Annotated in this window: 50 protein-coding genes and 1 pseudogene (1 of these 51 cut by a window edge); 30 read left to right on the plus strand and 21 right to left on the minus strand. The window is 63.2% G+C overall.

The features are described from left to right. Positions 1-130: 130 nt before the first annotated feature. Together CAG22_RS29045 and CAG22_RS29050 are read right to left on the minus strand one after the other, a co-directional pair. Complete coding sequence (locus CAG22_RS29045) at positions 131-895, minus strand: methyl-accepting chemotaxis protein (RefSeq protein WP_370464237.1); 765 nt, start codon at positions 893-895, stop codon at positions 131-133. A gap of 93 nt (positions 896-988) precedes the next feature. Next, a pseudogene (locus tag CAG22_RS29050) lies at positions 989-2,005 on the minus strand (cache domain-containing protein); the annotation flags it as partial. Positions 2,006-2,174: 169 nt separating this feature from the next. Here CAG22_RS29050 and CAG22_RS22670 point away from each other — a divergent pair. Then, entirely contained in the window at positions 2,175-3,650 is a 1,476-nt protein-coding gene (locus CAG22_RS22670; protein ID WP_085706234.1) for a helicase HerA-like domain-containing protein, read from the plus strand. 170 nt (positions 3,651-3,820) lie between these two features. On the opposite strand, the gene CAG22_RS22675 is transcribed toward CAG22_RS22670, so the two are convergent. Both CAG22_RS22675 and CAG22_RS28575 read right to left on the minus strand, forming a co-directional pair. Then, a complete protein-coding gene (locus CAG22_RS22675; RefSeq protein WP_085590382.1) occupies positions 3,821-5,293 on the minus strand; it encodes an inorganic phosphate transporter in 1,473 nt (490 codons plus the stop codon). A gap of 313 nt (positions 5,294-5,606) precedes the next feature. Continuing rightward, on the minus strand, positions 5,607-5,807 hold the full coding sequence (locus tag CAG22_RS28575) for a hypothetical protein (RefSeq protein WP_003259583.1): 201 nt from the start codon (positions 5,805-5,807) through the stop codon (positions 5,607-5,609). A 490-nt stretch (positions 5,808-6,297) separates the two neighbouring features. Here CAG22_RS28575 and pcaR point away from each other — a divergent pair, with 490 nt between their 5' ends. The 9 genes from pcaR to pcaC all read left to right on the plus strand — a co-directional run bounded on the left by pcaR (position 6,298) and on the right by pcaC (position 16,092). Further along, a complete protein-coding gene (gene pcaR, locus CAG22_RS22685) occupies positions 6,298-7,188 on the plus strand; it encodes a pca regulon transcriptional regulator PcaR (protein ID WP_256575059.1) in 891 nt (296 codons plus the stop codon). A gap of 433 nt (positions 7,189-7,621) precedes the next feature. Next, positions 7,622-8,968: an MFS transporter gene (locus CAG22_RS22690; RefSeq protein ID WP_025340493.1), complete on the plus strand. Its 1,347-nt coding sequence runs from the start codon at positions 7,622-7,624 to the stop codon at positions 8,966-8,968. 239 nt (positions 8,969-9,207) lie between these two features. Continuing rightward, positions 9,208-10,068 (plus strand): CoA transferase subunit A, encoded by an 861-nt coding sequence (locus CAG22_RS22695; RefSeq protein WP_015271654.1) that lies wholly within the window; start codon positions 9,208-9,210, stop codon positions 10,066-10,068. After that, positions 10,065-10,844: a CoA-transferase subunit beta gene (locus tag CAG22_RS22700; protein WP_015271653.1), complete on the plus strand. Its 780-nt coding sequence runs from the start codon at positions 10,065-10,067 to the stop codon at positions 10,842-10,844. Before CAG22_RS22695 ends, CAG22_RS22700 begins: the two co-directional genes overlap by 4 nt. Further along, a complete protein-coding gene (gene pcaF, locus CAG22_RS22705) occupies positions 10,841-12,046 on the plus strand; it encodes a 3-oxoadipyl-CoA thiolase (RefSeq protein WP_170929332.1) in 1,206 nt (401 codons plus the stop codon). Before CAG22_RS22700 ends, pcaF begins: the two co-directional genes overlap by 4 nt. 185 nt (positions 12,047-12,231) lie before the next feature. Then, positions 12,232-13,521 carry an MFS family transporter gene (locus CAG22_RS22710; RefSeq protein WP_046617253.1) on the plus strand — a complete coding sequence of 430 codons (1,290 nt, stop codon included), beginning with the start codon at positions 12,232-12,234 and terminating at the stop codon, positions 13,519-13,521. 9 nt (positions 13,522-13,530) lie between these two features. After that, positions 13,531-14,883 carry a 3-carboxy-cis,cis-muconate cycloisomerase gene (locus CAG22_RS22715; RefSeq protein ID WP_025340490.1) on the plus strand — a complete coding sequence of 451 codons (1,353 nt, stop codon included), beginning with the start codon at positions 13,531-13,533 and terminating at the stop codon, positions 14,881-14,883. A gap of 11 nt (positions 14,884-14,894) precedes the next feature. Then, a complete protein-coding gene (gene pcaD / locus CAG22_RS22720; RefSeq protein WP_085706236.1) occupies positions 14,895-15,686 on the plus strand; it encodes a 3-oxoadipate enol-lactonase in 792 nt (263 codons plus the stop codon). A 10-nt stretch (positions 15,687-15,696) separates the two neighbouring features. Continuing rightward, the gene (gene pcaC, locus CAG22_RS22725) at positions 15,697-16,092 is read left to right on the plus strand and encodes a 4-carboxymuconolactone decarboxylase (protein WP_003259581.1); all 396 of its coding nucleotides are present in this window, start codon (positions 15,697-15,699) and stop codon (positions 16,090-16,092) included. 113 nt (positions 16,093-16,205) lie between these two features. Here pcaC and CAG22_RS22730 read toward each other — a convergent pair whose 3' ends face one another. The 6 genes from CAG22_RS22730 to ttgA form a co-directional block, all read right to left on the minus strand. After that, on the minus strand, positions 16,206-16,730 hold the full coding sequence (locus CAG22_RS22730; RefSeq protein WP_046617257.1) for a DUF962 domain-containing protein: 525 nt from the start codon (positions 16,728-16,730) through the stop codon (positions 16,206-16,208). A gap of 193 nt (positions 16,731-16,923) precedes the next feature. Continuing rightward, positions 16,924-17,847 carry a LysR family transcriptional regulator gene (locus tag CAG22_RS22735; protein ID WP_025340487.1) on the minus strand — a complete coding sequence of 308 codons (924 nt, stop codon included), beginning with the start codon at positions 17,845-17,847 and terminating at the stop codon, positions 16,924-16,926. Between the two features lie 181 nt (positions 17,848-18,028). Beyond that, on the minus strand, positions 18,029-19,285 hold the full coding sequence (locus CAG22_RS22740; protein ID WP_085706237.1) for an OprD family porin: 1,257 nt from the start codon (positions 19,283-19,285) through the stop codon (positions 18,029-18,031). A 360-nt stretch (positions 19,286-19,645) separates the two neighbouring features. After that, positions 19,646-21,103: an AdeC/AdeK/OprM family multidrug efflux complex outer membrane factor gene (locus tag CAG22_RS22745; protein ID WP_025340485.1), complete on the minus strand. Its 1,458-nt coding sequence runs from the start codon at positions 21,101-21,103 to the stop codon at positions 19,646-19,648. Continuing rightward, positions 21,100-24,252 carry a multidrug efflux RND transporter permease subunit TtgB gene (gene ttgB, locus CAG22_RS22750; RefSeq protein ID WP_075046219.1) on the minus strand — a complete coding sequence of 1,051 codons (3,153 nt, stop codon included), beginning with the start codon at positions 24,250-24,252 and terminating at the stop codon, positions 21,100-21,102. Before ttgB ends, CAG22_RS22745 begins: the two co-directional genes overlap by 4 nt. A 3-nt stretch (positions 24,253-24,255) precedes the next feature. Beyond that, positions 24,256-25,410, minus strand: coding sequence for a toluene efflux RND transporter periplasmic adaptor subunit TtgA (ttgA, locus tag CAG22_RS22755; protein ID WP_013974035.1), 1,155 nt, complete (start codon positions 25,408-25,410; stop codon positions 24,256-24,258). Positions 25,411-25,668: 258 nt separating this feature from the next. Here ttgA and ttgR point away from each other — a divergent pair, with 258 nt between their 5' ends. Further along, a complete protein-coding gene (gene ttgR, locus CAG22_RS22760; RefSeq protein ID WP_025340482.1) occupies positions 25,669-26,301 on the plus strand; it encodes an efflux transport transcriptional regulator TtgR in 633 nt (210 codons plus the stop codon). Between the two features lie 221 nt (positions 26,302-26,522). Here ttgR and CAG22_RS22765 read toward each other — a convergent pair whose 3' ends face one another. Continuing rightward, a complete protein-coding gene (locus CAG22_RS22765) occupies positions 26,523-27,974 on the minus strand; it encodes an MDR family MFS transporter (RefSeq protein ID WP_085590364.1) in 1,452 nt (483 codons plus the stop codon). Between the two features lie 440 nt (positions 27,975-28,414). Between CAG22_RS22765 and CAG22_RS22770 the strand changes: the two genes are divergently transcribed. After that, positions 28,415-29,284 (plus strand): oxaloacetate decarboxylase, encoded by an 870-nt coding sequence (locus tag CAG22_RS22770; RefSeq protein ID WP_025340480.1) that lies wholly within the window; start codon positions 28,415-28,417, stop codon positions 29,282-29,284. Between the two features lie 133 nt (positions 29,285-29,417). Here the strand turns inward: CAG22_RS22770 and CAG22_RS22775 are convergent, their stop codons facing one another. Continuing rightward, on the minus strand, positions 29,418-30,323 hold the full coding sequence (locus tag CAG22_RS22775) for a LysR family transcriptional regulator (RefSeq protein WP_025340479.1): 906 nt from the start codon (positions 30,321-30,323) through the stop codon (positions 29,418-29,420). A 103-nt stretch (positions 30,324-30,426) separates the two neighbouring features. On the opposite strand from CAG22_RS22775, the gene CAG22_RS22780 reads away from it, so the two are divergent. Together CAG22_RS22780 and CAG22_RS22785 are read left to right on the plus strand one after the other, a co-directional pair. Beyond that, on the plus strand, positions 30,427-31,302 hold the full coding sequence (locus CAG22_RS22780; protein WP_085706238.1) for an MBL fold metallo-hydrolase: 876 nt from the start codon (positions 30,427-30,429) through the stop codon (positions 31,300-31,302). A gap of 27 nt (positions 31,303-31,329) precedes the next feature. Beyond that, entirely contained in the window at positions 31,330-31,944 is a 615-nt protein-coding gene (locus tag CAG22_RS22785) for an NAD(P)-dependent oxidoreductase (protein ID WP_085706239.1), read from the plus strand. A gap of 98 nt (positions 31,945-32,042) precedes the next feature. Here the strand turns inward: CAG22_RS22785 and CAG22_RS22790 are convergent, their stop codons facing one another. Further along, positions 32,043-32,918, minus strand: coding sequence for a LysR substrate-binding domain-containing protein (locus CAG22_RS22790; protein ID WP_085706240.1), 876 nt, complete (start codon positions 32,916-32,918; stop codon positions 32,043-32,045). A 114-nt stretch (positions 32,919-33,032) separates the two neighbouring features. Between CAG22_RS22790 and CAG22_RS22795 the strand changes: the two genes are divergently transcribed. Further along, positions 33,033-34,670, plus strand: a complete 1,638-nt coding sequence (locus CAG22_RS22795) for a 5-guanidino-2-oxopentanoate decarboxylase (RefSeq protein ID WP_085706241.1) — start codon at positions 33,033-33,035, stop codon at positions 34,668-34,670. A 135-nt stretch (positions 34,671-34,805) separates the two neighbouring features. Here the strand turns inward: CAG22_RS22795 and CAG22_RS22800 are convergent, their stop codons facing one another. Further along, positions 34,806-35,726, minus strand: coding sequence for an AraC family transcriptional regulator (locus CAG22_RS22800; protein ID WP_085706242.1), 921 nt, complete (start codon positions 35,724-35,726; stop codon positions 34,806-34,808). Between the two features lie 202 nt (positions 35,727-35,928). Between CAG22_RS22800 and CAG22_RS22805 the strand changes: the two genes are divergently transcribed. Then, positions 35,929-36,222, plus strand: a complete 294-nt coding sequence (locus tag CAG22_RS22805) for a putative quinol monooxygenase (RefSeq protein WP_075046210.1) — start codon at positions 35,929-35,931, stop codon at positions 36,220-36,222. 130 nt (positions 36,223-36,352) lie between these two features. Continuing rightward, entirely contained in the window at positions 36,353-36,619 is a 267-nt protein-coding gene (locus CAG22_RS22810) for a hypothetical protein (RefSeq protein WP_015271637.1), read from the plus strand. Here the strand turns inward: CAG22_RS22810 and CAG22_RS22815 are convergent, their stop codons facing one another. Together CAG22_RS22815 and CAG22_RS22820 are read right to left on the minus strand one after the other, a co-directional pair. Then, positions 36,620-37,225 carry a flavin reductase family protein gene (locus CAG22_RS22815; RefSeq protein ID WP_085614260.1) on the minus strand — a complete coding sequence of 202 codons (606 nt, stop codon included), beginning with the start codon at positions 37,223-37,225 and terminating at the stop codon, positions 36,620-36,622. A 118-nt stretch (positions 37,226-37,343) separates the two neighbouring features. Continuing rightward, a complete protein-coding gene (locus tag CAG22_RS22820) occupies positions 37,344-37,631 on the minus strand; it encodes a hypothetical protein (RefSeq protein WP_085706243.1) in 288 nt (95 codons plus the stop codon). 344 nt (positions 37,632-37,975) lie between these two features. Between CAG22_RS22820 and CAG22_RS22825 the strand changes: the two genes are divergently transcribed. Beyond that, positions 37,976-38,728, plus strand: coding sequence for a membrane protein (locus CAG22_RS22825; protein WP_025340470.1), 753 nt, complete (start codon positions 37,976-37,978; stop codon positions 38,726-38,728). Between the two features lie 253 nt (positions 38,729-38,981). On the opposite strand, the gene CAG22_RS22830 is transcribed toward CAG22_RS22825, so the two are convergent. The 4 genes from CAG22_RS22830 to bglX form a co-directional block, all read right to left on the minus strand. Then, the gene (locus tag CAG22_RS22830; protein ID WP_075046206.1) at positions 38,982-40,301 is read right to left on the minus strand and encodes an MFS transporter; all 1,320 of its coding nucleotides are present in this window, start codon (positions 40,299-40,301) and stop codon (positions 38,982-38,984) included. 279 nt (positions 40,302-40,580) lie between these two features. Further along, on the minus strand, positions 40,581-41,915 hold the full coding sequence (locus CAG22_RS22835) for a sigma-54 dependent transcriptional regulator (RefSeq protein ID WP_085706244.1): 1,335 nt from the start codon (positions 41,913-41,915) through the stop codon (positions 40,581-40,583). Further along, entirely contained in the window at positions 41,909-43,666 is a 1,758-nt protein-coding gene (locus CAG22_RS22840) for an ATP-binding protein (protein WP_085706245.1), read from the minus strand. Before CAG22_RS22840 ends, CAG22_RS22835 begins: the two co-directional genes overlap by 7 nt. Positions 43,667-43,813: 147 nt before the next feature. Then, positions 43,814-46,105: a beta-glucosidase BglX gene (bglX, locus tag CAG22_RS22850; protein WP_025340465.1), complete on the minus strand. Its 2,292-nt coding sequence runs from the start codon at positions 46,103-46,105 to the stop codon at positions 43,814-43,816. Between the two features lie 186 nt (positions 46,106-46,291). Here bglX and CAG22_RS22855 point away from each other — a divergent pair, with 186 nt between their 5' ends. Both CAG22_RS22855 and CAG22_RS22860 read left to right on the plus strand, forming a co-directional pair. Beyond that, positions 46,292-46,909, plus strand: coding sequence for a TPM domain-containing protein (locus CAG22_RS22855; RefSeq protein ID WP_075046203.1), 618 nt, complete (start codon positions 46,292-46,294; stop codon positions 46,907-46,909). A 208-nt stretch (positions 46,910-47,117) separates the two neighbouring features. Continuing rightward, positions 47,118-48,341: an SAM-dependent methyltransferase gene (locus tag CAG22_RS22860; RefSeq protein WP_085706246.1), complete on the plus strand. Its 1,224-nt coding sequence runs from the start codon at positions 47,118-47,120 to the stop codon at positions 48,339-48,341. 4 nt (positions 48,342-48,345) lie between these two features. Here the strand turns inward: CAG22_RS22860 and CAG22_RS22865 are convergent, their stop codons facing one another. After that, the gene (locus tag CAG22_RS22865) at positions 48,346-49,224 is read right to left on the minus strand and encodes a DNA-binding response regulator (protein WP_085692293.1); all 879 of its coding nucleotides are present in this window, start codon (positions 49,222-49,224) and stop codon (positions 48,346-48,348) included. Between the two features lie 448 nt (positions 49,225-49,672). On the opposite strand from CAG22_RS22865, the gene CAG22_RS22870 reads away from it, so the two are divergent. From CAG22_RS22870 to CAG22_RS22915, 10 genes are all read left to right on the plus strand, one after another. Beyond that, a complete protein-coding gene (locus tag CAG22_RS22870) occupies positions 49,673-49,864 on the plus strand; it encodes a Flp family type IVb pilin (protein WP_054571983.1) in 192 nt (63 codons plus the stop codon). A 32-nt stretch (positions 49,865-49,896) separates the two neighbouring features. Next, positions 49,897-50,427: a prepilin peptidase gene (locus CAG22_RS22875; RefSeq protein ID WP_085706255.1), complete on the plus strand. Its 531-nt coding sequence runs from the start codon at positions 49,897-49,899 to the stop codon at positions 50,425-50,427. A gap of 2 nt (positions 50,428-50,429) precedes the next feature. Further along, positions 50,430-51,758: an AAA family ATPase gene (locus CAG22_RS22880; protein WP_085706247.1), complete on the plus strand. Its 1,329-nt coding sequence runs from the start codon at positions 50,430-50,432 to the stop codon at positions 51,756-51,758. 12 nt (positions 51,759-51,770) lie between these two features. Further along, a complete protein-coding gene (gene cpaB, locus CAG22_RS22885) occupies positions 51,771-52,583 on the plus strand; it encodes a Flp pilus assembly protein CpaB (RefSeq protein WP_085590329.1) in 813 nt (270 codons plus the stop codon). Between the two features lie 87 nt (positions 52,584-52,670). Then, positions 52,671-54,158, plus strand: a complete 1,488-nt coding sequence (locus CAG22_RS22890) for a type II and III secretion system protein family protein (RefSeq protein WP_085706248.1) — start codon at positions 52,671-52,673, stop codon at positions 54,156-54,158. A gap of 15 nt (positions 54,159-54,173) precedes the next feature. Next, positions 54,174-54,455, plus strand: coding sequence for a hypothetical protein (locus CAG22_RS22895; protein ID WP_085590325.1), 282 nt, complete (start codon positions 54,174-54,176; stop codon positions 54,453-54,455). Positions 54,456-54,466: 11 nt separating this feature from the next. Further along, a complete protein-coding gene (locus CAG22_RS22900; RefSeq protein ID WP_085590323.1) occupies positions 54,467-55,810 on the plus strand; it encodes a TadE/TadG family type IV pilus assembly protein in 1,344 nt (447 codons plus the stop codon). A 9-nt stretch (positions 55,811-55,819) separates the two neighbouring features. Next, entirely contained in the window at positions 55,820-56,290 is a 471-nt protein-coding gene (locus CAG22_RS22905) for a TadE/TadG family type IV pilus assembly protein (RefSeq protein WP_085590321.1), read from the plus strand. After that, positions 56,290-56,793 carry a TadE/TadG family type IV pilus assembly protein gene (locus CAG22_RS22910; protein WP_085590319.1) on the plus strand — a complete coding sequence of 168 codons (504 nt, stop codon included), beginning with the start codon at positions 56,290-56,292 and terminating at the stop codon, positions 56,791-56,793. The genes CAG22_RS22905 and CAG22_RS22910 overlap by 1 nt, the downstream gene beginning before the upstream one ends. After that, on the plus strand, positions 56,787-56,953 hold the 5' portion of the coding sequence (locus tag CAG22_RS22915; RefSeq protein WP_085590317.1) for an AAA family ATPase. It continues 1,051 nt past the right edge of the window; the window shows 167 of its 1,218 coding nt (coding positions 1-167); its start codon is at positions 56,787-56,789; its stop codon lies off the right edge, out of view. Before CAG22_RS22910 ends, CAG22_RS22915 begins: the two co-directional genes overlap by 7 nt.

Genomic DNA, 56,953 nt, shown 5'->3' on the forward strand with positions numbered 1-56,953 from the left:
GGGCGGGGCGGGGGGCGGTGTGGGCTTCTTCGCGGGCTTGCCCGCTCCCACAGGAGTTACACAGGCCTCAGGGGGTGTGCAGTTCCTGTGGGAGCGGGCGAGCCCGCGAAGCAGGCGACGCGGATCGAGATCAGATGCGGAAGCTGCCCACCAGGTGCTTCAGGCGGCCGGCCTGCTGCTCCAGGTCGGAGCAGGCACGCAGGGTGGCCTGCAGGTTTTCCACGCCTTCCTGGTTGAGCATGTTGATCTCGTTGATGTCCATGTTGATCGCCTCGACCACGGCGGTCTGCTCTTCGGTGGCGGTGGCCACCGACTGGTTCATGCCGTCGATCTCGCCGATGCGCACGGTAACGCTGTCCAGCCGCTCACCGGCCTGGTTGGCGATCTGCATGCTGTCCTGGCTGTGGCGCTGGCTCTGGTCCATGGTCTCGACCGATTCGCGCGCGCCGACCTGCAGTTCTTCGATCATGGTCTGCACCTGTTGCGCCGACTCCTGGGTGCGGTGCGCCAGGTTGCGTACTTCATCGGCGACAACCGCAAAACCACGCCCGGCTTCACCGGCGCGGGCCGCTTCGATGGCCGCGTTGAGCGCCAGCAGGTTGGTCTGCTGGGAAATGCTGGTGATCACCTCGAGGATCTGGCCGATGTTGACGGTCTTGCTGTTCAGCGTCTCGATGTGCGCGCTGGAAGTGACGATCAGGTCGGACAGGCGGTTCATTGCCGCAATGTTGCGTTCTACCACCTGCTGCCCTTCTTCGGCCAGCAACCGCGCCGAACTGGCGTGCTGCGAAGCCTGGGCGGCGTTGCCGGCAATTTCCTGGGCAGCGGCGCCCAGTTCGTTGATGGCGGCGGCCACGCTGTTGGTGCGGTTGGACTGTTCGTCGGAGTTGGTCATCGACGAGTTCGAGGCACTGATGACCCGCAGGGCTACTTCGTTGACCTGCTCGGTGGCCGAGGACACTTCGCGGATCGAGCTGTGAATACGCTCGACGAAACGGTTGAAGGCGCTGCCCAGGATGCCGAATTCGTCGTGGTTGTGGATACGCAGGCGCTTGGTCAGGTCGCCTTCACCTTCGGCGATGTCTTCCATGGCGCGGGTCATGGTGTGCAGCGGCTGCATCAGCACACGGATCAGCAGGCCGAGCAGGCCGATGATGATCACCACCGCCACCAGCGTGGCGATCACCGCCGAGGTGCGGAAGGTGCTGAGCATCGAGAAGGCCTTGTCCTTGTCCACCGACAGGCCGATGTACCAGTTGGCCGAAGGCAGGCCGGTGATCGGGGTGAAGGTCAGCAGGCGGGCCTGGCCTTCGCTCTGCACTTCGGTCAGCTCACCGGTCAGTTTCGGCGTGTGCTGCGGGAACAGGTCCGACAGCGACTTCATCACCAGGTCTTTGTCCGGGTGCACCAGGATCTTGCCCTGGTCGTTGACCAGGAAGGCGTAGCCCATGCCGCCGAAGTTCAGTGAGTTGATGATCTGCACCAGGCCGTCCAGGGCCAGGTCGCCACCGACCACGCCGACACTGGCGGAAACCTTGCTGAGGATGCCGATGACCATCTTGTTGGTGGTCATGTCGATGTACGGCTCGGTCAGGGTCGCGCCGGCGGCATTCATGCCGTCCTTGTACCAGGGGCGGGTGCGCGGGTCGTAGCCGTCGGGCATTTTCGAATCAGGGCGCACGCTGAAGCCGCCGTCGACCTTGCCCAGGTAGACGGTGAGGAAGCTGGAAACCAGCGCATTCTGGCCCATCAGGGTTTCGGCGTTGGTCGGGTCCTGGGCTATGTTCTGTGCCAGGTTTTCCACCAGCTTGATACGGCCTTCGAACAGGTTGCGGATATTGGTCGAAGTGGAAGCGCCCATTTCAGCCAGATAGTTTTCGAGGTCCTCGCGGATCGCATTACGCTGGAGGTAATCGTTGTAGAGCGTGAAAAGGCTGAAGGCGAGTATCACGATCAGTGACGCTGCCAAAAGAATCTTGTGGCTGAAACGAAGGCTTTTGTTCATGGCGTAATCGGTTCCGCTAAGGTTTCATATCAGGCGTTTGCACGCGTGGAGTCGCAAAGCAGTGCAACATCCCGAAAAAGTCCCTTTTCGGTTGTTCCTCTCTATTAAGGCGAATATCACCCACAGGTATCGGCCGAATTACGGTAAAGCTTGAGCAGAGGATTAAAAGATGTCGGAAATTTCGACCATCGTTGTAGGCGCTGGCCCGGATGGCCAGCCAGTTGGGCAAGCGATGAGGCTGGCTAACCGCCATGGCCTGGTGGCGGGCGCGACGGGTACTGGCAAGACCGTCACCCTGCAGCATCTGGCGGAAGCGTTCAGTGATGCGGGGGTTGCGGTGTTCGCCGCCGATGTCAAAGGTGACCTTTGCGGCCTGGGCGCTGCTGGTGCGCCGCAGGGCAAGGTGGCTGAGCGCATCGCCGGCATGCCCTGGCTGGGGCACAGGCCCCAGGCTTACCCGGTGAGCCTGTGGGACATTGCCGGGCAGTCCGGCCACCCGTTGCGCACCACCCTCAGTGAAATGGGGCCGCTGCTGCTGGGCAACCTGCTGGAACTGACCGACAGCCAACAGGCGGCGCTGTACGCGGCGTTCAAGGTGGCCGACCGTGAAGGCCTGCTGCTGCTCGACCTCAAGGACCTCAAGGCGCTGCTCGCGCACCTGAAGGACAACCCGCAATTGCTGGGCGAAGACAGCGCGCTGATGACCACGGCCTCCACCCAGGCGCTGTTGCGTCGGTTGGCGACCCTGGAACAGCAGGGCGCCGAGGCGTTGTTCGGTGAACCGGGGCTGCAGCTTGAGGACCTCCTGCGGCCAGACCCGGATGGCCGTGGGCGTATCCACCTGCTGGACGCCAGCCGGTTGGTTCACGATGCCCCCAAGGTGTACGCGACCTTCCTGTTGTGGTTGCTGGCCGAGTTGTTCGAGCAACTGCCCGAGCGCGGTGATGCCGACAAGCCGGTGCTGGCGTTGTTCTTCGATGAAGCACACTTGTTGTTCAACGATACGCCCAAGGCATTGCAGGATCGCCTGGAGCAGGTGGTGCGGCTGATTCGTTCCAAGGGTGTGGGGGTGTACTTCGTTACCCAGTCGCCGGGGGATTTGCCGGATGCGGTACTGGCCCAGTTGGGCTTGCGCATTCAGCATGGCTTGCGGGCGTTTACCGCCAAGGAGCAGAAGTCGCTGCGGGCGGTGGCTGATGGCTTCCGCCCCAACCCGGCGTTCGACACCCTGGCGGTGCTGACTGAACTGGGGATTGGCGAGGCACTGGTGGGGACGCTGGAAGAGAAGGGCACGCCAGCGATGGTGCAACGGGTGCTGATTGCACCGCCGCAGTCGCGTATCGGGCCGTTGAGTGCGGCTGAGCGCAGTGCGCTGATTGCCGATTCACCACTGGCGGGGCGTTACGACAAGCCGGTGGACCGTGAGTCGGCGTATGAGATGCTGACCCAGCGCAAGGGTGAGCCGGTGGAGCCCGCGCCGCAACCCAAGGCAGATGAAGAAAGCTTTGCCGACAAGGCCGGTGAGTTCTTGCAGAGTGCGGCAGGGCAGGCAATCAAGTCGGCGGTGCGCCAGGCGGCCAACCAGTTGGGGCGGCAGTTGGTGCGTGGGTTGATGGGGTCGTTGCTGGGGGGCAAGAAAAGGTAGTTTGCCTGTACCGGCCCTATCGCCGGCAAGCCAGCTCCCACAGGTACTGCACAGGCCTTGCGGGCGGTGCAATACCTGTGGGAGCTGGCTTGCCGGCGATAGGGTCGGTACAGGAATGACACCTATGAAAAAGGCGCCCGTCAGGCGCCTTCTTCTTATTGCGGTATCACTCAGCCAATGGCTTTGGACGCCAGCCAGAACAGGCCGGCCGCCAGGCCCATCGACGCAGGCAGGGTCAGAACCCAGGCCAGCAGGATGGTCTTCACGGTGCCGCCTTGCAGGCCGCTCTTGTTGGCGACCATGGTGCCGGCCACACCGGACGACAACACGTGGGTGGTCGATACCGGCAGGGCGAAGATGTTGGCCATGCCGATGGCGCAAGCCGCGGTGATCTGCGCCGACATGCCCTGGGCATAGGTCATGCCCTGCTTGCCGATCTTCTCGCCAACGGTCAGTACCACGCGCTTCCAGCCGACCATGGTGCCCAGGCCCAGGGCCAGGGCGACGGCCACGATCACCCAGAACGGGGCGTACTCGGTGGTGGCGGTCAGGTCTTTGCGCAGTTTTTCCAGGTCGGCCTTTTCACGGGCTTCCAGGCCTGGCAGCTTGCCGACCTTCTTCGCCGTGTCGTCCAGGCACAGCAGGTAGCGGCGCACTTCGACACGCTTGTCGGCACTCAGGCTGTGGTAGTCGGTCACGCCCTGCAGCGAGGACTGCAGCGCGGCAATGGTCGGCTCGGTCTGCTGCGGGTTGCAGCTGAACTGCTCCGGCAGGTCGCTGGACTTGGCTTTGCCCAGTGCCAGGAACTCGCCCAGGGTGGCGGCGTTGCGCTGGTAGAACTGGCTCATGTGCAGGGTGGCGTCGCGGGTACGCTCGATCTGATAGGTGGTGCTGTTCAGGTCGAGAACGAACTTGGCCGGAACGATACCGATCAGCACCAGCATGATCAGGCCGATGCCTTTCTGGCCGTCGTTGGAGCCGTGCACGAAGCTCACGCCCATGGCCGAAACCACCAGTACCAGGCGGTTCCAGAACGGCGGGTGCTTCTTGTCGTCGAGCTTGCGGCGCTGCTCGGGGGTCTTGTGCATCTTCGACAGCGGGCGCCACCACTTCAGGCCGATCAGTACCAGGGCGGCAACGGCGAAGCCGGCCATCGGCGAGACCACCAGCGACATGGCGATGTCGATCGCCTTCTGCCAGTTGACGCCGTCGCCCAGCGGGATGTCGTTGATCAGGGCGTTGGCCAGGCCGACGCCGAGGATGGAGCCGATCAGCGTGTGCGAGCTGGAGGCGGGGATACCGAAGTACCAGGTGCCCAGGTTCCAGGTGATGGCCGCAGCCAGCAGCGAGAAGACCATGGCCAGGCCGTGTCCGGTGTTCACATTGATCAGCAGCTCTACCGGCAGCAAGTGCACGATGGCATAGGCCACCCCGACACCGCCGAGCAGAACGCCAAGGAAGTTGAACACGCCGGAGAAGAACACGGCGAGGTGCGGCGGCATGGCTTTGGTATAGATGACGGTAGCTACCGCGTTGGCGGTGTCATGAAAGCCATTGATGAACTCGAAGGCGAGCACGAAGGTCAAGGCGAGCAGCAGGCTCACCAACACCCAGGCATCCAGTCCGCTGAATAATTCGATCATGAAGGTTGTCTGGCGGTCTTAGGGGGGCGGGATTATGCCAGAAAACCTTGGCAATCGATGCATCCGCGACAGACCGACGGCAATCTTCCTGTCGGGAGCGTGATGTGCACGGTGGGACGTGCAGGCAGGGAAATGTCCGCTAAAACGCGCAAAACCTGACGAAAACCGGCAAAAAGCTGGAGAAAAAGCCGCTTCGCTTCTGTTCAAACGACCGTATGAAATTTGTGTAATTCCATTTCACCTTCGGCCGGACAGTAAAGATCGACCGCGCCCGGGCTGGCCGGGCGACGACGCGCTGGCGTGGTCCCGGGGGTCAGGGAGTGTCGCTGCGCAGTTCTTTTTCCATACGTTCCAGTTCCTGGCTGAAGGCCTGGTCGCGCACGCTGGCGCGCTTGCGCCAAGGTTTGCGTTCCGGATCCGGTTGTGCGGCGTAAGTGGTGACTTCGCCACCGTAAACATCCTTGTAACGTTCAGCCTGGCGCTCGAGTTCCGCGCGCAGTTCATCTTTCGTCACAGTAGTACCTGAATTAAGTTTGATGAGTGTTGTTATGCGCTGTGCAGCGTGCACATGCCTTGCTGGCCGCAACGGCTTGATACAGCGGAAGGTTCCATTGCCACGGCATCGTCGAGGCCTGCGCAATCGATTATAGCAACCGATATTTCGCCGAACATCGTTATTTACCCAACCCTGACATCACCAGACGCAAGTAACGCAATGCATCCGACAATAGTTTGGGCCTTTCGTACAAGTTTGAAAGGCAAGACGGACAAAAGTTCGTTGCAATGCAGCAGCGGGACCGTCGAGCGGGAGGGTAATGAAAAACGGCCTCGCCAAAAGGCGAGGCCGTTGCCTGGGGACTTCTACGGTGGGTACCTGACCAGTCTCTCCAAAGAAGCCACAAGTGGCATGAGAAAGGTATAAGTAAAAGTGTCAGCGGTCAATTGCGATTATCGGCCGTTTGTTCGATAATCGCACGAGTGGGCGTTTTTTTTTGAGGTGTGCGATGAGTGACGAAACCCTGGCCAACGATTCCGTCAATCCAGAGTCGGGCAACCCGGAGCACGGGCGATCTGCCTCGGCAGCCCTGGCACCGCCGATCGTGGCTTCCCCGGCAAAGCGCATCCAGGCCTTTACCGGCGACCCGGACTTCATGACCTCCCTGGCGCGAGGCCTGGCTGTGATCCAGGCTTTCCAGGAACGTAAGCGTCACCTGACCATCGCCCAGATCAGCCACCGCACCGAAATCCCCCGTGCGGCGGTACGCCGTTGCCTGCACACGTTGATCAAGCTGGGTTACGCCACCACCGACGGGCGCACCTATTCACTGTTGCCCAAAGTGCTGACGCTGGGGCATGCGTACCTGTCGTCGACGCCGCTGGCGATTTCCGCCCAGCCTTACCTGGACCGCATCAGCGACCAGCTGCACGAGGCGGCCAACATGGCCACGCTCGAAGGTGACGACATTCTTTATATAGCCCGTTCGGCCACCGTGGAGCGGCTGATTTCGGTCGACCTGTCGGTGGGCGGGCGCCTGCCGGCCTATTGCACATCGATGGGGCGCATTCTGTTGGCGGCCATGGACGACACCAGCCTGCGGGAATACCTGGAACGTGCCGACCTGAAGGCGCGAACCAGCCGTACCTTGCATGACCCCGAGTCGCTGTTCGCCTGTATCCAGCAGGTGCGCGCCCAGGGCTGGTGCGTGGTAGACCAGGAGCTGGAGCAGGGGCTGCGCTCGATTGCGGTGCCGGTGTATGACGCCTCGGGGCAGGTGTTGGCGGCGTTGAATGTGAGTACCCATGTCGGGCGGGTGACGCGCAGTGAGCTGGAGCAGCGGTTCTTGCCGATCCTGCTGGCGGCCAGCCGGGACCTTTGCCATCAGTTGTTTGGCTGAGCCTGCAGGGGGCCGCTTTGCGGCCCAATCGCGACACAAGGCCGCTCCCACAAGGGCCTCGCATATATCAAATATTGTGCGATACCTGTGGGAGCGGCCTTGTGTCGCGATTGGGGCGCACAGCGCCCCCTTTCAAATTTAGAACAGGCAAAACCGTTTCCTGTGCGATAAACGCACAGTGTCGTTCGCGGTCAATTGCGCCACCACCGCCCGCTGATTAATGTCTCTCGCAACGGTCGGCTGTGCCGACCGAACAAGAAAAACATAATAAGAGGCACTTACATGAATACTGTCCCCTCGCTGCCGCGGCCGCACCCGCGCGCAGTACCGTTATATCCAGGCTGACGCCGGCCGCATTCCCTCAAACTATCGTCCTCTGTACCGGTTATCGCGTGCAGTGGCCTGGCTGTGCCCCTCATTCTGGATAACAACAATGAACCAAGCGCAAACCAACGTCGGCAAAAGCCTCGACGTCCAGTCGTTCATCAATCAGCAGCCGCTGTCCCGCTACCAATGGCGGGTGGTGTTGCTGTGCTTCCTGATCGTCTTCCTCGATGGCCTGGACACCGCCGCCATGGGCTTCATCGCCCCGGCCCTGTCGCAGGAGTGGGGGATTGACCGCGCCAGCCTCGGCCCAGTCATGAGTGCTGCATTGATCGGCATGGTTTTCGGTGCCCTCGGCTCCGGCCCGCTGGCGGACCGGTTTGGCCGCAAGGGCGTGCTGGTGGGGGCGGTGCTGGTATTTGGCGGCTTCAGCCTGGCCTCGGCCTATGCCACCAACGTCGACCAGTTGCTGGTGTTGCGCTTCCTGACCGGCCTGGGCCTTGGTGCAGGCATGCCCAACGCCACCACGCTGTTGTCTGAATACACCCCCGAGCGCCTCAAGTCGCTGCTGGTGACCAGCATGTTCTGCGGCTTCAACCTGGGCATGGCCGGTGGTGGTTTCATTTCCGCCAAGATGATCCCGGCTTACGGCTGGCACAGCCTGCTGGTGATCGGTGGCGTGCTGCCGTTGCTGCTGGCGCTGGTGCTGATGGTATGGCTGCCGGAGTCGGCGCGGTTCCTGGTGGTGCGCAATCGGGGCACCGACAAGGTGCGCCAGACCTTGTCGCCCATCGCGCCGCAGGTGGTGGCCGAGGCGGGCAGCTTCAGCGTGCCGGAACAGAAGGCGGTGGCCGCGCGCAACGTGTTCGCGCTGATCTTCTCCGGTACCTACGGCATGGGCACCATGCTGTTGTGGCTGACCTACTTCATGGGCCTGGTGATCGTCTATCTGCTGACCAGCTGGCTGCCAACCTTGATGCGCGACAGCGGCGCGAGCATGGAACAGGCTGCCTTCATCGGCGCGCTGTTCCAGTTCGGTGGCGTGCTGAGTGCCGTCGGCGTGGGCTGGGCCATGGACCGCTTCAATCCGCACAAGGTGATCGGCATTTTCTACCTGCTGGCCGGGGTGTTCGCCTACGCCGTGGGGCAGAGCCTGGGCAACATCACCGTATTGGCCACCCTGGTGCTGGTTGCCGGCATGTGCGTGAACGGCGCCCAGTCGGCGATGCCTTCGCTGGCGGCGCGCTTCTATCCGACACAGGGCCGCGCCACAGGGGTATCGTGGATGCTGGGTATCGGCCGCTTCGGGGCGATTCTCGGGGCCTGGAGTGGCGCGACGCTGCTGGGGCTGGGCTGGAACTTCGAACAGGTGCTGACGGCGTTGCTGGTGCCGGCGGGGCTGGCGACCGTGGGTGTGATCGTGAAAGGGCTGGTGAGCCACGCTGACGCGACCTGACGCAGTGGCCTCATCGCCGGCAAGCCAGCTCCCACAGGAATGCATCAGGCCCCGAGCCGGTGCGGTACCTGTGGGAGCTGGCTTGCCGGCGATGAGGCCAGTACAGGCAGTGAGGGGAGATAGGTAGGGATGCAACAAATGGTTCGATAATCGCACAAATAGTCGATTATCGGATTGTAAGCCACCCACCAGTCTCCTTAATCTGAGCTCACCGAAGCACCCTGACCAGGAGTCTCCAAATGGCTGCAATTCTCCCGCTTCACGAAGCCGTGAAGCAGTTCATCCAGGATGGCGATACCGTCGCCCTCGAAGGTTTCACCCACCTGATCCCGACTGCTGCCGGCCACGAGATCATCCGTCAGGGCAAGCGCGACCTGACCCTGGTGCGCATGACTCCGGACCTGATCTACGACCAGCTGATCGGCGCCGGTTGCGCCAGCAAGCTGATCTTCTCCTGGGGTGGTAACCCGGGTGTCGGTTCGCTGCACCGCCTGCGTGATGCCGTCGAGAAGCAATGGCCACACGCCATCGAAATCGAAGAACACAGCCACGCCGACCTGGCCAACGCCTATGTCGCCGGTGCTTCTGGCCTGCCGTTCGCCGTGCTGCGTGCCTACGCCGGCTCCGATCTGCCGAAGGTCAACCCTCTGATCAAGAGTGTCACCTGCCCGTTTACCGGTGAAGTGCTGGCAGCCGTGCCGTCGGTGCGCCCGGACGTGACCGTGATTCACGCGCAAAAGGCCGACCGTAAAGGCAACGTGCTGCTGTGGGGCATCCTCGGTGTGCAGAAGGAAGCCGCCCTGGCCGCCAAGCGCTGCATCGTCACCGTCGAGGAAATCGTCGACGACCTGCAGGCCCCGATGAACGCCTGCGTGCTGCCGACCTGGGCGCTGAGCGCGGTATGCCTGGTACCTGGTGGTGCGCACCCGTCCTATGCCCACGGCTACTACGAGCGTGACAACCGCTTCTACCAGGCCTGGGACCCGATCGCGCGTAGCCGCGAATCGTTCACCGCCTGGATCGACACCTACATCCGTGGCACTGCCGATTTCAACGAATTCAAGGCCAAGCTGGCCAGCACTGCGGAGGCCGCACAATGAGCTACTCCACTTCCGAAATGATGACCGTCGCCGCAGCCCGTCGCCTGCGCAACGGTGCTGTGTGCTTCGTCGGCATCGGCCTGCCATCCAAGGCTGCCAACCTGGCGCGCCTGACCTCGTCGCCAGACGTGGTGCTGATCTACGAATCCGGCCCGATCGGCGCCAAGCCAAGCGTGCTGCCGCTGTCGATCGGCGACGGCGAGTTGGCCGAAACCGCTGACACCGTGGTGCCGACTGGCGAGATCTTCCGCTACTGGCTGCAAGGTGGGCGCATCGACGTCGGCTTCCTTGGCGCCGCCCAGGTCGACCGCTTCGGCAACATCAACACGACTGTGGTTGGTGACTACCACGCCCCGAAAACCCGCCTGCCGGGTGCCGGTGGCGCACCGGAAATCGCCGGTTCCGCCAAGCAGGTGCTGATCATCCTCAAGCAGTCGCCGCGTGCCTTCGTCGACAAGCTGGACTTCATCACCTCGGTTGGCCACGGTGAAGGCGGCGACTCGCGCAAACGCCTTGGCCTGCCAGGCGACGGCCCGGTCGGCATCATCACCGACCTGTGCATCATGGAGCCGGAAGCCGGCACCCACGAATTCGTCGTCACCGCGATCCACCCGGGTGTGACCCGCGAGCAGATCATCGCCGCCACTGGCTGGGCGATCCGCTTCGCCGACGATGTGCAGACCACTGCCGAACCTACCGAAGTCGAGCTGTCCGCCCTGCGTGACCTCGAAGCCCGTACCGCCGCGGCCCATGGCCAGGTGGCAGGAGAAGCCTGATGCGTGACGTATTCATCTGTGACGCCATCCGTACCCCGATCGGCCGCTTCGGTGGCGCCCTGGCCGGCGTGCGGGCCGACGACCTGGCCGCCGTGCCGCTGAAGGCGCTGATCGAGCGCAACCCGAGCGTGCAGTGGGATCAGGTTGACGAAGTGTTCTTCGGCTGCGCCAACCAGGCCGGTGAAGACAACCGCAACGTGGCGCGCATGGCGCTGCTGCTGGCCGGCCTGCCGCAGAGCATCCCGGGCGTTACCCTGAACCGCCTGTGCGCGTCGGGCATGGATGCCATCGGCACTGCCTTCCGCGCCATTGCCAGCGGCGAAATGGAGCTGGCGATTGCCGGCGGCGTCGAGTCGATGTCGCGTGCCCCGTTCGTCATGGGCAAGGCCGAAAGCGGCTATTCGCGCAACATGAAGCTCGAAGATACGACCATCGGCTGGCGTTTCATCAACCCACTGATGAAGAGCCAGTACGGTGTGGATTCCATGCCGGAAACCGCCGACAACGTGGCCGACGATTACCAGGTTTCGCGTGCTGACCAGGACGCCTTTGCCCTGCGCAGCCAGCAGAAGGCAGCTGCCGCCCAGGCCGCCGGTTTCTTCGCCGAAGAAATCGTGCCGGTGCGTATCGCGCACAAGAAGGGTGAGACCATCGTCGAGCATGACGAGCACCTGCGCCCGGAAACCACACTGGAAGCCCTGACCAGGCTCAAGCCGGTCAACGGCCCGGACAAGACCGTCACCGCCGGCAACGCCTCGGGCGTGAACGACGGTGCCGCGGCGTTGATCCTGGCCTCGGCCGAGGCGGTGAAGAAACACGGCCTGACCCCACGTGCCCGGGTACTGGGCATGGCCAGTGCCGGTGTTGCACCGCGGGTGATGGGCATTGGCCCGGTGCCGGCAGTGCGCAAGCTGACCGAGCGCCTGGGTGTGGCGGTGAATGATTTCGATGTGATCGAGCTCAACGAAGCTTTTGCCAGCCAAGGTCTGGCGGTGCTGCGTGAGCTGGGTGTGGCCGACGATGCACCGCAGGTGAACCCCAACGGCGGTGCCATCGCCCTGGGCCACCCGCTGGGCATGAGCGGTGCGCGCCTGGTGCTGACTGCGCTTCACCAGCTGGAGAAGAGCGGTGGGCGTAAAGGCCTGGCGACCATGTGTGTGGGCGTAGGCCAAGGTTTGGCGCTGGCCATCGAGCGGGTTTGACCTGTACCGGCCTCTTCGCGGGTAAACCCGCTCCCACAGGGAACCACGCATCCCCTGTGGGAGCGGGTTTACCCGCGAAGAGGCCGGCACATGCGACTCAAGGCTGATTGCCAGCCAGATAGCGGAACGAGTGTGTTACCAGGTGTGTCTAGAATTACCTGCGACCCTCCAGGAGTAAACTCACCATGACCTCAGCCTATTACACCGGCGAAGAACGCAGCAAACGCATCTTCGCTATCGTTGGTGCCTCTTCAGGCAACCTGGTGGAATGGTTCGACTTCTACGTCTATGCCTTCTGCGCGATCTACTTTGCCCCGGCTTTCTTCCCCTCCGACGACCCCACCGTGCAGTTGTTGAACACGGCAGGCGTGTTCGCCGCTGGCTTTCTGATGCGCCCCATAGGTGGCTGGATCTTCGGCCGCCTCGCTGACCGCCATGGTCGCAAGAATTCCCTGATGATCTCGGTGCTGATGATGTGCTTCGGCTCGCTGATGATCGCCTGCCTGCCCACCTATGCCAGCATCGGCACCTGGGCCCCGGCGCTGCTGTTGCTGGCCCGGTTGATCCAGGGCCTGTCGGTAGGCGGCGAGTACGGCACCACTGCCACTTACATGAGTGAAGTAGCCCTGCGCGGCCAGCGCGGTTTCTTCGCCTCGTTCCAGTACGTGACCCTGATCGGCGGCCAGTTGCTGGCGGTGCTGGTGGTGGTGATCCTGCAGCAGCTGCTCACCGAAGAAGAGCTGCGCGCCTGGGGCTGGCGCATTCCGTTCGTGGTCGGTGCCATTGCCGCACTGATCTCGCTGATGCTGCGCCGCTCGCTGCATGAGACCAGCAGCGCCGAAACCCGCCAGGACAAGGACGCCGGCACCATCAAGGGCCTGTTCCGCAACCACGCGGCGGCTTTCATCACCGTGCTCGGCTATACCGCGGGCGGTTCGCTGATCTTCTACACCTTCACCACCTACATGCAGAAGTACCTGGTCAACACCGCCGGCATGACCGCAAAAAACGCCAGCTACGTGATGACTGGCGCGCTATTCCTGTTCATGGTGCTGCAGCCGTTCTTCGGCATGCTCTCCGACCGCATCGGCCGGCGTAATTCGATGATGCTGTTCGGCGCCCTGGGTACGCTGTTCACCGTGCCGCTGCTGATGGCGCTGAAAACCGTGAGCAGCCCGTTCATGGCCTTCGTGCTGATTACCCTGGCGTTGTGTATCGTCAGTTTCTACACCTCGATCAGCGGCCTGGTGAAGGCCGAGATGTTCCCGCCGCAGGTGCGCGCACTGGGTGTGGGCCTGGCCTATGCGGTGGCCAACGCGGCGTTCGGCGGTTCGGCCGAATACGTTGCCCTGGGCCTGAAGACCTTGGGCATGGAAAACACTTTCTACTGGTACGTGACAGCGATGATGGCGATTGCCTTCCTGTTCAGCCTGCGCTTGCCGAAGCAGGCCGCGTACCTGCACCACGATGATTAAGGACGTGGCATGACCAACCAACTGTTCGACGCCTACTTCACCGCACCGGCCATGCGCGAGATCTTCTCCGACCGTGGCCGCCTGCAGGGCATGCTCGATTTCGAAGCGGCGCTGGCGCGGGCCGAGGCGGCTGCCGGGCTGGTCCCGCATAGCGCGGTAGCGGCCATCGAGGCGGCGTGCCACGCCGAGCGCTATGATGTTGGCGCGCTGGCCAATGCCATCGCCACTGCTGGCAACTCGGCGATCCCGCTGGTGAAGGCGTTGGGCAAGGTGATTGCCAGTGGCGTGCCCGAGGCCGAGCGCTATGTGCACCTGGGCGCCACCAGCCAGGACGCGATGGACACCGGGCTGGTCCTGCAGCTGCGCGCTGCCCTCGACCTGATCGAAGCCGACCTCGGCAAGCTGGCCGATACCTTGTCGCGCCAGGCCTTGCAGCACGCCGACACGCCGCTGGTGGGGCGCACCTGGCTGCAGCATGCCACCCCGGTGACCCTGGGCATGAAACTGGCCGGTGTGCTGGGCGCCTTGACCCGTCACCGCCAGCGCCTGCAGGAGCTGCGCCCACGCTTGCTGGTGCTGCAGTTCGGCGGCGCCTCGGGCAGCCTGGCGGCTTTGGGCAGCAAGGCGATGCCGGTGGCCGAAGCCCTGGCCGAGCAGCTCAAGCTGACCCTGCCCGAGCAGCCCTGGCACACCCAGCGCGACCGCCTGGTGGAGTTTGCCTCGGTGCTGGGCCTGGTCGCCGGTAGCCTGGGCAAGTTCGGCCGTGATGTCAGCCTGCTGATGCAGACCGAGGCGGGGGAACTGTTCGAGCCTTCCGCGCCGGGCAAGGGTGGGTCTTCGACCATGCCGCACAAGCGTAACCCGGTGGGCGCCGCGGTGCTGATCGGCGCCGCGACCCGCGTGCCGGGGCTGGTTTCGACGCTGTTCGCCGCCATGCCCCAGGAGCACGAGCGCAGCCTCGGCCTGTGGCATGCCGAATGGGAAACCCTGCCGGACATCTGCTGCCTGGTCTCTGGCGCGCTGCGCCAGGCCCAGGTGATTGCCGAGGGCATGGAAGTGGATGCCGCGCGCATGCGCCGTAACCTCGACCTGACCCAGGGCCTGGTGCTGGCCGAAGCGGTGAGCATCGTCCTTGCCCAGCGCCTGGGCCGCGACCACGCCCACCACCTGCTGGAGCAGTGCTGCCAGCGCGCGGTGGCCGAACAGCGCCACCTGCGCACTGTGCTGGGTGAAGAGCCGCAAGTCAGCGCCGAGCTGTCCGCCGAAGAACTCGATCGCTTGCTCGACCCTGCCCATTACCTGGGCCAGGCCCGCGTCTGGGTGGCGCGCGCCGTGTCCGAACATCAACGTTTCACTGCCTGAAGGAGACCGCTGTGGCGCACTTGCAACTGGCCGATGGCGTTTTGAATTACCAGATCGATGGCCCGGAAAACGCCCCGGTGCTGGTCCTGTCCAACTCGCTCGGTACCGACCTGGGCATGTGGGACACGCAGATTCCACTGTGGAGCCAGCACTTGCGCGTGCTGCGCTACGATACCCGTGGCCACGGTGGGTCGCTGGTCACTGAAGGCCCTTACAGCATCGAACAGCTGGGCCGTGACGTGTTGGCCCTGCTCGATGGGCTGGATATTGCCAAGGCGCACTTCGTCGGCCTGTCTATGGGCGGCCTGATCGGCCAGTGGCTGGGCATCAATGCCGGCGAGCGCCTGCACAGCCTGACCCTGTGCAATACCGCCGCCAAGATCGCCAACGACGAGGTGTGGAACACCCGTATCGACACCGTGCTCAAGGGCGGCCAGCAGGCCATGGTCGACCTGCGCGATGCCTCCATCGCCCGCTGGTTCACCCCGGGTTTCTCCCAGGCCCAGCCAGCGCAGGCCCAGCGCATCTGCCAGATGCTGGCGCAAACCAGTCCGCAAGGTTATGCCGGCAACTGCGCGGCGGTGCGTGATGCCGATTACCGCGAGCAACTGGGCCGTATCCAGGTGCCGGCGCTGATCGTTGCCGGTACCGAGGACGTGGTGACCACTCCGGAGCACGGCCGCTTCATGCAGGCCGGTATTGCGGGTGCCGAGTACGTCGACTTCCCGGCGGCGCACCTGTCCAACGTCGAGATCGGCGAGGCGTTCAGCCGCCGCGTGCTCGACTTCCTGCTGGCTCACTGAGGGTACCGCCATGGACGAGAAACAACGTTACGACGCCGGCATGCAAGTACGCCGCGCAGTGCTTGGCGATGCCCACGTGGACCGCAGCCTGGAGAAGCTCAACGACTTCAACGGTGAGTTCCAGGAGATGATCACCCGCCACGCCTGGGGTGACATCTGGACTCGCCCGGGCCTGCCGCGCCATACCCGTAGCCTGATCACCATCGCCATGCTGATTGGCATGAACCGCAACGACGAGCTGAAGCTGCACCTGCGCGCGGCGGCCAACAACGGCGTGACCCGCGACGAGATCAAGGAAGTGCTGATGCAGAGCGCGATCTATTGCGGCATTCCGGCGGCCAATGCCACCTTCCACATGGCTGAGTCGGTGTGGGATGAGCTGGGCGTGGAGTCGCGACAGCAGTAATGCCTGTACCGGCCCTATCGCCGGCAAGCCAGCTCCCACAGGGATTGCATCAGGCTTGAGGGCAGTGCAGTCCCTGTGGGAGCTGCTTTGCCGGCGATAGGGCCATGGAATGTTTACATGGCCGCATTCTTCTGCCGCATGGCCACCGGGCCGGCGTTGCTTTCCACAGCCTGCTTCAGGGCCGGGCACAGGCCGAGCATGAATGCCGCTTCTGCCACCACGAACAACGGTCCGATGATCAATCCGCTGACATCGTCGACAAACGCCGGCTTGCGGCCTTCGTAGTAATGGCCGACGAACTGGATGATCCAGCCCACCACGAACGCCCCCAGCCCGGCACCGAGCCACAGCGCTGTCGTCTGCATCGCCAGCACCTGGCCGACCCACAGGCATAGCCCAAGCAACAACCCCATCACCAGGCCGAAGCGCAGGTCCAGGCGCAGGTAGAACCAGACCGAGGCTGCCGCCGCCGGCAGGGCAGGGGACAGCCACATGCCGGCTACCTCCCAGCCAGGGCGCGACAGCAGGATGGTGACCGCCAGCACGATCATCGGGATGCCGACGAAGTGGGTGGCGATGTTGCGTGGGTCGCGGTGGTAGCTGGCGTACTGGCTCAGGTGGTCGACGAGGGTTTTCATTGTTGTGCCTCCCTGTTCAGCTTTGTTTTGCCTGAACCGGCCTCTTCGCGGGCTTGCCCGCTCCCACAGGATCACCACAGTTTCAAGCCAGGTGGATTACCTGTGGGAGCGGGCGAGCCCGCGAAGAGGCCAGTACAGGCAACCTGTGACCGGATAGTGATCAGGATAGCCCGCAGCCACCACCATCATCAGCTCAGCGAATGGCAGCAGCCCGCACTGGCATATCCAGCCCCACCAGCGTCTCGATCATCGCTCGCGCCGCCGGCGACAGCCGGTAACCGCTGCGGCTGACCACGCCACAGCGCACGCTCAGCACTTCCAGCGCCGGTGGCAGGTTGCGCCAGTGCAGGCGCACCAGGCGGCCGCTGGCCAGGTCTTCGGCCACGGCTTCTTCGCTGGCGGTGCCGATGGCATCGCTGGCCTCCACCACGCTGCGCAGCACGGCCAGGTGCTCGGTTTGCAGGTGCGGGGTGAAATCGCTGCGCCCGCTCAGGTTGGCCAGGCGCTTGCGCACGCCGGGGGCGAGCAGGGCGCTGGCCAGCGGGTAGCTGAACAGATCGTTGGTCGACAGGCTGTCCTTGGCCAGCAATGGGTGCCCCGGGCGGCAGAAGAACAGGCCGGGGCGCGGCGAAAGGGGCTCGGTGTGGAAGTTGGGGTCGGCCTCGAACGGGCGGATATCGTCGACGAAAAACTCGATCTGCTCGCGGCGCAGAGCCTGGCCGAGGCGTTCGGCGTTGTCCACCAGCAGCGAGGTGCGGATGCCCGGGTGGCGTTCGAGAAAGTGGCGCAGGGCGTCGGGCACCAGGCGCACAGCCAGCGCCGGGCCGCTGCCGAAATGCAGCTCGCCGGCGTCGAGCTTGGTCATCTGCAGCACTTCGTTGCTCAGCTGCGCGGCACCTTGTACCAGGCGCCGGGCATGTTGCAGCACCACCAGGCCTTCGGGGGTGGGCGGCAGGGCTTTGCTGGCGCGGTCGACCAGTGGGCAGCCGAAGCTGTGTTCCAGGCTCTGGATGGCACGGCTGAAGGCGGGTTGGGTGATGCCCATGGCCTCGGCGGCACGGACGAAGCTGCGGTATTCGGTGAGGGCGATGAAGTAGCGCAGCTGACGGAGGTCCATGTCACGGCTCTGGGGCGGGGATCAGGGGCCTATTCAAGCGGTTGCTGCATATGTCGTCAAAGAAGGTTTATTGATTTGTTTATATCTTATGGTTATTTGCTGTGGCTTCTGGCCTCTTCGCAGGTAAACCCGCTCCCACAGGTTCACCACAGATTCTGAAACTGTGGTGAACCTGAAGAATTCAGAGGAGATTCAGCGGGTAACTCACGATCAACCGGTTCTCATTGAACGAGTTGGTGCTGAAGTCGCGGCGCATGGTGGAGTTGCGCCACTTCACCGACAGGTCCTTGAAGCTGCCCGACTGCACCACATAGGCCAATTCGGTTTCCCGCGCCCATTCCTTGCCATCGTCCACGCCGCCTGCGGTGACGTTGTCACCCTTGATGTAGCGGTTCATCAGGGTCAGGCCTGGCACGCCGACGGTGGCGAAGTTGAAGTCATGGCGCACCTGCCAGGAGCGCTCCTTGGCGTTGTCGAAGCTGGAGTTGTAGCTGTCGTTTGCCAGGGTGCCGCCGCTGGTGCCGTTGACCCGCATCCAGGCGTCGTCGCCGCTGACTTTCTGCAGGCCGACGTAGAAGGTGTGGCCCTGATAGCGCGCCGAGAGCATGGCCGAGACGGTGCGGTTGTCCAGTTCGCCAGCGCGTTCGGCGCCGTCTTCCTTGCCGATGAAGTAGCCCAGGTTGGCGCCCAGGGTCCAGTCACCCAGGGGTTGGCTGTGCACCAGGTTGAGGTACTGCTGGCGGTAGATGTCCTTGAGCTGGGCATCCCACAGGCCGATCATGGTGCGCTTGTCGTTGAAGGTGTACTCGCCGCCGCCAAAGTTGAAACGGTCGGAGGTGAATGCGGCCTTACCGTTCAGCGACATGTCTTCCATGCTGGCGTCGTTGCGCGGGCTGTTGCCGCGGAACTGGCCGGCGTACAGGGTCAGACCGGCGATTTCCTTCGAGGTCAACTGGCCGCCGCGGAAGGTCTGCGGCAGCGAGCGGCCATCGTCCGAGCGCAGGATCGGCAGTACCGGCATCCATTCACCCACTTTCAGCTCGGTTTCGGACAGCTTGGCTTTCAGTGCCACGCCCAGGCGGCCGAAGTCATCGGCCGGGCGGCCGTCGTCGTGCACCGGCAGCAGGTGGGTGTTGGTGGTGCCTTTGCCGCCGTCGAGCTTGACCGAGTACAGGCCCAGTACGTCCACGCCGAAACCGACGGTGCCCTGGGTGAAGCCGGAGCGGGCATCGAGGATGAAGCTCTGCGTCCACTCCTCGGCCTTGGCCTGCGGGTGGGCCGGGTCGACGAAGTTGCGGTTGATGTAGAAGTTGCGCAGGTTGAGGGTGGCCTTGGCGTCCTCCAGGAAACCACCTTGGTCGGCGGCGAACACGGGGAGTGCGCAGGACATGGCCAACAGGCCGGGCAGCAGCTGGCGTGCGGGTTGCAAAGTGCTCATCTGTCGTGGATCTCTTGTTTTTATGGGCGAGCCGGTACGCTGCAGGATGCGGCCTGCAGGTGCGGGTCTTTTGGGATGAACCGGGGCAACGTTGCGTGGGGAGGATGGTGCGGGGTAGGGCTGGGGTGAGGCAATTCGCCACAAGCGGAAGCGGGCGATAATCGAACGGAATGTTCTGGTTGGTTAATTGTTTTTCCTGTGCTGGCCTCTTCGCGGGCTTGCCCGCTCCCACAGGATCACCACAGCCTTGGAAACTGTGGTGGCCCTGTGGGAGCGGGCAAGCCCGCGAAGAGGCCAGCACAGGCAACACAAAACAAAAAGCCCACCGCGAGGGTGGGCTTGATGCTTTGACAGGTTCAATCAGCTCTTCGGTGCTTCCACCGCTGCCTGCTGATTGTTGGCCTGCCCGGTCTGCTCGTACCAGCCACCGCCAAGCGCCTTGTACAGGTTGACTTCGCTGGTCAGCTGCGACAAGCGGTCGCCGATCAGTGCCTGCTGGGCGCTGAACAGGTTGCGCTGGGCGTCGAGGAAGGTCAGGTTGCTGTCGATACCGATGCGATAGCGGCGTTCGGCCAGGCGGTAGTAGTCCTGGTTCGCCTGCACCAGGTCGCGTTGCGCCTGCAGCTGCTCTTCGAAGGTCTTGCGCGCCGCCAGGCCATCGGAGACTTCCTGGAAGGCGGTCTGGATGGTCTTTTCGTACTTGGCGACGTTGATGTCCTTCTGGATCTTCGAGTAGTCCAGGCTGGCCTTCAGGCTGCCGGCGTTGAAAATCGGCAGGTTGATCTGCGGCTGGAACAGCCAGGTGCCCTGGCCGCCCGAGAACAGGTGGCCCATGTCGGGGCTCAGGCTGCCGGCATTGGCGGTCAGGCTGATGCTCGGGAAGAACGCCGCGCGGGCCGCGCCAATGTTGGCATTGGCGGCCTTGAGCAGGTGCTCGGCTTCCTGGATGTCCGGGCGACGCTGGAGGATGTCCGACGGCAGGCCGGCCGGTACTTCGGCCAGCTGGTCGGCATTGAGCTCCAGCGGCTTGGCCAGGTCGGCGGGAATGCCGGTGCCCAGCAGCACGGTCAGGCTGTTGACGTCCTGGGCGACCAGGCGCTGGTACTGCGAGTACTTGACCCGGGCGCCTTCCACGGCGGTACGCGCCTGGCTGACGTCGAGTGCCGAGGCTACGCCGACTTCGTTGCTGCGACGGGTGAGGTTGTAGCTTTCCTCGTAGGTCTTCAGCGTTTCTTCGGTCAGCTTGAACAGCGCCTGGTCGGCCTGCCAGGTGTAGTAGGCGTTGGCCACGCTGGCCACCAGGCTGATCTGCGTGGAGCGACGCGCCTGCTCGCTGGACAGGTAGGTTTCCAGGGCCTGCTCGGTCAGGCTGCGCACGCGGCCGAACAGGTCCAGCTCATAGGCGCTGACGCCCAAGGTGGCCGAGTACTGGCTGGTGATGCCCGCTTCGCCCGTCTGCGACATGTTCGCCGGTACGCGCTGGCGGCTGCCGCTGCCGGTGGCCGAAACCGCCGGGAACAGGTCGGCACGCTGGATGCGGTACTGCGCACGGTAGGCGTCGATGTTCAACGCGGCAACGCGCAGGTCGCGGTTGTTGACCAGCGAAGTCTGGATCAGCTGCTGCAGCGCCGGGTCGTGGAAGAACTGGCGCCAGCCCTGCTCGGCGGCGGCAACTTCCGCCGATTGCGTCGGCGAGTACGCAGGGCCTTGCGGCCACTGCGCAGCCACCGGCGATTCCGGGGTCTGGTAGTCAGGGATCAGCGAGCAGCCGCCAAGAATGAAAGCGGTTACTGCCAGGGACAACAAAGACTTGGTCATTGCCCAGCCTCATAACGTGGAGTTTCAGGGGTGACGTCTTTTTCCGGCTCTTTGCTGCCGAACAGTGACGACACTGCGACGAAGAACAGTGGTACCCAGAAGATAGCCAGCACGGTCGCACTGATCATGCCGCCGATCACGCCAGTACCGATGGCGTGCTGGCTGCCGGCGCCGGCGCCGCTGGCGATAGTCAACGGTACCACGCCGAGGATGAACGCCAGCGAGGTCATGATGATCGGGCGCAGACGCATGCGGCACGCCTCGATCGCCGCGTCGTACAGGCTGCGGCCTTGCTCGTGCAGTTCCTTGGCGAATTCGACGATCAGAATGGCGTTTTTCGCCGCCAGGCCGATGGTGGTCAACAGGCCGACCAGGAAGTACACGTCGTTGGACAACCCGCGCAGGCTGGTGGCGATCAGGGCACCGATGATACCCAGCGGTACTACCAGTACCACGGCGATCGGGATCGACCAGCTTTCGTACAGGGCTGCCAGGCACAGGAACACGAACAGTACCGAGAGGGCGAACAGTGCCGGCATCTGCGAACCGGAGAGTTTTTCCTCGTAGGACATGCCGGTCCAGGAGAAGCCGATGCCGCTTGGCAGTTCGCCAGCAATGCGCTCGACCTCGGCCATGGCTTCACCGGTACTGTAGCCCGGGGCCGGAGCACCGAGAATTTCCATTGCCTCGACGCCGTTGTAACGCGACAGCTTCGGCGAACCGTAGGTCCATTCGCCCTTGGCGAAGGAGGAGAACGGCACCATTTCGCCGGCGCCATTGCGCACGTACCACTTCTGCAGGTCTTCCGGGCTCATCCGCGCGTTCGGCTCGCCCTGGATGTACACCTTCTTGACCCGGCCACGGTCGATGAAGTCGTTGACGTAGCTGGCACCCAGGGCAATCGACAGGGTGTTGTTGATGTCGGCGATGGTCACGCCCAGGGCGCTGGCACGCTCGTCATCGATGGTCAGCTGGTACTGCGGCTCGTCGTTCAGGCCGTTCGGGCGCACGGCGCTGAGGATCTTGCTCTGCGCGGCCTTGGCCAGGAACTGGTTGCGCGCTTCCATCAGCTTGGCATGGCCGACACCGCCGCGGTCCTGCAGGAACACGTCGAAGCCGGTGGCGTTACCCAGTTCGAGCACCGCAGGCGGGGCAAAGGCGAACACCATCGCATCGCGGAAGGTGAAGAAGTGCTGCTGGGCGCGCTGGGCAAGGGCGAACACGCTGTTTTCCTTGGAGCGCTCATCCCACGGCTTGAGCATGATGAACGCCATACCCGAGCTCTGGCCACGGCCGGCGAAGTTGAAGCCGTTGACGGTGAACACCGAAGCCACGGTGTCGGCCTCTTCGCTGAGCAGGTACTCACGCATCTGGTCGACCACCACCTGGGTGCGCTCGGCACTGGAGCCGGCCGGGGTCTGTACCTGGGCGAACAATACGCCCTGGTCTTCTTCCGGCAGGAACGCGGTAGGGATGCGGGCGAACAGCCAGATCATGCCGACCACGATCAGCGCGTAGGCCAGCAGGAACGGTACCTTGTTGCGCAGGATGGTGCCCACGCTGCGCTCGTAGCCGGTTACGCTGCGGTCGAAGTTGCGGTTGAACCAGCCAAAGAAGCCACGCTTGGCCACATGGTGCTCGCCCTTCTTCAGCGGCTTGAGCATGGTGGCGCACAGGGCCGGGGTGAAGATGAGCGCCACCAGCACCGACAGGCCCATGGCCGAGACGATGGTGATGGAGAACTGCCGGTAGATCACACCCGTGGAGCCGCCGAAGAACGCCATGGGCAGCAGTACCGCCGACAGCACCAGGGCGATACCCACCAGGGCACCCTGGATCTGCTCCATCGAGCGCTTGGTCGCTTCCTTGGGCGGCAAGCCTTCCTCGGACATCACCCGCTCGACGTTCTCCACCACGACGATGGCGTCGTCCACCAGCAGGCCGATGGCCAGGACCATGGCGAACATGGTCAGGGTGTTGATGCTGAAGCCGGCAGCGGCAAGGATGCCGAAGGTACCCAGCAACACAACCGGTACGGTCATGGTGGTGATGATGGTGGCGCGGAAGTTCTGCAGGAACAGGTACATCACCAGGAACACCAGGACCACGGCTTCGATCAGGGTGTGGATAACGCCACTGATCGATTCGGTGACCACCGGGGTGGTGTCATACGGGAATACCGCTTTCACCCCAGGCGGGAAGAACGGTTCCAGGTCGGCGATGGTCTGGCGCAGGGCCTTGGCGGTGTCCAGGGCGTTGGCACCGGTGGCCAGTTTTACTGCCAGGCCGGAGGCCGGCTTGCCGTTGAACTGGGCGCTGACGGCATAGTTTTCACCACCCAGGCCAACCTGGGCGACATCACCCAGACGCACCTGCGAACCGTCGCTGTTGACCTTGAGCAGGATCTTTTCGAACTGCTCGGCAGTCTGCAGGCGGGTCTTGCCGATGATGGTGGCGTTCAGCTGGGTACCCGGCATGGCCGGCAGGCCGCCGAGCTGGCCGGAGGACACCTGCACGTTCTGCGCGGCCACGGCGGTCTTGACGTCGACCGGGGTCAGCTGGAACTTGTTCAGCTTGGCCGGATCGAGCCAGATACGCATGGCGTACTGCGCACCGAACACCTGGAAGTCACCCACACCCGCGGTACGCGAGATCGGGTCCTGCATGTTGGAGACGATGTAGTTGGCCAGGTCGTCCTTGGTCATGCTGCCGTCTTCGGACACCAGGCCGATCACCAGCAGGAAGTTCTTCACTGCCTTTGTGACGCGGATACCTTGCTGCTGCACTTCCTGCGGCAGCAGCGGGGTGGCCAGGTTCAGCTTGTTCTGCACCTGCACCTGTGCGGTGTCCGGGTTGGTGCCCTGCTCGAAAGTGGCGGTAATGGTCATGCTGCCGTCGGAGTTACTTTCCGACGACACATAACGCAGGTTGTCGATACCGTTGAGCTGCTGCTCGATCACCTGTACCACGGTGTCCTGCACGGTTTGCGCCGAGGCGCCCGGGTAGGTCACGGCGATGGCGATGGCCGGCGGCGCGATGCTGGGGTACTGGTTGATCGGCAGCTTCAGGATCGACAAGGCGCCGACCAGCATGATCACCAAGGCGATCACCCAGGCGAAGATCGGGCGATCGATAAAGAACTTCGACATGGTTTACTCCGCTTTGGCGTCTGCTTTCGCCGCGTTGGCCTGAACAGGGCTGGCCGGCTTCTTGACGTTGGTGGCTTCGCTGACCTTGACCTCGACGCCCGGGCGCACGTACTGCAGCCCTTCGGTGATCAGGCGGTCGCCCGGGTTCAGGCCTTCCTCGATCAGCCAGTCGCTGCCCAGGGTACGGTTGGCCTTGAGCTGGCGCAGTTCGACCTTGTTCTCCTGGTTGACCACCAGCGCGGTCGGCGCGCCTTTCAGGTCGCGGGTCACGCCCTGTTGCGGGGCCAGGATGGCGTTGGCGTTGACCCCGGCCTTGAGCCGCGCATGCACGAACATGCCTGGCAGCAGGGTGTGGTCGGGGTTGGGGAACAGGGCGCGCAGGGTGACCGAGCCGGTGGTCTCGTCGACTGCGACTTCGGAGAACTCCAGGCGGCCTTCCTGCTTGAACAGGCTGCCGTCTTCCAGCACCAGCTGCACCGAGGCGGCGTTGTCGCCGGCCTTTTGCAGCTGGCCGCTTTCCAGGTCACGGCGCAGCTTGAGCAGCTCGGCGGTGGACTGGGTGACGTCGACGTAGATCGGGTCGAGTTGCTGGATGGTGGCCATGGCGTTGGCCTGGCCATTGCTCACCAGTGCACCTTCGGTGAACGAAGAACGGCCGATACGGCCGCTGATCGGTGCCAGGACCTTGGTGTAGCGCAGGTCGATCTGCGCGCTTTTGAGCGAAGCCTCGGCCTGCAATCGTTTGGCATTGGCGTCGTCGTATTCCTGCTTGGAGACAGCCTGTTCGTCGATCAGCTGCTTGTAGCGCTCGGCCAGCGAGCGGGTGGCCTGCAGGTTGGCCTGGGCATTGGCCAGGTTGGCTTCGTACACGGCAGGGTCGATCTGGTACAGCTGCTGGCCTTCCTTGACCTCACTGCCTTCCTTGAACAGGCGCTTGAGGATGATGCCGTTGACCTGCGGGCGCACTTCGGCGACGCGGTAGGCAGTGGTACGCCCCGGCAATTCCGAGGTCAGGGTGAAGGCTTGGGGCTGGATGGTCACGACGCCGACCTGAGGAGCCTGCGCCGCTGGCGCTGCTTCTTCTTTCTTACAGCCACTGAGCAGGGTTGCCAGGGCGACGGCGGAAACCAGAGCGGTAACGGCTGGCTTGAATTGCATGAGGATCCTCGGGTCGCTGGAGCTGGGAGACGCTCAAGAGTAATGGAAGAGTCTTGATCTGGAAAAATTGCTATCCGGTGGATAAATAGCTTGCTAAGGAATATACTTACATTCATGGTTGTTTGTAAATACCGCTGGGTTGTACTCGGGTACTGCCACAGCCCTTGATTAGCTCCTCCGCGAGGCACCCTGCAGAGGTGCCCCCGGAGTGTTCCCCGCACGCGCCGCGCGTTCGGGGCAGATGAGGTTTGTACTGCCATGGTCCGTCGAACCAAAGAAGAAGCCCAGGAAACCCGCGCCCAGATCATCGAGGCGGCTGAAAAGGCCTTCTACAAGCGCGGGGTTGCGCGAACCACCCTGGCCGACATCGCCGAACTGGCGGGTGTGACGCGGGGGGCGATCTACTGGCACTTCAACAACAAGGCCGAGTTGGTGCAGGCGCTGCTCGACAGCCTTCATGAAACCCATGACCACCTGGCGCGGGCGAGCGAAAGCGAGGACGAAGTGGACCCGCTTGGCTGCATGCGCAAGCTGTTGCTGCAAGTGTTCAACGAGCTGGTGCTCGATGCCCGAACCCGGCGTATCAATGAAATCCTGCATCACAAGTGCGAGTTCACCGATGACATGTGTGAAATTCGCCAGCAGCGCCAGGGTGCGGTGCTGGATTGCCACAAGGGCATCACCCTGGCGTTGGCCAATGCCGTGCGCCGGGGCCAGTTGCCAGGCGAGCTGGATGTCGAGCGCGCGGCGGTGGCCATGTTTGCCTATGTCGATGGCCTGATCGGGCGCTGGCTGTTGCTGCCTGACAGTGTCGATCTGTTGAAGGATGTCGAAAAATGGGTCGACACCGGGCTGGATATGCTGCGCTTGAGCCCGGCTCTGCGCAAATGACACTTTGTTAAGGATTGTGAGGGAGTGTTACCCCTTTGTGTTAAGGGGGGATTAATGCTTTCGGGTGACCTTGAACAAATCACAGATCCTGTGGGAGCGGCCTTGTGTCGCGATAGGGCTGCGCAGCAGCCCCGGCAATTTGTGCATCACTGCTGAAATCCTGGGGCCGCTTCGCGGCCCTTTCGCGACACAAGGCCGCTCCCACAGAGATCGCGTAGCTTCTAGCGTCCGCGCAGTTGCCGGTCGGGCAATGCAAACGCTGCAAACAGTCCCAGCACGGCTACCCCGGCACTCCCCATCAACAACTGCTGGAACGTCTCGAGCAACCGCCCCTGTGTCACCAGGTCCACTTCACCGGCCTTCAGGCTCCCCAGCAACGGATTACCCAGCGACTCGAACCCGCCCTGGTGCAGCAGCGCCAGCAGCAGGCTGGACATGCACGCCACCCCCATGGCCCCGCCCAGCGAGCGGAACAGGTTGGTGGTGCTGGTGGCCACGCCGATGTCCTTGCTGTCCACCGCGCTTTGCGTGCCTACCAGCGAGGTCGGGAACTGCAGCCCGCACGCTATGCCGGTCAGCAGCATGAACAGTGCACTGAGCAAGGCCGACTGCGGCGGGGTCAGCGCCATGGCGAAAATGGCCAGCGGCATCAGCAGTGCACCGGCCAGGATCTGCGGCTTGTAGCGCCCGGTCAGGCTGGTCATGCGCCCGCCGGTGAAGGCACCCATGGGTAGCCCCATCACCAGCGGCAGGAGGTGCAAGGCCGCGCTGTCGGCACCGGCGCCGGTGATGCCCTGGTAGCGCAACGGCATGAGCATGGTCAGGGAGATCGACTGGAAGCTGGCGAAGAAGATCACGCCCCAGCACAGCACCGCCACGCGGTTGCCGAACAGGCCGAGTGGCAGCAGTGGCTCCCGGCAGCGGCGTTCATGTGCGATGAACAGCACCAGGCCCAGCGCGGCGCAGGCGAACAGGGCCAGCACGGCCGGGTCGGCCCAGGCGTGGCCCTGGCCGACCAGGGTAATGCCCAGCAACAGGCTACCCAGGCCGAGAATAAGCAGCACGGCGCCAAGGTAGTCCACCTGCGCCTCGCGGCGCTGCGCCGGCATGCCGCCGAGGGCGCGGCGGATCGCCCACAGTGCAACCAGCCCCAGCGGCAGGTTGATCCAGAACACCCAGCGCCATGACAGGTATTCGGTCAGCCAGCCGCCCAGCACTGGCCCGGCGACGCTGGCCACCGCGTACATGCTGCTGAAATAGCCCTGGTAGCGGCCGCGCTCTCGCGGGGGCACGAAGTCGCCGATGATCGCCTGGCTCACCGAGACCATGCCACCGGCGCCAATGCCCTGCAGTACCCGGGCCAGCACCAGTTGCTGCATGTCCTGGGCCAGGGCGCAGGCGATCGAGGCCAGGGTGAACAGGCTGATGCCGGTGAGGATCATCCTGCGCCGCCCGTACAGGTCGCCCAGCTTGCCGTAGATCGGCACGGCCACGGTCATTGCCACCATGTAGCCGGAGATGACCCAGGCCAGCAGGCCGACATCGTTGAACTGCGCCGAGATCGCCGGCAGCGAGACGGCAACGATGGTCTGGTCCAGGGCGCCGAGGAAGATCGCCAGCATCAGGGCGGTGAGCACGTTGCGCAGGGTGGTGGGGGGCAGGGCGGCGGTCACGGGGATACCTTGTTTATCGGTTGAGACCCCTTCGCGGGCACGCCCGCTCCCACAGGTACAACTCAGGGCTTGAAGGCTGTGATGTACCTGTGGGAGCGGGCGTGCCCGCGAAGGGGCCCCGAAATTGTAACCTGAGTTAGGTAGCTTCCTATGTACTATCTGCATCCCCTATGCAAGATCGGCATTGGCGCATTCATCCAGTGCTGCATGGCTGCGTGATATCGTTGGTATGCCACAGAGGCTGAAAACCGGGGGCTTGCACCAGCTTGGTGCAACATTATGCCGCAGGGTTTCGCGCCGCTGTCTCCCACACCTTTTATTCCTCTGCCTGCATGTCGAGCATGACCGCCCAGATGGCGACGGTTGGAACAGGTCAGGTAGACCCGATTACAGGGGTCGGTAGTTACCGTTCGAATTTCAACTTATTTTGCGGAGTGATCATGCCCAAGGCTTCCCATCAAGATCTGCGTTTTGCCTTCCGCGAGCTGCTCGCTTCAGGTTCCTGTTATCACACCGCATCGGTGTTCGACCCGATGTCGGCACGCATTGCCGCAGACCTGGGCTTCGAGGTCGGCATCCTCGGTGGTTCGGTCGCTTCGTTGCAGGTACTGGCTGCACCGGACTTCGCCCTGATCACCCTCAGCGAGTTCGTCGAGCAGGCCACCCGTATTGGTCGCGTGGCGCAACTGCCGGTGCTGGCTGACGCCGACCACGGCTATGGCAACGCGCTGAATGTCATGCGCACGGTCATCGAACTGGAGCGTGCCGGCGTGGCTGCGCTGACCATCGAGGACACCCTGCTGCCTGCCCAGTTCGGGCGCAAGTCCACCGACCTGATCCCGGTTGAAGAGGGCGTCGGCAAGATCCGTGCGGCGCTGGAGGCGCGGGTCGATTCGTCGCTGTCGATCATTGCCAGGACCAACGCTGGCGTGCTCACCACCGAAGAAATCATCGTGCGTACCCAGAGCTACCAGAAGGCCGGAGCCGACGGTATCTGCATGGTTGGGGTGAAGGACTTCGAGCAACTCGAGCAGATTGCCGAGCACCTGACGGTGCCGCTGATGCTGGTGACCTACGGCAACCCGAGCCTGCGCGACGACGAGCGTCTGGCACGCCTGGGCGTGCGCATCGTGGTCGATGGTCACGCCGCCTATTTTGCCGCGATCAAGGCCACCTACGATTGCCTGCGGCTGCAGCGCGGCCAGCAGAACAAGTCGGAAAACCTCAGCGCCACCGAACTCTCGCACACCTACACCCAGCCCGAGGACTACATCCGCTGGGCCAAGGAATACATGAGCGTCGAGGAGTGACAACGCCATCCCTGTAGGAGCGGCCTTGTGTCGCGAAAGGGCTGCGTAGCAGCCCCGACAATATTTGATGTGGCCAAGATCCCGGGACCGCTGCGCGGTCCTTTCGCGACGCAACGCCGCTCCCACATGGGCCTTACAAGTCCTGATCCCACTCCGGTTCGTCCTTGAACCGCTGCACCAGAAAATCCAGCATGCTGCGCAAGGTCGCCGGCATGTGCTTGCGTGAGGTGTACACCGCATTCAGGTTCAGCTCGCGTGGCCTGGCTTCGGGCAGCAGGCGCACCAGTTCACCCCGGCGCAGGGCCTCCGCGGCCTGGTAGGTCGGCAGCATGGCGATACCTGCGCCGGCCAGCGCCGCCTTCTGCAGTGTCATCGCCTCGTTGGCACTGATGTTCCCCGCCACCGGCACGGCGACTTGCTGGCCGGCCACCTCGAAATGCCACAGGCTGTGGCCGAAGTAGGCATGGGTCAGGCAGTTGTGCCGGCTCAATTCCTCGACCCGTTGCGGCGTGCCGTGCTCGCGCAGGTAGGCCGGTGCCGCACACACTGCCGAGCGGCACACGCTGAGGCGCCGGGCGATCAGGTTGGGGTCCAGGTCATTGCTGGTGCGGATGGCCAGGTCGATGCGCTCGTCCACCAGGTTGACCGTGCGATCGAGCATCTGCAGTTCCACCTTCACCCCGGGGTAGCGCCGGACGTAGGCGGCCACTGCATCCACCAGCTGGGCCTGGCCGAACGAGGTGCTGACGCTGATGCGCAGTGCGCCCTTGGGCGCGTCATCCGGCTGCTGCACCGCGGCCTGCAGGTCGCCGGCCAGTTCCAGCAGTTGCCGGCAGCGGGGCAGGGTTTCCTGGCCGGCGGCGGTGAGGCTGAGCTTGCGTGTGGTGCGCTGCATCAGCCGTGCGCCAACCCAGTCTTCCAGCTCTGCCAGGTAGCGCGATACCACCGGCCGCGACAGTTGCAGATGATCCGCCGCCGCCGACTGGCTGCCCAGGTCGACGACGGTGACGAATACGCGCATGGCGTTGAGACGGTCCATGATTTGCCCGGTTTCAGAAACAAACTATGTTCGAGCATCGCATTTTTTGTCACGGATTGGGCAACTAAGCTGTTGGGCATTGTTCATCTGACGGGCGTTTGCGATGTCTCTTTTCACTCCTCTGCGTGGCCTGCTGCTGGCCTGTGTGACCCTGGCCGGCCCGGCGCTGGCTGCCGACCCCTTGCGGCTGGAGGTTTACAACCCCGGGCATGAGGCGATCTTCCCGGTCAGTTCGGTGATCGTCAGCGGCGAGCACGACGCCATCCTCGTCGATGCCCAGTTCGGCAAGGCCCAGGCCGAGCAGCTGGTGCAGCGCCTGCGGGCAGGCGGCAAGCAGCTGACCAGCATCTACATCAGCCATGGCGACCCGGACTACTACTTCGGCCTGGATACCCTGACCCAGGCCTTCCCCGAGGCCAAGGTGCTGGCGTCGGCCGCCACGGTTGCCCATATCCGCCAGACCATGGATGCCAAGCTGGCCTACTGGGGCCCGCAGATGGGCGCGGACAAGCCGGCGCGGCTGGTGCTGCCGCAAGTGCTCGAAGGCAACCGCCTGACGCTGGAAGGGCAGGCCCTCGAAGTGGTCGGCCTGGACGGCCCGCAACCTGACCGCAGTTTTGTGTGGATCCCGTCGATCAAGGCGGTGGTCGGTGGCGTGGTGGTGTCGGAGAACATTCATGTGTGGATGGCCGACACGCAAACGGCCAAGTCCCACGCCGACTGGCTTGGCACCCTGGCGCACATCGAAGCGCTGGCGCCGCGCACGGTCATCCCCGGGCATTACCTGGGGGACAGCAGCCGATCGCTGCAGGCCGTGCGTTTCACGGCGAACTACATTCGTGATTTCGATGCCGAGACCGCCAAGGCGAAAGACGCCGGCGCGTTGATCGCGGCGATGAAGCAACGTTACCCGGGGCTGGCCGATGAAAGCTCGCTGGAGCTGGGGGCCAAGGTCGCCAAGGGCGAGATGAAGTGGTAATTCCGTTCAACTGATGGAGAGTATCCCATGAGCAAGATTGCAATCATCGGTGCCACTGGCCGCGCTGGCAGCCAGTTGCTGGAAGAGGCCCTGCGCCGTGGCCACAGTGTGCTGGCCATCGCCCGCGACCCGTCCCGGTTGCAGGGGCGGGACAGGGTGACGGTCAAGGCGCTGGATGCCAAGGACAGCGCGGCCCTGCAAGCGGCGGTCGCGGGTGTGGATGCGGTGCTGAGTGCGGCGCATTTCTCGACCATCGAGCCACACGCCATCATCGAACCGGTCAAGCGGGCCGGGGTCAGGCGCCTGCTGGTGGTGGGTGGGGCCGGCAGCCTGTTGCTGCCGTCTGGGCATCGGGTGATCGACAGCCCGGACTTCCCCGAGGCATACAAGGCCGAGGCCACTGCCGGGGTGCGTTTTCTGGAAGCGTTGCAACGGGAGCCGAACCTGGACTGGACCTTCCTGTCGCCGTCGGCGGAGTTCGTTGAAGGTGAGCGCAGCGGGCATTACAAGCTGGGCAAGGATCATCTGTTGATCGGCGCGGATGGCAAGAGCTGGATCACCTTTGCCGATTACGCGATTGCCATGCTCGAGGAACTGGAAAAGCCGCAACATTCGCGGCAGCGGTTCACGGTCGGGTATTGAGTCGCCTGCTTCGCGGGCACGCCCGCTCCCACAGGTGAAGCACAGGTCTTGGAATCTGTGCTGTACCTGTGGGAGCGGGCGTGCCCGCGAAGAGGCCCTCACTGGCTGGCCTGGTGTTCCAGCCAATCCAGCAACTCCACAAGCCCCGCCGGCAAGCTCTTGGCCTGGCTCACCAGGTAATACCCCTTGCCGGTCATCACCTTCAGCGCAAACGGCATGCACAACCGCCCCCCGCGCAAGTCATCGCCGATCAGCGACCAGTCGCCGATGGCCACGCCGGTCCCCTGCGAGGCCATGGCCATCGCCATGTCCAGCGTCTCGAAATGCTGCTTCGGCCCTGAAGTGCCCAGCGTCACCCCGGCTGCCTGCAGCCATAACCGCCAGTCATGCTCATCCCGCGACGGGTGCAGTAGCATGTGTTGCGCCAGGTCTTCGACCTGCTGCAACGGTACCGGCCCTTGGCGCAATGACGGCGCGCACACCGGCGTCAGCTGCTCATCGAACAGCTTGCGCACGCGCAGCCCATGGTTCGGCGCCTCACCATAGACCACCGCCGCATCGAAACCCTCGCGGCGAAAGTCCACCCCATGTTGCACCGTGGTGGTCAGCTCTACAGGCACATCCGGGCGTAGCGCCTGCCATTCCATCAGGCGTGGCAGCAGCCAGCGCATCACGCAGGTCGGTGCCTTGAGCTGCAAGGTAGTGCTGCGCCCACCCACCTCGCGCACCCCTTGTTCGATCAGCGCGAACACCTGCTGCACCCTTGGCAGCCAGTCCTGGCCTTCACGGGTCAGGCTCAGCCCACGGGCCTGGCGCTGGAACAAGGTATAACCCAGATGCTCTTCGAGGGCCGCGATCTGTCGGCTGACGGCGCCCTGGGTGATATGCAACTGCTGCCCGGCACGGGTGAAATTGCAGTGCTGGGCGGTTACCAGGAAGGTATGCAGGGCGGGCAGGGGCGGGAGGCGTTTCATTGTGCTGAGCCATGATTGCAGGACATGGCTAGTATGTGTTTTTTTGCATTGTGGCGATAGCCGTGGCTGGGTCCAATAAGGGCATAACCCAACCAAGATTCATGGTGAAACCCGATGGCAACCTGCGGCGAAGTACTGGTAAAACTCCTTGAAGGCTATGGCGTTGACCATGTCTTCGGCATTCCTGGTGTACATACCGTGGAGCTCTACCGCGGCCTGGCGGGCTCGTCCATCCGCCATGTCACCCCGCGCCACGAGCAGGGTGCCGGGTTCATGGCCGACGGCTATGCGCGGACCCGCGGCAAGCCCGGGGTGTGCTTCATCATCACCGGCCCGGGCATGACCAACATCACCACCGCCATGGGCCAGGCCTATGCCGACTCGATCCCGATGCTGGTGATTTCCAGCGTGCAGGCCCGCGACCAGCTGGGCGGTGGCCGCGGCAAGCTGCACGAGTTGCCCAACCAGGCAGCGCTGGTGTCGGGTGTGGCGGCGTTTTCCCACACCCTGATGAGTGCCGATGACCTGCCGCAGGTGCTGGCCCGGGCATTCGCCGTATTCGAAGGCGCCCGGCCGCGCCCGGTGCATATCGAGATCCCGCTCGACGTGCTGGTCGAACCGGCCGACCACCTGCTGCCGGGGCGCGTGGTGCGCAGCAGCCGGGCGGGGGCAGCGCCGCAGGCCGTGGCGCAGATGGCCGAGCGCCTGGCCAATGCACGGCGACCATTGATCCTGGCCGGGGGCGGCGCATTGGCCGCGGGCGCTGCGCTGGCGCGCCTGGCCGAACACCTGCAGGCGCCGGTGGCGCTGACCATCAATGCCAAGGGGCTGCTGCCGGCCAGCCACCCGCTGCAGATTGGCTCGACCCAGTCACTGCCAGCCACGCGGGCGCTGGTGGCCGAGGCCGATGTGGTGCTGGCGATCGGCACCGAACTGGCCGAAACCGACTATGACGTCACCTTCAAAGGTGGTTTCGAGATCCCGGGCAGCCTGTTGCGCATCGACATCGACCCGGACCAGACCGTGCGCAATTACCTGCCGGAGCTGTCGCTGGTCGCCGATGCCGAACTGGCCGCCGAGGCGCTGCTTGGCGCCTTGCAGGCATTGCCGCAACCCGTGAGTGAAAGTACGTGGGGGGCCGCCCGGGTGGCCAAGCTGCGCCAGGCACTGGCGGCGGGTTGGGACCAGCCGACCCTGAGCCAGACGCGCTTGCTGAACGCAATTCTCGAGCGCCTGCCCAATGCCATTCTGGTGGGCGATTCGACCCAACCGGTGTACACCGGCAACCTGACCCTGGACATGGACCAGCCACGCCGTTGGTTCAATGCCTCGACCGGCTACGGCACCTTGGGTTATGCATTGCCGGCGGCCATGGGCGCCTGGCTGGGCAGCGCGGAGCAGGTCGGTGAGCGTGCGCCTGCGGTGTGCCTGATTGGTGATGGCGGTTTGCAGTTCACCTTGCCGGAGCTGGCCAGCGCGGTGGAAGCGCAGGTGCCGCTGATCGTGCTGCTGTGGAACAACCAGGGGTACGAGGAAATCAAGAAGTACATGGTCAACCGGGCCATCGAGCCGGTCGGGGTGGATATCCATACGCCGGACTTCATCGGTGTGGCGCGGGCCCTGGGCGCGGCGGCGGAGCAGGTGGCAGATGTGGCGCAGTTGCAGGTGGCGTTGGGGCAGGCAGTGGAGCGCAAGGGGCCGACCTTGATCCAGGTTGACCAGAATCAGTGGCAGGGGGCTGTGTTGGGTTGAAGTGAAGCTATTGTCTGTACCGGCCCTTTCGCGGGCTTGCCCGCTCCCACAGGATTTTGCACAGGCTCTGAACGCTGTGCTGTACCTGTGGGAGCGGGCAAGCCCGCGAAGAGGCCGGCACTGCCAGTCAAAACTTCAGACAGCAGTCGCCCGCAACCTGGCCACATCACGAATCGGCGGCGCGCCATACAACCGGCTGTATTCACGGCTGAACTGTGACGGGCTTTCATACCCCACCCGGTAGGCAGCCACCGCTGCCTCGAGCCCGTCATTCAGCATCAAGCGCCGCGCCTCCTGCAGGCGCAGTTGCTTCTGATACTGCAACGGGCTCATCGACGTCACGGCCTTGAACCGGTGGTGCAAGGTCGAGGTGCTGAGGTTGACCTCCCGCGCCAGGTCCTCGATGCGCAAAGGCAGCTGGTAGTTCTGGTTGAGCCAGGTGATGGCCTGGCAAACCCGGTGGGTCTGGCTGTTGGCCAAGGCGATTTCGTACAACCGATAGCCCTGCGGCCCGCGCAGCAGGCGGTACAGAATCTCCCGACGGAACAGCGGCGCGAGCATCGCGATGTCGCGAGGGGTGTCCAGCAGGCGTATCAGCCGCAGCAAGGCGTCGAGCAACGCGGCATCGGTTCTTTCCACATACAAGCCACGACCGGAAGGCCGGTTGGGCACCAGCATCGGCCCGCTTTCGGCGATCAGCTGGCTGATTTCGGCCGGGTCCAGGTCCATGCGCAGGCCAAGGCTCGGGTGCTCGGGGCTGGCGTCGAGCTTTACGCCGCTAAGCGGCAAGGTTACCGAGACCACCATGTAGTGCAGCGGGTCGTAGGCGTACTGCTCGTCACCCAGGAACAGGCTTTTGCTGCCCTGGGCGAGGATGCACAGCGCGGGTTGCGCGAGGGTCGGTACCGAGCGCACGTTTTCGGTGTAGCGCACCAGGTACAGGTCATCGATGGCCGATGCCGCGCCGTGGGGCTCCCCGGCGTGGCGGCGGATCAGCTCGGCGAGCTCCTGGCGTTGCAGTTCCAGGCTCGGGTCGATGGACGTGGCGGTGGTCATGATGGCTTTCCTCTGCTGACCGACGCAGCATAGGTTTGGGCAATGGCGGGCGCTAGTCAAAAGCTGCACGCCGATTGCCTGATCCTGCCGCGCTGCAGGATCAGGCAATCGGTGAGCAGTATTGGCCTAACGCGTCGCGCGGGTGAGGCCCTAACCTTGGCAGCCTGGCTTTTCCGTCCGCCTGCTTCAAGGAGATTGTGCAATGACCCCGACACAACCGGTCACCCACCTTGCTTTCATCCGTGCCAGCAGCGGGCGCTCGGCGGAGCTGGGCGCGCGCCTGCGTGACCTGCTCGAGCCCTCGTTGCGGGCACCGGGCTGCCTGAGTTTCACGGTGCAGCGTTCGCAGGCTGATGCCGATTTATGGTTGCTCAGTGGCAGCTGGCAAGACCAGCAGGCGATGACTGGTTACTTTGCTTCGCCGACGCTGGAAGTGTTTGGTGAGTTGGTGCAGGAACAGGTGGTCAGCAGCCTGGATCTGCATACCTTTGATTGAGGTATTGCCTGTTCTGGCCTCATCGCCGGCAAGCCAGCTCCCACAGGGTCATCACAGGTCTTGAGGGCGGTGCAGTACCTGTGGGAGCTGGCTTGCCGGCGATAGGGACGGTACAGATGAATAGGGTAAGATGCTGCCCTTGATCAACCAGGTAGATAGCAACATGGCACGTAGGGAATTCCCGCATTTCGAAGCGGTTTCGGCGATGGTCCCGGTGGAAGGTGGCGGCTACAACGCGGCCATCGCGGTCAAGGCCCTGGGCATGGGCGGCGCGCCGCGCTTTCACAAGATTCTCGACGGCCAGGTGTTCAAGGGCGCCGTGGCCGCTGACGAAGCGGCCACCGCCGAGCTGCAACGCCTGCAGGGCGTCAGCGAAGAGGGTGAGCTGATCTGGTGATCAGGCCGGCGGGCGGGCCATCTTGAACAGGTTGCCCAGCTCGAAATAGTCTGCCGGGCCACCGCCACGCAGGATCGGCTCGGCGGCAGCGGTATCGTAGATACCGTTCTTCAACAGGTGCTCGGCAATGTGCACCGCCACCACTTCACCCAGGATCAGCCAGCTGGGCACCAGTTCCTGGTCGGCCCGCTTGAGCTGGACTATCTGGCTGACCTTGCACTCGAAGGCCACCGGGGTTTCGCCGACACGCGGCACGTTGACGATGCTCGACGGCTTGGCGGTGAGGCCGCTCAATTCAAATTCGTTTATCTCGGCGGCAACCGGTGCGCAGCTCTGGTTCATCTGCTCGGCCAACGGGCGGGTTGCCAGGTTCCAGACGAATTCGCCGGTCTGCTCGATGTTGTTCAGGCTGTCTTTGCGCCCGACGCTGCAGAAACCGATGATCGGCGGGATGTAGTTGAAGGCATTGAAGAAGCTGTAGGGCGCCAGGTTCAGGCGGCCTTCGCGGTCCTGTGAGGAGATCCAGCCGATAGGGCGGGGGCCGACGATGGCGTTGAACGGGTCGTGGGGCAGGCCGTGGCCTTTGGCGGGTTCGTAGTAATACATCTGTGCTGGGCTTGCTGGCCCTACCTCCTGGTGGACAAGGCGCCTAGTGTGCCAAGCCTGTGCCCGCCTGCAAATGATCAAGCCCGGCCGAAGCCGGGCTGGGTGCTCGCATCAGGGATCAGCTGATGCGGTGGGCGTTGGTGCGATCGAAGCCATCTTCGGCGAAACGTTGGCCACCGGTGCGGTCGAAGCCGTCTTCGGCGAAGCGCTGGCCACCGGTGCGGTCGAAGCCGTCTTCGGCGAAACGCTGGCCGCCAGTGCGGTCGAAGCCATCTTCAGCGTAGGCAGCGGATTGGCTCTGGGTCGCTGCGAAGGTGTGGGCGTTGGTGCGGTTGAAGCCATCTTCGGCGAAGGCGCCAGCAGCGAAAACCGAGAGGGCCAGGGTGAGGATCAGTTTGTTTTTCATGGTCGTTGCTCCAGGGGTTCTTGAGGTTGTTTTGTTTCTATGGGTTTAATCCTACGCCGATTAACTTGATTAAAAAGCGCAAATAATAGCGCTTAAAAATCGAATAATTAGATATGTGTTGGCGCGCATCTTGGGGCTCTGGCAGCGGTTCTGGCTCAGAATGTGTCCGCCGATGCGCCGACGTTCTGCCAGCCATTGCAGCTTGAGGGGATGGAATTAATGGGGCGTTAAGGATGAAAAATCTGTCATTGAAGGCTGCTCAACGCATTTTTCATACATCACCAACCGATTTTTCAAATGCTGCTCAGCACCATCGCCGCACCTCAAACCGGAGCGGCACAACAATGAACAAACTTCCGCAAATCACCTTGGCCTTCTGGGTCATGAAGATCTGCGCTACCACCCTTGGCGAAACGGCGGGTGATTTGCTGTCGATGACCCTGAACATCGGCTATGCCCTCAGCTCGCTGCTGCTGATCAGCGTGTTCCTGCTGACCTTGCTCGGCCAGCTGTACTCGCGCCGCTACCACCCGATGCTGTACTGGCTGGTGATCCTTTCCACCAGCACTGCCGGCACCACCATGTCCGACTTCATGGACCGCACCCTGGGCCTGGGCTACGCCGCGGGTTCGGCCATCCTCATCGGCATCCTGCTGCTGACCTTCCTGGTATGGCGCCTGAGCGGCAACCCGCTGGATGTCACCCGCATCAAGAACCGCACGGGCGAATTGTTCTACTGGGTGGCGATCCTGTTTTCCAACACCCTCGGCACGGCGCTGGGCGATTACCTGGCAGATGACTCGGGGCTCGGTTTTGCCGGTGGTGCACTCTTGATCGGCAGTGCCATCGCCTTGGTAGTGGTGGCCCGCTACTGGACACGCATTCCTGGCGTGGTGTTGTTCTGGGTTGCGTTCGTGCTTACCCGCCCGTTCGGCGCCACATTGGGCGACTTCCTCACCAAGCCCCACGAGAAGGGTGGCCTGGACTTCGGCACGGTCGGCTCTTCGGCAGTGCTGGGCGGGGTGTTGCTGGTACTGGTGCTGATGGCCACCTGGTACCAGCGCCGTGAGCCGCGTCAGGCGTTGGAGATGTCCTGAGCCTGCTTTCCGATACCAGTGAGCCGATTAACTGGGCTATTCGGCTCACATGGTGAGCCGAATAGGATTTCTAATCGGCTCAGAAGGCTTCGGAGGTATGGCTTGATGTTTGCGCTGTTGCTCGTCCGCGCGGTGCGTCTCGCATGCGCTGGAGCCCTCAAACCGTACACCTGGATTGCAATGACGCATTCGCATGTATGAAAAAAGGCGCCCCGAAAACGGGGCGCCCTTCTTCATTACCGCAAGCTCACACTCACTCAGTGGTAATCCGCGAGTGCTGCTTGGTGTCCTTCATGGTCGCGTAAACCAGCAGCGAGCAGGCGATGCAGGCGGTGACGTACCAGTAGAAGCCACTCTCCATGCCGGCGCTCTTGAACCACAGGGCCACGTACTCGGCGGTGCCGCCGAAGATCGACACGGTCAGGGCATACGGCAGGCCCACGCCCAGGGCGCGGATTTCGGTGGGGAACAGCTCGGCTTTGACCACGGCGTTGATCGAGGTGTAGCCGCTGACGATGATCAGCGCCGCCATGATCAGGAAGAACGCGCCCCACCAGGTCTGGATGGTGTGCAGGGTGCTGAGGATCGGTACGGTGAACAGAGTGCCGAGTACACCGAAGGCGATCAGGATCGGGCGTCGACCGATCTTGTCGGACAGGCCGCCGATCACCGGCTGCAGGCACATGAACAGGAACAGCGTCGCGGCCGAGATGGTGGTCGAGTCGCTGATGCTCATACCCACGGTGTTGACCAGGTACTTCTGCATGTAGGTGGTGTAGGTGTAGAAGGCCAGGGTGCCGCCCATGGTCAGGCCGACCACGGTCATCAGCTCCTTGGGGTGGCGCAGCAGGGTGCGCATCAGGCTTTCCTTGGCCTTTTCCTTCTTGGTGAAGGAGGCGGTTTCTTCCATGCCGCGACGCAGGTACAGGGCCACCACGGCGCACAGCGCACCGATCACGAACGGTACGCGCCAGCCCCAGGCATACAGCTGCTCGGTGGTCAGGGTCTGTTGCAGGACGATCAGTACCGCCAGGGCGATCAGCTGGCCGGAGATCAGGGTCACGTACTGGAAGCTGGAGAAGAAGCCACGGCGATCCTTGCTGGCCATTTCGCTGAGGTAGGTGGCCGAGGTGCCGTATTCACCACCCACCGACAAGCCCTGCAGCAGGCGTGCGATGACCAGCAGGATTGGCGCGGCGACGCCGATGGTTTCGTAGCCCGGGGTCAGGGCGATGACCAGCGAGCCGGCGCACATCAGCAGCACCGAGGCCATCAATGCGGCCTTGCGGCCTTTGCGGTCGGCGTACAGGCCCATCAGCCAGCCACCGATCGGGCGCATGAGGAAGCCCACGGCGAAGATCGCGGCGGTATTGAGCAATTGTGCGGTGGAATCGCCGGCCGGGAAGAAGGCCTTGGCGAAGTACAGCGAGAATGCGGCGTAGACGTACCAGTCGTACCATTCGACCATGTTGCCGATGGACCCGCTGAAGATCGACTTCAGGCGGCTGGCGGTGGTTTTTTCTGTGGCAGGCGCGGTGGCCGCCCCGGCTGGCAGGGAGGTGGCATTATCCATCAGGGATACCTTCTCGTTGTTTTTGTGGAGCGCGCCGTGGCGCAGCTTGCCAAGGCAATTGCAGAAGGTGTGCCAAATGGGTGCGTTGGGCTTCAAATGGGGGCGCTGCGCGCCCCTTCGCGGGCACGCCCGCTCCCACGGGGACCGCGTGACGTCTGACTCTTTGTGTTTCCCTGTGGGAGCGGGCGTGCGCGCGAAGGGCTGCAACGCAGCCCCAAAAGAATCCTGCTAATGAGCGGTTATTTGCTTAGCGGCCGAGCGCGATAGGCGGATTTCCGCTCATTCCCGCCCAATGAAGTCCTCGCGCACCAACCCGTGCCGCTGCATCTTTTCGTTGAGCGTGCGCCGCGGCAGCTGCAACGTTTCCATCACAGCATTGATCGCGCCCCCATGCTGGCGCAGCGCCGCGCGCAGGCATTGCGCCTCGAACGCTTCCATCTGCTCGCTCAGCGACTGCCCGGCAGGCGCCACCTCGATGTTCGGTGAGCCCAGCCCCAACGCATGGCGTTCCGCCGCATTGGCCAGTTCACGCACGTTTCCCGGCCAGTCGTGCGACAGCAGCTGCGCCAGTTGCGCGCCCGACAGTGGCGGGGCTGCGCGGCCAAGCTTTTCGCCGGCGGCACGGGCAAAGTACTCGAACAGCAGTGGAATGTCCTCACGCCGTTCACGCAATGGCGCCAGGCGCAGCTCGGCCACGTTCAGGCGATAGGCAAGGTCTTCGCGGAAGCGCCCGGCGCGGGCTTCTTCGAGCAGGTCGGGCTTGGTCGCGGCAATGATGCGCAGGTCGACGCTGATGCTCTGGTTGGCCCCCAGGCGCTCCAGCTTCTGTTCCTGGATCACCCGCAGCAGCTTGGCCTGTTGGGCCAGTGGCATGCTTTCGATTTCGTCGAGGAACACCGTGCCACCGTTGGCGTACTCCAGCTTGCCGATGCGCTTGCCCTGGGCACCGGTAAAAGCGCCGCTTTCATGGCCGAACAGCTCGGCCTCGAACAGCGACTCGGGGATGGCTGCACAGTTGAGGGCGACGAACGGCTTGTCGGCGCGCGGGCCAAAATCGTGCAGGCAGCGGGCCACGCGCTCCTTGCCACTGCCGGTTTCGCCGCGGATCAGCACATTGACCGGCAGGCTGGCCAGGTCCAGCACTTGCCGGCGCAGCTGTTGCAGGCCTTGGGACATGCCAAGCAGCGTGCCTTCCAGGCGTGACTTTAGGTCGGCCTGCTCGTGCAGGCGGCGGTTTTCCAGGACCAGCTGGCGCTTTTCCAGGGCCCGGCGCAGGCTGCCCAGCAGGTGCTGCGGGGTAAAGGGTTTTTCCAGGAAGTCGTAGGCCCCGCTGCGCATGGCTTCCACTGCCATGGGCACATCGCCGTGGCCGGTCAGCAGGATCACCGGCAAGTCGGGGTCGTCCGTCTGCAGGCGTTCGAGCAATTGCAGGCCATCCATGCCCGGCATGCGTACATCGCTGATGATTACCCCGGGAAAGTGCCGTGGCAGGTGTGCCAGGCATTCTTCGGCGCGGGTGAACAGTTGCACGCTGAAGCCGGACAGGCTCAGCCATTGCTCGACCGCGGTGCGGATACTGGCTTCATCATCGACGACGATCACTGAATTCAACATACAGGCTCCAGGTCACGGGGCAGGGTAAGGCTCAGGCGCGCGCCGCCAGGCAGGTTTTCGGCCTGCAGCTGGCCACCGGCCTCGTGGACGATGCCGTAGGAAATGGCCAGGCCCAGCCCCAGGCCTTCGCCCACCGGCTTGGTGGTGAAGAACGGGTCGAAGACCTTGGCCAGGTCGGCCTCGGCAATGCCGCCACCCGAATCCAGCACGCTCAGGCGCCACAGCTCGCCGTCGGGCTCGATGCGGATCTCCAGGCGTTTGTAGCGCTTGTCGGCCATGGCGTCGAGGGCATTGCGCAGCAGGTTGATCAGCACCTGCTCCAGGCGAATGGCATCGCCGCGCACCCAGGCCGGGCGCGCCAGGTACAGGGCTACCTCCACTTCTTCGCTGCGAATGCGTGCTTCCAGCAGGTGCAGGGCCTGGTCGACCACGGTGGCCAGGTCCAGGCGCTCGCGCAGGCCGACCGGGCTGTTGCGGGCGAAGGTTTTCAGGTGGCTGGTGAGCGCGGCCATGCGTGTGAGCATCTGCTCCAGCGGCTCCAGTGCCTGGCGTGCTTCGTCATGTCGGCCATGGTCGAGCAGCAGGCGCAGGGTTTCCAGCTGCATGCGCTGGGTGGTCAGCGGCTGGTTGATTTCATGGGCCATGGCTGCCGACATCTGCCCCAGCGCCGCCAGCTTGGCCGATTGCACCAGCCCCTCCTGGGCGGTGCGCAGCTCACGGGTGCGCTCCTCGACCTGGCGCTTGAGCTCCTCCCGGCTGCGCTGGCGCAAGCGGGCCAGGCGCAGGCGCTGGCTGACGAACAGCGCAGCGAACACCAGGCTCAGCCACACGGCGGCGGCGCCGAGGGCGGCATTGCGACCGTCGGCGGCCACCTGCGGTTTGCGCAACAGATGCAAGGTCCAGTTTTCACCTTCCAGCGGCAGGCTTTCCCACAGGTATTCGGCGCTGCCCTCCGGGCCTTGCACCCGGCTGAGGGTGCTGTTGGCGGCAAAGCGGGTCAGCACCTGGTGCTGCAGCGGCACCAGCGGTTGCTTGTCGTACTGACGGGTTTCGGCCAGTTCGGCACGGTCGGCACCACTGAGTGGCTGCAGTTCGCGGTAGCGCCAGCCGTCCTGGTTGGCGATGAAAGTGATGCCGCGGGCATCGCTGACCAGCAGGATGTCGCTGCCCTGGCGCCACTCGCGTTCCAGCTCGGGGAACTCCAGCTTCACCACCATGGCGCCGAGGAAGCGGCCATGCTCGTCGTTCACCGCGCTGGCGAGGAAGTAGCCCGGCACGCCACTGGTCACGCCCACGGCGTAGAAGCGGCCACTGCCTTGGCTGCGGGTCTGCTTGAAATAGGGGCGAAAACCGTAGTTGGAGCCCACGTAGCTGCTGGGCAACCGCCAGTTGCTGGCGGCGATGGCCAGGCCGGTGCGGTCGAGCAGTTCGAGGGTGGAGGAGTTGGCGGCGCCATTGATGCGTTCGAGCTTGCGGTTCAGGGCGTCCTGCACCGGTTCGCTGATCGGGCCGCGCAGGGCGGCGATCAGCTCCGGGTCCAGCGCCAGCACGGCGGGCAGGGCGCGGTAGCGGTCGATCAGCGTGTGCAGGGCATTGGCGTACAGGCCCAACTGCTGGCTGGCACGCTGGGCGTCGGTTTCCATGGCCTGGCGCTTGGCCTGGTGCATGGCCCAACCGGCGCTGAAGGCGGTGCCCAGCACGATCAGCAGGGTGATCAGCCCCAGACGCAGGGCGCGAACGGAAAAGGGCATGGGGCGGATCCGGATGATTGGGATATCAGGGCCGGCCTCTTCGCGGGCTTGCCCGCTCCCACAGGAGATTCACAGCCCGATGGACTTGTGCAGTACCTGTGGGAGCGGGCAAGCCCGCGAAGAGGCCGGTACAGGCAAACCGGTCAGTTACAGCAGTTCAAAGCTCTGCTGCTGCACCGCCTGGGAATCCAGCCCGACCTGGACATTGAATTCCCCTGGTTCGGCAACCCGCTGCAGTTGGCCATTGTAGAACTTCAGGTCTTCTTCGCTGATGCGGAAGCTCAACGTGCGCGATTCGCCAGGCTTGAGCATCAGCTTCTGGAAGTTCTTCAATTCCTTCACCGGGCGGCTCATAGATGCCGATACATCCTGCAGGTACAGCTGCACCACGGTCTCGCCTGCCACCTTGCCGGTGTTCTTCACTGTCACCTTGGCTTCCAGCGTGTCGCCACGCTTGAGGTCCTTGTTCGAAAGCTTCAGCCCCGACAGCTCGAAGCTGCTGTAGCTCAGGCCATAGCCGAACGGGTACAGCGGGCCATTGGGCTCCTCGAAGTATTGCGAGGTGTAGTTGCCCGGCTTGCCCGGCGTGAAGGGCCGGCCAATACGGGTGTGGTTGTAGTACATCGGGATCTGCCCGACCGAGCGCGGGAAGGTGATGGCCAGCTTGCCGGACGGGTTGTAATCGCCGAACAGCACGTCGGCAATCGCGTTGCCGCCTTCGGTACCGGCGAACCAGGTTTCCAGAATGGCGTCGGCCTGCTCGCGTTCCCAGGCAATCGACAGTGGGCGGCCGTTCATCAGCACCAGCACCAGCGGCTTGCCGGTGGCCTTCAGGGCCTTGATCAGCTCCCGCTGGCTGGCCGGGATTTCCAGGGTGGTACGGCTCGACGACTCGTGGGACATGCCGCGGGATTCACCCACCACTGCCACCACCACATCGGACTGCTTCGCCGCCTTCACCGCCTCGTCGATCAGCACCGCAGGCGGGCGCGGGTCGTCGACGATTTCCGGGGCATCGAAGTTGAGGAAGTTCAGGTAATCGAACATCGCCTTGTCGCCGGTGACGTTGGAACCTTTGGCGTAGACCAGCTTGGCCTTGCCCTCCACGGCGCGGCGCAAGCCTTCGCGCACGGTCACCGAGTGCACTGGTTTGCCGTCGGCAGCCCAGCTGCCCATCATGTCGATCGGGGCATCGGCCAGCGGGCCGACCAGGGCGATGGTGCCGGCCTTTTTCAGCGGCAGGGTCTGGTTGCGGTTTTCCAGCAGCACGAGGCTGCGGCGCGCCACGTCACGCGCGGCATCGCGGTGCAGGCGGTCGTTGCCGTAGTAGTCCTTCAGGTCGGTTTCGGCCTTGCCGATGCGCACGTACGGGTCCTTGAACAGGCCCATGTCGTACTTGGCACCCAGCACTTCGCGCACCGCCTGGTCCAGTTCGCCCTGGGTCACTTCGCCAGACTTCAGCAGGCCTGGCAGCTCTTCGCCGTACAGGGTGTCGTTCATGCTCATGTCGATGCCGGCCTTGATCGCCAGCTTGGCGGCTTCGCGGCCATCGCGGGCGACGCCATGGCGGATCAGCTCCTGGATGGCGCCGTGGTCGCTGATGGTCACGCCCTTGAAGCCCCACTCCTTGCGCAGCAGGTCGTTCATCAGCCAGGTGTTGGAGGTGGCCGGCACGCCGTTGATCGAGTTCAGCGCCACCATCACCCCGCCGGCACCAGCGTCAAGCGCGGCGCGGTAGGGCGGCAGGTAGTCGTTGTACATTTTCGGCAGGCTCATATCGACCGTGTTGTAGTCGCGCCCGCCTTCCACCGCGCCATACAGGGCGAAGTGCTTGACGATGGCCATGATGCTGTCGGGATTGGCCGGGCTGCTGCCCTGGAACGAGCGGACCATCACCTGGCCGATTTTCGAGGTCAGGTAGGTGTCTTCGCCAAAGCCTTCACTGGTGCGGCCCCAGCGCGGGTCGCGGGCAATGTCGACCATCGGTGCGAAGGTCATGTCCAGGGCGTCGGCCGCGGCTTCGATGGCGGCGGTGCGGCCGACCTTGGCGACGGCGTCCATGTCCCAGGTCGCGGCCATGCCCAGGCCGATCGGGAAAATGGTGCGCTCGCCGTGGACGGTATCGTAGGCGAAGAACATCGGGATCTTCAGGCGGCTGCGCATGGCCGCGTCCTGCATCGGCCGGTTCTCGGGCGCGGTACGCGAGTTGAAGGTGCCACCGATGCGGCCGGCGGCGATCTCCTCGCGAATCTTGTCGCGGGGCATTTCCGGGCCGATGCTGATCAGGCGCAGCTGGCCGATCTTCTCGGCTTCGGTCATCTGGCTGATCAGATGGTCGATGAACGCCTGCTTGTCCTGCAGGGGCGGGGCGGAGGGGGCGGCGAGGGCCGCCTGACTGGCAAGGCCCATGGCCAGGCCCAGCAAAGACAGTTTCATCATCAATTCCGTTGTGGGGCCTCTGCTGTATCCACGGTGATACGCGCGCGGCCGAAGTTTTCAGGCGGCTATTGTTGTACGATTTGCAGGCATTTCTTCCAGCGGCGGATTATGCCTGAATATGTCGCCTGCGGACGAAGCCCCGAATGCCGGGACAACAACTATAAGAACGCTCAAGAGACCGACGGCATGACCCCCCTCGACGAATACCATCAGCGCCAGATCGCCGAAGCCATTGCCCGTGCCGAACGGCGCACCGATGCCGAACTGGTAACGGTGCTGGCCCGCCGGGCCGATGACTACGCCTACTGGCCGTTGTTCTGGGCCGCCGTGCTGGCGCTGGCCGTGCCGGCCCTGTTGCACTGGCTGCTGGGTTGGCCCGGAGTGCGTGGCTTGCTGGTGGCCAATGTGCTGCTGTTCGTCGGCTTGTGCCTGCTGCTGCGCAGCCCACGCCTGGCCGGCTGGCTGATCCCCCGGGCCCTGCGCCGCTGGCGCGCCTCGCGCCTGGCCCGCCAGCAGTTTCGCGAACAGAACCTGCAGCGCACTGCTGGTGCCACGGGCGTACTGATCTTCGTCAGCGAGGCGGAGCGGCATGTGGAGATCCTGGTCGACCGTGGTATCGAACACCATCTGGATGCCACCGCCCGCGCGGCCATCGTCGCTCGCTTTGCCGAACAGGTACGCCAGGGCCGCACCTTGCAGGGTTTTGTAGAGTGCATCGAGGCGTGCGGCGAACTGCTCAGCGAACATGTGCCGCCTACCCATGCACGTAACGAGTTGCCCAACCGGTTGGTGATTCTCGATTGAGCCCTAATGCCAGTCAGTCAAGCGAATTGGGGCCGCTTTGCGGCCCTTCGCGGGCAAGCCCGCGAAGGGCTGCAAAGCAGCCCCAATTAAACAGGCAAACCTTAACTGACTGGCATTAGGGCAAGCCCGCTCCCACAGGAAGTTGAGCACCCTGTAGAATGCGCGCATTGCGCCATGCGCTCCCCGCTATCCGAGGCACCGTTTTTCCATGTCCGCCAGTTCTTCTGCCCCATCCGCGCCGGATGCGCGCACCCAGTTTCTCGACCTGCTGAACGCCGCCCTGCATGGCAATACCCTGGTCAAACTGGTATTGGCGCGCCATGTCGGTGCAGACCAGACCTTGCAACGGATCATTGCCAAGCCGCTGCAGGTCAAGGGCCAGCCGTGCCTGTCGCTGGTCTATCGCCACCAGACCCGCGACATCACCCGCAACCTGGCGCTGGATCAGGCCCAGGCGCTGGTCGCCGAGCTGCTGCCGGACAGCTTCCGTAACGCGCACCTGTTCGACGCCGACGGTGAAGTGCAGTTGACCTTCAGCAAGAAGGGCAAGCCCATGCTCCAGCGCCACGGCGCACAGGCACCGCGCGAAGCTGCCAGCAGCAGCGGCCATGACCGCGAGAAGAAGCGCTATCTGGAGCTGTCGCGGCCGTTCCTGCGTGACCTCGGCGTGACTGACGCACAAGGCGCGCTGATCCCGTCCATGTCGCGCAAGTGGAAGCAGATCAACAAGTTCATCGAAGTCTTCGACCACGCCCTGGCCAGCGCCCCGGTGCCAGCGCAGCAGGCGCTGCGGGTGGCCGACTTCGGCTCTGGCAAGGGCTACCTGACCTTTGCCATGCACGACTACCTGCGCAACAGCCTGGGCCGCGAAGCGCAGGTAACCGGCGTCGAGCTGCGCCAGGACATGGTCGACTTGTGCAACGCCGCCGCCTTGCGCCTGGAGCACCCGGGCCTTGAGTTCCAGTGTGGTGACGTGCGTAGCGTGGTGCCCGAGGCCATCGAAGTGATGATCGCCCTGCATGCCTGCGACATCGCCACCGACTACGCCATCCACACCGGCATCCGCTGCAACGCCGCGATCATCATGTGCTCGCCGTGCTGCCACAAGCAGATCCGCCCGCAACTGCACAGCCCGGGGTTGTTGCAGCCGATGCTGCAGTACGGCCTGCACCTGGGCCAGCAGGCCGAGATGCTGACCGACAGCCTGCGCGCGCTGTACCTGGAAGCCTGCGGGTACGAGACCAAGGTGTTCGAGTTCATCTCGCTGGAGCACACCAACAAGAACAAGATGATTCTTGCGGTGAAGCGGCGCCAGGCAGGGGACAACGGCGCGTTGCTGGAGAAGATCGGGCAGCTCAAGGCGTTCTATGGGGTGCAGGAGCATTGCCTGGAGACGTTGTTGCGAGGGGACGGGTTGCTGCCTGGCGTGTGATCCTTCAGCGGCTCTTGTGAAACGCCGCACTCGGTAACACGTTATCCAGAAGTGGCGCATTCGTATCTTTCAGGGGCTCGGTTTCGCTGGCCGTCGCTGCCAGCTGACGGGCCTGGCGGTATTCGCTGGGCGTGCAGTTGCTGACCTGCTTGAAGGTGCGGGCGAAGTAGGACGGGTCCTTGAAGCCGGCCTCATAGCCGATGCTGGTAATCGGCATCTGGCTGTTGACGAGCAGGTCCATGGCCAGGTTCATGCGCTTGCTCAGGATGTAATCCAGAAACCCAACGCCGTTGACTTCCTTGAACAGGCGGCTGAAGCGGGCCGTGGTCATGCCGCAACGCTGCGCGAGGTCCTTTTGATCGACACATTCGCGAAAGTGCTGGTCGATGTACGGCATGACCTTGCTGAGCGCCTGGTGCTTGTGGTGTTCGCCGGTCAGGCGAATGCTGTCCGGCAGGGAGGGAAGGTGATCGATGCGCTGCGCATTGCCTGAGGCCTTGCTGGCGCGGCGTATGTCGCAAAGCTGCTTGAGGACATCGATGTAGCGACTTTTCTCACCGCTTGTCAGCGGCAATACCAGATACTCCCAGACCCGCGAACGCATGGCCCAGACAGCCAACTCTTCGGAGTGCTGCACGGTGAACATGGTGACCGGGATGGATGGTGAGTTGCGTTTCACTTCCAGCAGCAGGTTGAGGTTGAGGGTGTCGGGGCGATCGAAATGCATGCAGATCATGTCTGCCTGCTGGCGTTCGGAATGCGCGACGGCCTTCGCCAGTTTGCAATCGCAGACATGACTGAACTGTGCCATCAGCGCTTCGGTGGAATGATCGCGTGTCAGATCGAACCACAACAACAGCGGCTTTGTGCCCGGGTTAGACATCGTGACTTAACCTTAGTGCTGGGAGTTTCCCTACGAGCAGCAGTATTGTCAAAACACTATTGGTTCGACGAGCAATTTGGTTATTAACTTAGATCGTTTTTGCTTAAGGGGTTGTATGCGTTTTGTAAAACCCTGATGTTAGACAGGTTCCGCAGCCAGGCTGGTCTTTGATCATGGCGACCGCTCGTCGGCTTTGAACAAACGTGCCAGAACCTTTCCCTGAGCCGGCTGCAAATTCGTACGAAAGTGCTTCTCATATTGACACTTGCTACCTGTTTTCCTGGTGGCATTGTGAATTTTTGGATGCTGGCCAATGGCCGCAAAAAAGTCCTAGCGATTCGCAAAAATCTCCTAACGACTGTCGCCTCCCCCTGACTAGGATTCCCAACAGGTAGTGCAACCGCCACTGCCCGCGAAGAAAAACAATGTCCTTAGCGAGGTGAGCGAAATGACTCTGCAAACAATCAAGGCTTCGGTCGTGAAGTTCGTCAAAGATGAAGATGGCCTGACCGTTGTGGAATATGCGGTGGCTGGTGGGTTGGTGACGGCACTTGTTGTTGGGATATTCACTAGTCTCGGAACTGCAGTGCAGACAAAGATGCAGACTCTTTGCACTGCCATCAAAGGGTCGGCGTGCTAATAGAAATAATCATCCAGCAGGGAGAGGCGGTGATGACCAGAGAGCAGTTGGTTATGACTGTTTTGCTGATGGGGCTGCTGGGTATCGCGGTGGCGAGCGACATTCGTCGCCACCGCATTCCCAACCTCCTGATTCTGGTGGGGCTGGGGTTGGGCTTGGCTGGTCAGGCTTACTCCGCCGGAGTCAGTGGTTTCGGTTATGGGTTGCTGGGGGGGCTGATTGCCTTCGCCATTTTTCTCCCAATGTACGCCTTGGGTGGGATGGCTGCCGGCGATGTCAAGCTGATGGCTATGGTCGGCGCTTTTCTTCCTTTAAACGGCGCGCTCAACGCGGCACTTCTGAGTCTGATTGCCGGATGTCTATGTGGTCTTCTTCTAATTCTAGTGCGTGGCCAATTACCGATGACCTTATCGCGTTACTGGTTGATGTTGAGAGCACAGGCGTATTTCGCGCCGGAGGCTGATGAGGTGGCCGGAAAGCCCTTCCCATACGCCGTGGCAATTCTTCTCGGAACCCTTGTCAGCCTTTTCTGGCAACCGCTGGCCTTTAGCCTAGGAGGCTGAAAATGTACGCACTCAGAGACAGCGGTGCCTGTGACAAGGACGCAGTGCAGAGCCTGGCACCACAACCTCGCACAGTCCGTGAGACTGGACTGGCGGAAAGCTTTCTCGGTGATTTGCTGTGCAAGCACCTGTACGACGCCGGTACGCTGGATCTGTCGCGCCTGGTCGAGCGCCTGGCGCTGACCGGTGCGGTGGTGGAGGAGATACTGGCTTTTCTACGCAAGGATGGCCGCGTTGAAGTACTGGGCCAGGTCGGTGTGCAAACGGGGGGGCAGGTGCTGCGTTACGGCTTGACCGAACGCGGCCGCGGTACCGCCCGTGATGCACTGGCGCGCAGCGGCTACATCGGCGCGGCGCCCTTCCCGGTAAGTGCCTATCGTGACCTGCTCAAGCTGCAGACCATCCACCATGGCCGCATCAGTACGCAGGACATGCACAAGGCCTTTGCGGGCGTAGTGTTGTCGGAGAGCATGCTCGACCAGCTAGGGGTAGCGCTGAACTCCGGACGCGCCATCATGATTTATGGCCCCGCAGGCACCGGCAAGACCTACGTCAGCAGCCGCCTGATCCGCCTGTTCGCCGAAGCCATCTGGGTACCCCATGCCATCGAGATCAACGAGTCGGTCATCGAGGTATACGACCCCCAGGTGCATCAGCGCCTGGAGGAAGAAAGCCAATCTACCAGCCTGTTGCTCAACGAAGGAATCGATCGTCGGCTGGTGCGCTGCAAACGCCCGGTTGTGATCACTGGCGGTGAGTTGGGCATGGAGCAACTGGACGTCCGCTTCGATCCCGGTACCCGTCAGTACCAGGCCTCCTTGCAACTCAAGGCCAGCAACGGCCTGTTCATCATCGACGACATGGGGCGCCAGCGCATGGCCCCGGCCGAACTGTTCAACCGCTGGATCGTGCCGATGGAAGAGAAGCGCGACTTCCTCAACCTGGGTGGCGGGCGCCATTGCGAGCTGCCGTTCGATCTGGTGCTGGTGTTCTCCACCAACCTCAACCCGCTGGAGTTGGCTGACGAAGCCTTCTTGCGGCGGATTGGCTACAAGCTGCAGTTCAGCTACCTGAAAGTCGATGAGTACGAACGCATCTGGCGTCAGGAATGCGAACGTCTGGGCCTGGCTTACGACCCGCTGCTGTTGCGTTACGCGCTACAGGCCCTGTACGAGGCAGAAGGCGTGCCGCTGGTGCCCTGCCACCCTCGCGATCTGCTGAACATGGCACTTGACCGCCAGCGTTACATGGGGGGCGAGGGGCCGGTGTCGGAGCAGGAGCTGAAATGGGCCTGGCAAAGCTACTTCGTGCAGATCGACTTCCTTGGATAAGGAGATGCAGACATGAGTGCCCGTACGCTGACCTTGGTTGCCGTGTCCCTGACCCTGGGGCTTGGCGCCGCCTTGATGGCGAACAACTGGCTCAATGGTCGGCTCAACGCCGCCCCGGATGACAACATGAAGAACGTGGTGGTCGCCACGGTGGAGATCCCGTTCGGGCAGATGATCGAGGCGCAGCAAGTCGCCATCGTGCGCATGCCCAAGGATGCGGTACCTGACGATGCCTTTGACAGCAATGAAAAGGTGGTTGGCAAGATTGCCACTTTTGCATTGTTGCGCGGCGATGTGCTGCGTAGCGCGCGCCTGGCCGAGCACCTGGGTGGCAGTACCCTGGCTTCGTTGATTGCTCCAGACAAGCGCGCCATTTCGGTGCGTGTGGATGACGTGGTCGGGGTGGGCGGGTTCCTGTTGCCGGGTAACCGAGTCGATGTTCTGGCAACCAAGCAAAGCAATGGCGGTAGTAATGACGCTGAGTCCAGAACCATCCTCCAGGACCTCCGGGTATTGGCCGTGGACCAGACTGCGGGGACGGACAAGACCCAGCCGGTGGTGGTACGTGCCGTGACCCTGGAAATGTCGGCCAAAGAGGCCGAGGTGCTGGTCAGGGCGCAATCCGAAGGGAAGTTGCAATTGGCTCTGCGCAACCCGCTGGACGCTCAGAAGCAGGCGCCAGCCGTTGCCGCTGTCGAGCCGGTGAAGGCTGCAACGCCAGCATTCAAACCCCAAACAAGACCGGTGGTAAATCGCAGTAGTGACGGTGGCGCGGTCACCATCATCCGTGGGACTGAAGTTGAAGTAGCGAAAGCACGGTTCTAAAGCAGCTGGCGTCCGAATGGTTAACCTTCGGCAGGAACAAGAATACCTCGCAAGGAGTTGTGCATGAATACTTTGCAGAGACTAGGGATGTACCTGTTGTGCGGGCTGGGTACGCAGCTGCTGTTCGTCGGTGTGACGCAGGCTGCAGAACCAGGATCGGGATACAGCGCCATGCCGGCGGCCAACACCAACATGGTCCAGGTGCCCATCTACAAGTCGCGGACGATCAGTGCTCGTACGCCGGTGAGGAAAATCTCGGTCGGCAACCCGGATATCGCCGATATCCTGATCACCAGCCCGACCCAGCTCTACCTGCTCGGCCGTTCCCTGGGCACTACCAACGTGCTGCTGTGGGACAACAACAACCGCTTGATCGAGACCATGGATGTGGAGGTCGTGCATGACCTCACCGGGCTCAAGACCAAACTGCACCAGTTGCTGCCCGAGGAGAACATCGAAGTGTTCAGCGCCCAGGGCGCGCTGGTACTGCGTGGCCAGGTGCGCAGCGCCGCTGCCATGGACACGGCAATGAAGGTCGCCAAGACCTATGCCGCGCAAACCTCGAGCGTGGTGCAAGGCAAGGGTGAAGCCGCCGAGGCGGCCCCGGCCCAGTCGCTGGAGGTGATCAACCTGCTCAGCGTCGGTGGCAGCCAGCAGGTGATGCTGGAAGTCAAAGTGGCAGAGATGCAGCGCAGCCTGATCAAGAACCTTAACGTGCGCTTCAATGCCCTTGGATCATCCGGCAACTGGAGCGGTGGCGGGTTCAACAATGGTCAAGGACTGGGCCTGACTCCAGGCGGCGGGTCGATCCTTTCGCCAGGTTCGCTGATTGGTGGCGGCAAAGGCTTGTTCGCCCAGTTCCTGTCCGACGATTTCCTCTTCAACGTGGTGCTGGAAGCGTCCAAGGACAATGGTTCGGCCAAGGTACTGGCGGAGCCCACCCTGACCACGCTGACTGGCCAGCAGGCTGAGTTCATTTCTGGTGGCGAGTTTCCGGTGCCAATCACCGAGGATGATGGCATCACCATCGAATACAAGGAATTCGGTGTCGGCGTGAAATTCCTGCCGGTGGTGCTCGACTCCGGGCGTATCAACCTCAACCTGAATGTCTCGGTGAGCGAGCTTTCCAACGCCAACTCGCTGGTACTCGACACGGGCCTCAGCAGCATCCTGGGCGATGGAGTTTCCCAGGTTATTCCGTCGCTGACCAAGCGCAGCGCAGAGTCCACGGTCGAACTGGGCAATGGCCAGACCATTGCCATCGCCGGCTTGATCAGCGAAAACACTCGCGATTTCGTCAGCCGTTTCCCGGGTCTGGGGGACCTGCCGATACTCGGGCACCTGTTCCGCAGCCAATCGTTCATCAACGGTGAAACCGAACTGGTGATCCTGGTGACGCCGCACCTCGCCAAGCCCGTGGATGCCAAGGCGGTGCGCCTGCCCACTGAGAAGTTCGTCGAGCCCAGTGACCTGGACTTCTACCTGCTCGGCAAGACCAAGGGCAGTGAGCCGGGGCGCGCGGTGCCCGTCAGCCTCGGTGTCAGCGGTGGCAACTTTGGCCATGATCTGAACTGATCGGAGAGAACCAGCATGAGAACCATGATCGTGTGTTGCGCGCTGCTGTCGGGGGTGTCCGGTTGCATGTCGTACGACGAGGGGCGCGTCGGCCCGCTGGGTTACAGCGTCTACCAGACCACCTACCAGCAGATTGCCGACAAGCAGGTGGCCGCCAATCCAGGCACCGAGCTGCCTGCCGTCGGCGCCGATGGGCCGTTGCTGGAGAAGGTGATGAATGGTTATCGGGGGGCGACTGGCGATGCGCAGCAGATCGGTCAGCCGATCCAGATCCAAGTCACTGATTCAACTCGCTGATTGAGGGCGTAATCATGACTCCTCGAGCTCAACGGATGTTCACCGCGCCGCGAGGCCAACAGCGGGGGGCAGTGACTGTCATCATCGTGATCGCCTTGTTGGCGATACTGATGATGGCAGCGTTGGTGCTCGATGGCGGTCACATGTTGTTGAACAAGACTCGACTGCAGAATGCCGTGGACGCCGCCGCCCTCAGTGGCGCCAAGACCCTGAGCCAGGTGATGGGCACTGGCAATTCTGCCAGTACCACGCGAGCAGCCGCGCTCTTCACCCTCAACGAAAATGCCAAGGCCGCTGGCAACATGGAGCTGTTGACGGCAATCGGCGGCAACCCTGGCGGATTTGCCGTGGTGGAGTTGGCAGACAATGTCTATGGGCCTTTCTCCTTCCCCGGGCCGGCCAATGCCACCTATGTGCGGGTCTCGGTATCGAACTACTCACTGGCGGGCTTTTTCTGGAGCTTCGCCCAGTCAATCGGTACAGGAACCGTGGGGACCAAAAGTGTGACGGCGATTGCAACCGCCGGGCCGAGCCCCACCAGTCCATGTGATCTTGCGCCGCTGCTGGTGTGTGGGGACCCGACCAAATACAACCCGGACACCGGCATGTTCTGGGGGTATCGCTTTGGTGACCTGGAGGTCTTGAAATCAGCTTCAAAGGACAGCGACCCGATTGGCCCGGGCAATTTTCAGCTGCTCGATTTTGGCTCGGGCGGCAAGGAGGTTGGCGAACTCATGGCTGGCGGCGCCTCGGTTTGCCGAAATGTCGGTGACAACGCCGCTACCAAGCCTGGCAACACGGTTGGTCCTGCTGTGAAAGGCCTGAATACTCGCTTCGGCCAGTATGCCGGGTCGCTCAATAGTTCGGACTATCCGCCAGACCTGGTGACGACCTATAGCAATCCGGTAATGAAGTACAACGACGCAATCACGCCTAACCAAGTGGAGCAGCAGGGCCAAGTCGTCACTTCGAGCAATGGCAACCTGTCTGCTGGCGGCACGCCGCTGTTCGACTACAACGACTATGCCGCGCAGACCGCCGCATGTGTCGCAGGCGGTACGGGTTGCCAGTCGAGTGGAGTTTTCGAGCGACGGATGCTGAAGATCGTGGTAGGCGACTGCTCGGGCAAGAACTCGGGGGCATCATCGATTCCGGTCCTTGGTTTCGGTTGCTTCTATGTGGTGCAGCCTGCCGACAACTCAGGTGGGGATTCGCAGATCTTTGGCCAGTTCGTCAAGCAATGCGAGGGTGACGGCGTGCCTGGGCCTACTCCGCAGGACGATTCCGGCCCGCAGATCATCCAGTTGTACAAAACCTTTATCAATGGCAGTGGCACACCGAGCACCGACTCCTAGGAGCGTGTCATGGAACTTTATCGGTTCAAGCGTGCACAACGTCAGCAAGGGGTGGCAATCGTCGAGTTCACCATCACCCTGCCACTGTTGCTCCTGACCTTGCTGGCTTTCGGCGAATTTGGCCGCATGCTTTACCAGTACAACAGCTTGCTGCAGGGCAGCCGGGATGCCGCACGCTTTGTCGCCAGCCAGGCCTGGAACTCGACCCTTGGCAAGGTCGAAGTGAGCGCCGACCTCGAGTGCATGACCAAGAAAGTGGCGGTGTACGGTGCACCTTCAGCGCCGCCCTGCAGCCTGACCGGGATGCCGGCTGATACTACCGTGCAGGTGGCCAAGGTGGCGGGCACCAACGACCACGTTCAGGTCACCATCAGCGCGGTCTTTTCCCCACTGATCGCCAACGGCATTCCGGCCTTTATCGGAGGCGGCACGGCGCTGAACTTTCCGTTGGTCGCCACCACTGTGATGAGGGCACTGTGATGAAGCGCAGAGGCATGCAGGGCGTTTACGTGGTGGAGTTCGCCATCGTCAGTGCGTTGATGTTCACGCTGCTGTTCGGGGTGCTGGAAATAGGCCGGCTGTACTACACCGTGAATGTGCTGAATGAGTCCGTTCGGCGTGGCGCACGGCTGGCAGCGGTGTGCAATATCAGCGATCCGGTGGTGCTGCGCCGGGCAATATTCAACAGTGCGGGCGACAGCGGAGCCAGTGGCCTGCTGGCCGACCTGGACACTTCGGACCTTACCCTGCGTTATCTGGACAAGAACGGTGCACAGGTCGCCAACCCCGGTGATCTGGTGAACGCCACCGGGTTTGCCGCTGTCCGCTATGTCCAGCTGACGCTGCAGAACTTTCAATTCAGCCTGTTTATTCCAGGTTTTGGGGTGCCCATTACCCTGCCAGTATTCAAGGCGACCTTACCTCGCGAGAGCCTCGGGCGTCATACCGGGGCGGGTGTCGTACCGGAGATCACGCCATGCTGAATCTTAGGGAGAGTTCCGTATCCGCTACTTCCATCAAGCCCGGGATGCGTCTGTTGATCAGCAGTTCCGACGCCTTGGCCTTGCGTCAATTGCAAGAAATCTGTCAGCGCATCTCCGGTCTGGAGGTGAATGTTCGTCAGGTGAGCAATGGGCATTGCGA

The sequence above is a fragment of the Pseudomonas sp. B8(2017) genome (assembly GCF_002113575.1).
In the GTDB taxonomy this organism is placed as follows: Bacteria; Pseudomonadota; Gammaproteobacteria; order Pseudomonadales; family Pseudomonadaceae; genus Aquipseudomonas; species Aquipseudomonas putida_Z.

What these genes read in the sequence shown, in the direction of transcription:
- CAG22_RS29045 (WP_370464237.1), bottom strand. Translation starts at nt 895, where the DNA reads ATGACCAACTCCGACGAACAGTCCAACCGCACCAACAGCGTGGCCGCC.
- CAG22_RS22670 (WP_085706234.1), top strand. Translation starts at nt 2,175, where the DNA reads ATGTCGGAAATTTCGACCATCGTTGTAGGCGCTGGCCCGGATGGCCAG.
- CAG22_RS22675 (WP_085590382.1), bottom strand. Translation starts at nt 5,293, where the DNA reads ATGATCGAATTATTCAGCGGACTGGATGCCTGGGTGTTGGTGAGCCTG.
- pcaR (WP_256575059.1), top strand. Translation starts at nt 6,298, where the DNA reads ATGAGTGACGAAACCCTGGCCAACGATTCCGTCAATCCAGAGTCGGGC.
- CAG22_RS22690 (WP_025340493.1), top strand. Translation starts at nt 7,622, where the DNA reads ATGAACCAAGCGCAAACCAACGTCGGCAAAAGCCTCGACGTCCAGTCG.
- CAG22_RS22695 (WP_015271654.1), top strand. Translation starts at nt 9,208, where the DNA reads ATGGCTGCAATTCTCCCGCTTCACGAAGCCGTGAAGCAGTTCATCCAG.
- CAG22_RS22700 (WP_015271653.1), top strand. Translation starts at nt 10,065, where the DNA reads ATGAGCTACTCCACTTCCGAAATGATGACCGTCGCCGCAGCCCGTCGC.
- CAG22_RS22710 (WP_046617253.1), top strand. Translation starts at nt 12,232, where the DNA reads ATGACCTCAGCCTATTACACCGGCGAAGAACGCAGCAAACGCATCTTC.
- CAG22_RS22715 (WP_025340490.1), top strand. Translation starts at nt 13,531, where the DNA reads ATGACCAACCAACTGTTCGACGCCTACTTCACCGCACCGGCCATGCGC.
- pcaC (WP_003259581.1), top strand. Translation starts at nt 15,697, where the DNA reads ATGGACGAGAAACAACGTTACGACGCCGGCATGCAAGTACGCCGCGCA.
- CAG22_RS22730 (WP_046617257.1), bottom strand. Translation starts at nt 16,730, where the DNA reads ATGAAAACCCTCGTCGACCACCTGAGCCAGTACGCCAGCTACCACCGC.
- CAG22_RS22735 (WP_025340487.1), bottom strand. Translation starts at nt 17,847, where the DNA reads ATGGACCTCCGTCAGCTGCGCTACTTCATCGCCCTCACCGAATACCGC.
- CAG22_RS22740 (WP_085706237.1), bottom strand. Translation starts at nt 19,285, where the DNA reads ATGAGCACTTTGCAACCCGCACGCCAGCTGCTGCCCGGCCTGTTGGCC.
- CAG22_RS22745 (WP_025340485.1), bottom strand. Translation starts at nt 21,103, where the DNA reads ATGACCAAGTCTTTGTTGTCCCTGGCAGTAACCGCTTTCATTCTTGGC.
- ttgB (WP_075046219.1), bottom strand. Translation starts at nt 24,252, where the DNA reads ATGTCGAAGTTCTTTATCGATCGCCCGATCTTCGCCTGGGTGATCGCC.
- ttgA (WP_013974035.1), bottom strand. Translation starts at nt 25,410, where the DNA reads ATGCAATTCAAGCCAGCCGTTACCGCTCTGGTTTCCGCCGTCGCCCTG.
- ttgR (WP_025340482.1), top strand. Translation starts at nt 25,669, where the DNA reads ATGGTCCGTCGAACCAAAGAAGAAGCCCAGGAAACCCGCGCCCAGATC.
- CAG22_RS22770 (WP_025340480.1), top strand. Translation starts at nt 28,415, where the DNA reads ATGCCCAAGGCTTCCCATCAAGATCTGCGTTTTGCCTTCCGCGAGCTG.
- CAG22_RS22775 (WP_025340479.1), bottom strand. Translation starts at nt 30,323, where the DNA reads ATGGACCGTCTCAACGCCATGCGCGTATTCGTCACCGTCGTCGACCTG.
- CAG22_RS22780 (WP_085706238.1), top strand. Translation starts at nt 30,427, where the DNA reads ATGTCTCTTTTCACTCCTCTGCGTGGCCTGCTGCTGGCCTGTGTGACC.
- CAG22_RS22785 (WP_085706239.1), top strand. Translation starts at nt 31,330, where the DNA reads ATGAGCAAGATTGCAATCATCGGTGCCACTGGCCGCGCTGGCAGCCAG.
- CAG22_RS22790 (WP_085706240.1), bottom strand. Translation starts at nt 32,918, where the DNA reads ATGAAACGCCTCCCGCCCCTGCCCGCCCTGCATACCTTCCTGGTAACC.
- CAG22_RS22795 (WP_085706241.1), top strand. Translation starts at nt 33,033, where the DNA reads ATGGCAACCTGCGGCGAAGTACTGGTAAAACTCCTTGAAGGCTATGGC.
- CAG22_RS22800 (WP_085706242.1), bottom strand. Translation starts at nt 35,726, where the DNA reads ATGACCACCGCCACGTCCATCGACCCGAGCCTGGAACTGCAACGCCAG.
- CAG22_RS22805 (WP_075046210.1), top strand. Translation starts at nt 35,929, where the DNA reads ATGACCCCGACACAACCGGTCACCCACCTTGCTTTCATCCGTGCCAGC.
- CAG22_RS22810 (WP_015271637.1), top strand. Translation starts at nt 36,353, where the DNA reads ATGCTGCCCTTGATCAACCAGGTAGATAGCAACATGGCACGTAGGGAA.
- CAG22_RS22815 (WP_085614260.1), bottom strand. Translation starts at nt 37,225, where the DNA reads ATGTATTACTACGAACCCGCCAAAGGCCACGGCCTGCCCCACGACCCG.
- CAG22_RS22820 (WP_085706243.1), bottom strand. Translation starts at nt 37,631, where the DNA reads ATGAAAAACAAACTGATCCTCACCCTGGCCCTCTCGGTTTTCGCTGCT.
- CAG22_RS22825 (WP_025340470.1), top strand. Translation starts at nt 37,976, where the DNA reads ATGAACAAACTTCCGCAAATCACCTTGGCCTTCTGGGTCATGAAGATC.
- CAG22_RS22830 (WP_075046206.1), bottom strand. Translation starts at nt 40,301, where the DNA reads ATGGATAATGCCACCTCCCTGCCAGCCGGGGCGGCCACCGCGCCTGCC.
- CAG22_RS22835 (WP_085706244.1), bottom strand. Translation starts at nt 41,915, where the DNA reads ATGTTGAATTCAGTGATCGTCGTCGATGATGAAGCCAGTATCCGCACC.
- CAG22_RS22840 (WP_085706245.1), bottom strand. Translation starts at nt 43,666, where the DNA reads ATGCCCTTTTCCGTTCGCGCCCTGCGTCTGGGGCTGATCACCCTGCTG.
- bglX (WP_025340465.1), bottom strand. Translation starts at nt 46,105, where the DNA reads ATGATGAAACTGTCTTTGCTGGGCCTGGCCATGGGCCTTGCCAGTCAG.
- CAG22_RS22855 (WP_075046203.1), top strand. Translation starts at nt 46,292, where the DNA reads ATGACCCCCCTCGACGAATACCATCAGCGCCAGATCGCCGAAGCCATT.
- CAG22_RS22860 (WP_085706246.1), top strand. Translation starts at nt 47,118, where the DNA reads ATGTCCGCCAGTTCTTCTGCCCCATCCGCGCCGGATGCGCGCACCCAG.
- CAG22_RS22865 (WP_085692293.1), bottom strand. Translation starts at nt 49,224, where the DNA reads ATGTCTAACCCGGGCACAAAGCCGCTGTTGTTGTGGTTCGATCTGACA.
- CAG22_RS22870 (WP_054571983.1), top strand. Translation starts at nt 49,673, where the DNA reads ATGACTCTGCAAACAATCAAGGCTTCGGTCGTGAAGTTCGTCAAAGAT.
- CAG22_RS22875 (WP_085706255.1), top strand. Translation starts at nt 49,897, where the DNA reads ATGACCAGAGAGCAGTTGGTTATGACTGTTTTGCTGATGGGGCTGCTG.
- CAG22_RS22880 (WP_085706247.1), top strand. Translation starts at nt 50,430, where the DNA reads ATGTACGCACTCAGAGACAGCGGTGCCTGTGACAAGGACGCAGTGCAG.
- cpaB (WP_085590329.1), top strand. Translation starts at nt 51,771, where the DNA reads ATGAGTGCCCGTACGCTGACCTTGGTTGCCGTGTCCCTGACCCTGGGG.
- CAG22_RS22890 (WP_085706248.1), top strand. Translation starts at nt 52,671, where the DNA reads ATGTACCTGTTGTGCGGGCTGGGTACGCAGCTGCTGTTCGTCGGTGTG.
- CAG22_RS22895 (WP_085590325.1), top strand. Translation starts at nt 54,174, where the DNA reads ATGAGAACCATGATCGTGTGTTGCGCGCTGCTGTCGGGGGTGTCCGGT.
- CAG22_RS22905 (WP_085590321.1), top strand. Translation starts at nt 55,820, where the DNA reads ATGGAACTTTATCGGTTCAAGCGTGCACAACGTCAGCAAGGGGTGGCA.
- CAG22_RS22910 (WP_085590319.1), top strand. Translation starts at nt 56,290, where the DNA reads ATGAAGCGCAGAGGCATGCAGGGCGTTTACGTGGTGGAGTTCGCCATC.